Genomic DNA, 49,662 nt, shown 5'->3' with positions numbered 1-49,662 from the left:
GGACGTCTGGGAACACGCCTACTACATCGACTACCGCAACCTGCGCCCGAAGTTCGTCGAGACCTTCCTGGCCAAGCTGGTGAACTGGGACTTCGTCGCCAAGAATTTCGGCTGAGCCCGGGTTTCCCCAACAAAAAAGCCGACCCTTGGGTCGGCTTTTTTGCGGGCTTCAGGCAGCAGGAGCTCAGCGCTTGGTGACTGCGAACAGTTCGCCGCCGAGCTTTGCGCCCTTCTTGATGTTCTTCTTGGCGAACCAGCCCTGGTTCATTTCGAGCACGTAGCGCACCGGCTCCAGGGAGCAGTGCGAGTTCTCGGTCATGGGTTGCATGTCGACCAGATTCACGATGCGGCCATCGTCGGCCACGAAAGCGGCAGTCAGCGGAAGGATCGTGTTGCGCATCCAGAAGCACTGAGTGGCAGGCTGCTCGAACACGAAGATCATGCCTTCGGCCTGCGGCATTTCCTTGCGGAACATCAGGCCGATTTCGCGTTGCAGGGGTGTTTGCGCAATCTGCGCATCGATCTTGTACAGGCCGACCGACAACTGCGTGCGCGGCAGGTCGGTCTGGGGTTGCTGCTGGGCGTGCACAGGCATCATGAAGGACGCGGACGCGAGGAGCAGGGCGGCTAGACGCTGGAACATCGGGCAACTCTTTCAGGGCGGGGTCAGGGCCCGGCCTAAATCAAAAAAACGCCAATAAAAATGCCCGCTGATGCGGGCATTGCCGGTGAGCGTGAAAGCTTACACCTTCTTGGCAGCGGCCGTGTGGGCCTTGGCCACGTGGCTGACCTTGTGCTTCTTGGCCGCAGCGTGCTTCTTGGCAGGCGCGTGCTTGGCGGCCTTGGAAGCGGCTGCGGGAGCAGCGGTGGTGGGTTCGGCTTGTTGAGCGAAAGCACCGGCAGCGAAGAGACCAGCGACCAGGGCTGCGAGCAGCTTGTTCATGAACATATCCTTTGAAATTCGTTGATTTGGATTGCCCTCCCTGCGGAAGGTAGACATTCAACGGAGGCCGATTCCTGCGGTTGACAGCAGAACGGTTGCGGCAGGCGAAAAAAAAGCGCTCCGAAGAGCGCTCTTTTCTGGGGCTGGGCCGACTTACTTGGCGCCTGCCATGTCAGGCGTACCGCCTTGGGTCGACTTGCGCTTCACGCTGCCGTCCTTGTTGCGACGACGCTGGTCGCGGGTGCTTGCGCGCTTCTCGCCAGAGGCAGCAGCCTTGTCGGCACCGATGGCGCCGCCTTCGGGCGTCTTGGCTTCGTCGCCAGCGGCAGCCTTGACTTGGCCAGCGGGCTTGGCAGCCTTCTTGGCTTCGGCACGTTGCTGCGACTTGCTGTTGGTGGCGTTACCTTGCTCAGGCGTCGTACCGGCCGGGTTTTGGGCGTAGGCGCCAGCGGCGAACAGGCCAGCGATCATGACTGCGAGAATTTTGCTCATTGATGATTCCTCTATCGAGAATTGGTTGGAAACGCCTCCCGGCGAGCAGAAGGTCAGCCACTAACGAGCCCATTGGCTCGCCGGTTGACAAACGCTTGCTGATGGGTTGCGTCTAAAATGTACAGCGATTTGTTCGCGGGCTGTACAGCGAATCCACCCCGTGTCTGAATTCGCTGACAGTCGTCAAAATTACGTCAATCCCGGAGCCATCCCCCCTCATGACCAGTTATCAGCACATCAAAGTCCCGACCGAAGGTCAGAAGATCATGGTCAACGCCGACAACTCGCTGAATGTGCCTGACCAACCGATCATTCCCTTCATCGAAGGCGACGGGACCGGCCTGGACATCACGCCAGTGATGCTGAAGGTGGTGGACGCAGCGGTGGCCAAGGCCTACGGCGGCAAGAAGAAGATCCATTGGATGGAGGTCTATGCTGGCGAAAAGTCGACCAAGGTCTATGGTCCCGACGTCTGGCTCCCCGAGGAAACCCTGCACGCTGTGCGCGACTACGTTGTCTCCATCAAGGGCCCGTTGACCACGCCCGTCGGCGGCGGCATCCGCTCGCTGAACGTCGCGCTGCGCCAGGAACTCGACCTTTATGTCTGCCTGCGCCCCATCCAGTATTTCGAAGGCGTGCCGAGCCCGGTGCGCGAGCCGCACAAGACCAACATGGTGATCTTCCGCGAGAACTCGGAAGACATCTACGCGGGCATCGAGTTCGAAGCCGAGAGCGACAAGGCCAAGAAGCTCATCAAGTTCCTGCAGGACGAGATGGGTGTCAAGAAGATCCGTTTCCCCAACACCTCGGGCATTGGCGTCAAGCCCGTGTCGAGGGAGGGCACCGAGCGCCTCGTGCGCAAGGCATTCCAGTACGCCATCGACAACGACAAGCCCAGCGTCACCTTGGTGCACAAGGGCAACATCATGAAGTTCACCGAAGGTGGCTTCCGTGACTGGGGTTACGGCCTCGCAGCCAAGGAGTTCGGCGCTGAACTGATCGACGGTGGCCCGTGGATGAAGTTCAAGAACCCGAAGACGGGCAAGGAAATCACCGTCAAGGACAGCATCGCCGATGCATTCCTCCAGCAGATCCTGCTGCGTCCCGCCGAGTACAGCGTGATTGCCACGCTCAACCTCAACGGCGACTACGTATCCGATGCGCTGGCCGCGCAGGTCGGTGGCATCGGCATCGCCCCGGGCGCGAACCTGAGCGACACCGTCGCCATGTTCGAAGCCACCCACGGCACGGCACCCAAGTACGCCGGCAAGGACTACGTGAACCCAGGCTCCGAAATCCTCTCGGCTGAAATGATGCTGCGCCACATGGGCTGGAAGGAAGCTGCCGACCTGATCATCAGCTCGATGGAAAAATCTATTGCCAGCAAGAAGGTCACCTACGACTTCGCCCGCCTGATGGACGGCGCCACGCAGGTAAGCTGCTCGGGCTTCGGCCAGGTGATGATCGACCACATGTAATTGCCGTTTGCTTCGACGTCTTGCGACGTCGTTGCAATGCAATGGGCCCTTGAACTTCCAGAAGGAATTCAAGGGCTTTTTATTGGCTCTTCGATCGGGCCGCGGCCATCCCTTTTTGCCTAAAACTCTCCGCAGGTGCGCTTCATCAAAAAAGCTGTCGCAACCGCCGCAATGCCCTTGAATTGTCGGATACGCGCCACCAAGTTTTTTTCGCCGGCACGGTGCTTGCACGCTCTATAGAATCTTTTTCATGGCAACGAGAATTCCCAAAACTCCCAGCACTCCGCCGGCCCAGAAGCCGGCCGGGGATGACGGAGATTCGGTCGTCCTGGAGCGCCGGCCGCAGAAAACCGCGCCGCCCCAGATGTACCAGGTGGTCATGCTGAACGACGACTACACCCCTATGGAGTTCGTGATCGTCGTGCTGCAGGAATATTTCAGCAAGGACCGAGAAACCGCGACCCAGATCATGTTGAAGATCCACCTCGATGGCCGCGGTGTCTGTGGGGTCTATTCCCGCGACATGGCGGCCACCAAGGTCAATCAGGTCATGGAAGCGGCGCAGCAGGCTGGGCACCCGCTGCAATGTGTCAGTGAGCCAGTTGCGTGAACCTGTTGAATTGCGCAAGCTCCAACCCATCTGAGAACTTATTTACAGCAAGGCAAAAGGAAATCACATGATTGCCCAGGAACTGGAAGTCAGCTTGCACATGGCCTTTGTCGAGGCCCGGCAGCAGCGCCACGAGTTCATCACCGTGGAGCATCTGCTGCTCGCTTTGCTGGACAACCCGAGCGCCGCAGAAGTTCTGCGCGCCTGCTCGGCGAACGTCGACGACCTTCGGGCGTCGCTCACCAACTTCATCAAGGACAACACGCCTCAGGTGGCGGGTACCGACGATGTAGACACCCAGCCGACCCTGGGTTTCCAGCGCGTCATCCAGCGCGCCATCATGCATGTGCAGTCCACCGGCAACGGCAAGAAGGAAGTCACCGGCGCCAACGTGCTGGTCGCGATCTTCGGCGAGAAGGACTCGCACGCCGTGTACTACCTGCACCAGCAGGGCGTCACCCGCCTCGACGTGGTCAACTTCATTGCCCACGGCATCAAGAAGAGCGATCCGCCGGAAGCCGTCAAGGGCAGCGGCGAAGCGCCTTCGGGCGAAGGCGAGGACGGTGGCGGCGAGCGCAACGAGAAGGCATCGCCGCTCGAGCAGTTCACGCAAAACCTCAACCAGATGGCCAAGGACGGCAAGATCGATCCGCTGATCGGCCGTGAGTACGAGGTCGAGCGCGTCATCCAGATCCTGTGCCGCCGGCGCAAGAACAACCCGCTGCTGGTGGGTGAAGCTGGCGTGGGCAAGACCGCCATCGCCGAAGGCCTCGCATGGCGCATCACGCAGGGCGACGTGCCGGAAATCCTGGCCGAGTCGAACGTGTTCTCGCTCGACATGGGCGCGCTGCTGGCCGGCACCAAGTACCGTGGCGACTTCGAACAGCGCCTGAAGGGCGTTCTCAAGTCGCTCAAGGATAAGCCGAACGCCATCCTGTTCATCGATGAAATCCACACCCTGATCGGTGCGGGCGCAGCCTCGGGCGGCACGCTCGATGCGTCGAACCTGCTCAAGCCGGCGCTCTCGAGCGGACAGCTCAAGTGCATCGGCGCGACCACCTTCACGGAATACCGCGGCATCTTCGAAAAGGATGCGGCCCTCTCGCGTCGCTTCCAGAAGGTCGACGTGGTCGAGCCGTCGGTGCAGGAAACCGTCGACATCCTGAAGGGCCTGAAGTCGCGCTTCGAGGAACACCATGGCGTGAAGTACGCCGTGGCGGCCCTGCAGGCCGCGGCCGAGCTCAGCGCCAAGTACATCAATGACCGTCATCTGCCCGACAAGGCCATCGACGTCATCGACGAAGCGGGCGCCGCCCAGCGCATCCTGCCGCCGAGCAAGCGCAAGAAGACCATCAGCAAGACGGAAGTCGAGGAAATCGTGGCGAAGATCGCGCGTATTCCCCCGGCCAACGTCAGCAACGACGACCGCAGCAAGCTGCAGACCATCGAGCGCGACCTCAAGAGCGTGGTGTTCGGCCAGGACAAGGCACTCGAAGTGCTCGCCTCCGCGGTCAAGATGGCTCGCTCGGGCCTGGGCAAGGGCGACAAGCCGATCGGCTCGTTCCTGTTCTCCGGCCCCACGGGTGTCGGCAAGACCGAAGCGGCGAAGCAGCTCGCCTACATCATGGGCATTGAGTTGATCCGCTTCGACATGTCGGAGTACATGGAGCGTCACGCGGTGAGTCGCCTGATCGGCGCGCCTCCGGGCTACGTCGGTTTCGACCAGGGCGGCCTGCTGACCGAAGCCGTCACGAAGAAGCCGCACGCGGTGCTGCTGCTCGACGAAATCGAGAAGGCACACCCGGACATCTTCAACGTGCTGCTGCAGGTCATGGACCATGGCACGCTGACGGACAACAACGGGCGCAAGGCCGACTTCCGCAACGTCATCATCATCATGACGACGAATGCGGGTGCCGAGACCATGAACAAGGCGACCATCGGCTTCACCAACCCGCGCCAGGCGGGCGACGAAATGGGCGACATCAAGCGCCTGTTCTCGCCCGAGTTCCGCAACCGGCTGGATGCCATCGTCAACTTCAAGGCGCTCGATGAGAACATCATCCTGCGCGTGGTCGACAAGTTCCTGCTCCAGTTGGAAACGCAACTCAGCGAGAAGAAGGTGGAAGTCACCTTCAGCGACAAGCTGCGCAAGCACCTGGCGAAGAAGGGCTTCGATCCGTTGATGGGCGCACGACCGATGCAGCGCCTGATCCAGGACACGATCCGTCGTGCGCTGGCCGACGAGCTGCTGTTCGGTCGCCTGACCGACGGCGGCCGCCTCGAAGTCGACCTCGACGACAAGGACGAAGTGCTGCTCGACATCCAGCCGCTTTCGAAGAAGGAAGGCAAGTCGAAGCCCGAAGCTGAAGAAGCTGCGACAGGTTGAAAGAACCGGGCAGTCCGCGGCCGATGAGGTTGCGGAACCGCCTCCAAAGGCCGGTAGCATCACGCTGCCGGCCTTTTTCTTTGGGCCGCCGAAATCACGAAGCCTCCTCGCCTTGATCCTCCCCGAACTCAGCCACGAATGGAAAACCGGCCTCTCCTTGGCGTGGAGCGGCTACATCGCGGTGTTGTCGATCTGGATCGTGATGCAGAAGCGCGCGCCGGTGTCCACGATGAGCTGGATCCTGTCGCTGGCGCTGCTGCCGTTCGCGGGCTTCGTCATCTACTACTTCCTCGGGCCGCAGCGCCTGCGAAAACAGCGACTCAAGCGCCTGCGCAGTCGCGCCGGCGCCTCCGCCCAGGCCGACGTGGCGCGGCTGCGCGATGCGGCGCAGAACGCCCCGCCGGCGCTGCAACAGATGGCCAAACTGGGCACCGCGACCTGCGGGCTACCGGTGTCGAGCGCCGTCGACGTCGAGTTGCTCTCGGGCGGCGCGCGCACTTTCGACGCAATCTTCGAGGCCGTGCGCGCCGCGCAGAACCACATCCACCTCGAGTACTACATCTTCGAGCCTGACAAGATCGGCACCGCCTTGCGCGACCTGCTGATCGAGCGCGCGAGGCAGGGCGTGACGGTGCGGCTGCTGATCGACGCACTGGGCTCCAAGCGCATCGGCCGCAATTTCATGGCGCCGATGCTCGAGGCGGGCGTGAAGGTCGCGCTGTTCCACGACACCAAGATCGGCCGCCGCCTGCGCCCGGTGACCAACTACCGCACACACCGCAAGATCGTTGTGTGCGATGGTCGCATCGGCTTCACGGGCGGCGTGAACATCACCGACGAGGAAGACAAGCGCACCAACCCCGACGCCTACCACGACGTGCACCTGCGCATCGAAGGCAGCGCGGTGCGCTGGCTGCAGACCACCTTCCTCGAAGACTGGACCTACGCCACCGGCGAAGACCCGCGCGGCATGGACGACACCCTGAATGCCATGCTGCCGCAGCTGGAAGCCGGCGACATCCCGGTGCAGATCGTCACCAGCGGCCCCGACAACGCGATGGAAGCCATCCACCGAATGCACGTCGAGGCCATTCACTCGGCCACGCATCGCGCCTGGCTCACCACGCCGTACTTCGTGCCCGGCGAGCCGGCGCTGATGGCGCTCACCAGTGCCGCGCTGCGCGGCGTCGACGTGCGTCTGCTCGTGCCGCGCCGCAGCGATTCGGCCATCGTGAGCGCCGCCGCGCGCTCGTACTTCGACGAGCTCATCGCCGCCGGCGTGAAGGTCTGGGAGTACAAGGCGCGCATGCTGCATTCCAAGACCTTGGTGGTCGACGACCATTGCGCGATGATCGGCACTGCGAATTTCGACAACCGCAGCTTCCGCCTCAACTTCGAGGTGTGCGCGGTGGTTTATGGTCCGGAACTTGCCCGGCCGCTGGCGGCGCAGTTCGAGACCGACCTGCAGAGTTCCGGCGCGGTGCGCGGCAACCGGCACCAGAGTTTCTGGCGCCGCCTCGGCGACGCCATTGCGCGCTTGTTTTCACCCTTGCTCTGAATGAACCACACCTTTCTCTGGCACGACTACGAAACCTTCGGCGCAGTGCCGCGTCGCGATCGTCCCTCGCAGTTCGCCGCTATCCGCACCGACGCCGAGCTCAACGAAGTCGGCGAGCCGCTGATGATTTATTGCAAGCCCGCGCCGGACTACCTGCCCAGCCCCGAGGCCTGCCTGATCACCGGCATCACGCCGCAGGTGTGCCTGGAGCGCGGCATCCCCGAGCATGAATTCGCCGCGCACATCGAGCGCGCCTTCTCGCAGCCCGGCACCATCGGCGTCGGCTACAACACCATCCGCTTCGATGACGAGGTCACGCGCTTCCTGTTCTGGCGCAACCTGATCGACCCCTATGCGCGCGAGTGGCAGAACGACTGCGGCCGCTGGGACCTGCTCGACGTGGTGCGCCTGACGTACGCGCTGCGCCCCGACGGCATCGAGTGGCCGAAGAAGGAAGACGGCAAGCCCAGCTTCAAGCTCGAAGACCTGGCGCGCGCCAACGGCCTGCTGCACGAGTCGGCGCACGATGCGCTTTCCGACGTGCGCGCCACCATCGCACTGGCACGCCTGATCCGCGACAAGCAGCCCAAGCTATTCGACTTCGCATTCGGCCTGCACAAGAAGGACCGTGTCGCCAGCGAACTCGGCCTGCCCGCGATGCGCGAAACCGCGAAGCCCTTCCTGCATGTCTCGGGCATGTTCCCGGTCGAGCGCGGCTGCCTGGCCGTGATGTGGCCGCTGGCCAGCCATCCGACCAACAAGAACGAACTGCTCGCCTGGGACCTTGCGTATGACCCGAGCGAGCTGCGCGACATCGACGTCGATACGCTGCGGCTGCGCCTGTTCACCCGCACGGCCGACCTGCCTGAAGGCGTGGTGCGCCTGCCCGTGAAGGGCGTGCACCTGAACAAGTCGCCGATGGTGGTCGGCAACCTGCGCACGCTGGCGCCGGCCATGGCCGAGCGCTGGGGCGTCGACCTCGACACGGCCATGCGCCACGCCGCCATCGCTCGCGACCTGCCCGACATGAGCGCCATCTGGTCGCAGGTGTATGCCCGGCCAAAGGAGGCAACGCCCGACGTCGACGAAGACCTCTACGGCGGCTTCGTCGGCAACGCCGACCGCCGGCGCCTCAACCAGTTGCGCGGCCTGTCGCCCGAGGAGCTGGCCAAAGACCGCACCGGCTTCGACGACGGACGGCTCGACGAGATCCTGTTCCGCTACCGCGCACGCAACTGGCCCGAACTGCTCAATGAGGACGAGGCCGAACGCTGGGAAGCCTTGCGCGTGGCAAAGCTCTTCAAGGGCGAGGGCGGGGCGCGCACCATCGAGATGCTGTTCAGCGAGGTCGATGCGCTCTCCGAGAACGCCGACGAGCGTGGCGAGGAAATCCTCGGCGCGCTCTACGAATACGCCGAGGCCATCGCGCCCGAGGCTTGATCCGCGTCGCCCATGAGCCTCTCGATCAACGCCGAACTGTCGAAGGGGCTCGAAAGCTACGGGTTGTTCCTGTCGGAAGGCTCGCTGCTGCCAACGCCATTCCGCTTCGAGACACCGGTGCGCGTGTGGCATGCCGTGCAGATGCACGGCGGGTGCTCCGTGGGCGCGTATTCGAGCATCTCGCCGGGCGCATTGCTCGTCGACGTACGCATGGGGCGCTATTGCTCGATCGGCGACGGTGTGCAGACCCTGTCGGACCATCCCGCCGGCTGGCTTACGACGCACATGCTGGCCTATGCGCCGAATTTTCCTGAGCCCTACCGGCACCAGTCAGTCGGCCAATTCCCTTCGCATTCGCCGGTGGTGATCGGCAATGACGTGTGGATTGGCTCGAGGGTCAGCCTCAAGAGCGGCATCACCATCGGCGACGGCGCGGTGATCGGTGCGGGCGCCATCGTGACTCGCGACGTGGCGCCTTTCACCGTCGTTGGCGGCGTGCCGGCCAGGGTGATCCGCCAGCGTTTCCCCGATGCGCTCATCGAACGCATCCGCGCCTGCCCCTGGTGGGACTGGGACTTGCGCACGTTGGTGCTCGATTGGCAGCACCCTGAAAAAGCCCAGTCGACGCTGGAGGCCGCCGTTGCAGAAGGTCGTCTGTCGCGCTGGAATCCCGGCTGGCGCCTGCTCGACCACGGTACGCCGCCCGCCGAGGGCCAGCCTGCGCCGCTGGTCTTTCTGCCGGGTTGATCACGCATGGAGGTATTTCGCATGACTACAGGTATTTCGCCCCTTGTCCGCACCGCGCTGGCAGCCGTCGCGATGGCCGCGGCGCTCGCCGGATGCAGCGCCTTGCCATCGGCGCCTGGTGCGGCGAAAGCCTGCGGGAGCAGCTTCGAGACCTTCGAGCGCGACACGCTCTATTTCGGCCGGGCCATTCCCTCGGGAGGCCAGGTGTCGGATGCCGAGTGGACGGGCTTTCTCGACACCACCATGATGCCGGCTTTTCCGCAGGGCCTGACGGTGATCGATGCCGCCGGCCAGTGGCGCGGCGTGTCGGGCGACGTGGTGCGCGAGCGCTCCAAGCTGGTGGTGCTGCTGCATCCGCGCAGCGACAAGGACGACGCCGCCATCGCCAGCATCATCGGCACTTACCGCCAGCGCTTCGCGCAAGAGGCGGTGCTGCAGGAGCGGCAATCCGTCTGCGTCCGCTTCTGAGGCTGCCGCGCTCAGGAGGGTTGTCCGTCGATGGCCGGCAGCCCGCTCAGGTCTTCCGACCACGCCAGCGCGGAGCGGCACCAGATCCGGCGACGCGGGGGCAGCAATGCGCGCTGCGCCAGCGCTCCCACGCGCAGCGCATAGCTTGGCGGTGTGTCGCTGTCCGCGGCGGCCCAGATTGGCGAGCCGCAGTTCGCGCAGAAGCCGTGTCGTCGCCGCGCGCCGCTGTCTGCCGTCTTCACGTAGGTCTTCGGCGTGCCGGTCAGCAGGCGGAAGCTGGAGGCCGGCACAGGCACCGACACGCGGTAGGCGGAGCCCGACAGCACCTGGCAGTCGCTGCAATTGCACAGCGAAACCTTCTCCGGATCGAGGTCGGCTTCGAAGGTGATCTGGCCGCAGTGGCAGGCGCCTTGTACTTGCATGCGAATTCCTTTTTTCGGGGGAAGTGGGCATCGTAGGAAGAGCGGCCTGCGGACGCAATGGCTGGCTATTTCCCCGGCCGCGCAGCCTCTGGCGCGGCCACGTATGCTCCCCGGATGGACGCCAATTCCACCGCGCTCGCCGACTTCGCCACCCGCCACCGCAAGCTCTTCGTGCTCACCGGCGCGGGGTGCAGCACCGAATCGGGCATTCCCGACTACCGGGACGTCGAGGGCGAATGGAAGCGCCCGTCGCCCGTCACCTACCAGGCCTTCATGGGCGAGGAGTCCACGCGACAGCGCTACTGGGCGCGCAGCCTGATCGGCTGGCCGACCATGGCCGGCGCCCGTCCGGGTGCGGCGCATCGCGCGCTGGCGCGGCTGGAGGCGGCGGGCCGCGTGGGCTTGCTGCTCACACAGAACGTCGATGGCTTGCATGAGGCGGCCGGTAGCCGCGGCGCCATCGACCTGCACGGGCGCATCGACACCGTGCGCTGCATGGCCTGCGAGCGGCGCACGCCGCGCGCGGCGCTGCAGCTCGAACTGCGGCAGCGCAATCCGAGTTGGGCCGAACTCGAAGCCCGTGCCGCGCCAGACGGCGACGCCGATCTCCAGGGCCATGATTTCTCCGCCTTCGACGTGCCCGCGTGCGCGCACTGCGGTGGCCTGCTCAAGCCCGACGTCGTGTTCTTCGGCGAAAGCGTGCCGAAGGAGCGCGTCACGGCCGCCTTCGCGGCGCTGGAAGAAGCCGACGCGGTGCTCGTGGCCGGTTCGTCGCTGATGGTGTATTCGGGCTTTCGCTTCGTGCAAGCGGCCGCCGCGGCGGGCAAACCCGTGGCGGCGGTGAACCTGGGGCGCACACGGGCCGATGCGCTGCTCTCGCTGAAGGTCGAACGGCCGGTGGGCGAGGCGCTGGAGGCGCTTGCGCAGCAACTGGCGCCCGAGCCGCAACCGGATCGGATGGCCTAGCGTTCGCCCGGCGCCTTGCGCAGGGATCGGATGAACGCGTCCACCGACGCCGTGTAGGCACCGGGCAGGCCCAGTTCACCGTCGATCTGCGCGTGCGTGAGGTCTTCAGGCACTACCTCCGCGCGGCCACCAATTGCCGCGGCCCGAGTCGCGAACTGATTCGCCTGCGTGCACGAGCCATCGCGCCGCTGGGTCGAGCACACCAGCAGCATCGGTGGTGCACCAGGCGCAAGAGTGTCGGTGGGCGATACGGTGCGCCAGTAGGCGGGGTCGTCGCCGAACACGCGGTCATAGAAGGGCATGTGGCGACGTCGCATCAGTGCCGCAGTGTCCAGCGCCGCGCTGTCGAGTGCCACGGTGCCGAGCCACGGGCGTGCGCCTTGCTGCCGCGCGATGCCGGGCGATGCACTGATTAGCGCAACAAGGTGCGCGCCGGCCGAATGGCCCATGAGCACGAAGCGGCCCGCATCGCCGCCCCACGAAGGCGCGCTTGCCTGCGCAGTGGCCACCGCGCGCGCCACGTCCTGGGCCTGCTGCATCACGTCGACCTGCGGCACGAAGCGGTAGCCCACCGACACCAGGATGAAGCCCTGGTCGCGCACCCAGTGCTCGATCTTCAGGTCGACCACCGAGGCGGCTGCCTTGTTGCCGAACATCCACGCGCCGCCGTGGACCATCACGAGCACCGGGGCGTTGCGTGCGTTCGGTGGCAGATAGACGTCCATGCGCTGGCGTGCATCGGGGCCGTAGGGCACGTCGGCAAGCCGTTGCACGCCGGTGGGGGCGACCGGCGCGCCAACTTGCTGTGCCATCGCCGGAAAGAAGAGCAGCATGCCCAGCCAGGCCGCGCAAATCCGCAGCAAATGTGTCATGACGAAGCTCCCGGAGGACCGAAGAGGGTCGAGATTTTCGCGCGCCAGCCGTCGGCCTTCCAGAGGTCGCGGCCCAGGTTCACCCACTCGTGGAAGGCGATGCGCAACGGGTTGTGGGTGCGCAGCGGCGTGGTGAGGCCGTAGCGCAGCGTCACGTCCTTGCGCTCGGCAGCGAAGGTGCCGAACATCCGGTCGAACACGATCAGCACGCCGCCGTAGTTGCGGTCGAGGTATTCCGGGTTCGACGCGTGATGCACCTTGTGGTGCGTCGGCGTGTTCAGTACCCATTCGAGCGGCCCCAGGCGCGGCATCCACGGCGCGTGCAGCCAGAACTGGTAGAGCAGGTTGGCCGCCAGCGTGGCCACCACCGCCAGCGGCGGAAAGCCCAGCCACACCAGCGGCGCGAAGAACAGGGCCGTGCCGGTGAGCTTGCCCGTCCAGCCCAGGCGCAGCGCGGCAGCCAGCGTGAGCTCGTTGGGCGAGTGGTGCACCGCGTGCGTGGCCCAGAACCAGCGCACGCGGTGCGCAGCGCGGTGATACCAGTAATAGCAGAACTCCTGCCCTACGAAGAGCAGTGCGAAGGCCGCGGGCGTCGACAGTGAAATGGTGTCGACCCGGTGCGCGTGCGCCCAGGCCAGCACCGGCGCGGCAATCGACAGGCCCAGCGCATCGACCGCGCGCCGGCCTACCGCGTCGGCCAGCGAGGCGCCGTAGGCGCGCCAGTCGTAGGCCTGGCGCCGCACGAAGCTCTGCACCAGGCCTTCGAGCGTGGCTGCGGCCAGCACGAAGACGAGCAGGCCGGTCAGCCACAGCGCGATGCCCGGCCCCATCGATTCGCGGATCAGGTCGAAGGACATGCTATTTCTGCCGGCTGCTGCGTTGCTGGGTCACGGCATAGGCCTCGATCTGCGCCATCGTCACCGAGCCTGCGTGAGCGCTGTCGATGGCGTCGAAGTTGCGGTAGACCCACGGCATCTTGCCGCGTGCTTCGTCGCGTGTGAGACGGCCATCGACGTTGGTGTCGGCGGCGCCGAAGCGCTTGTGCAGCTCGGCGCGCATCTGTTCGGCGCGGCCGGCATCGGGCGCCTGGGCGCAGGCGGCGAAGGACACGGCTGCGAGCAGCAGCGGCAGGACGTGGCGGGTTGTCATGGGCACGCTCCCTTGCATCAACGGCAGGAAATGACTGCGCCGGCCGCGCTGTAGCAGGTGGCGCTGTGCGTCAGGCCGGTGCCGCTGTTGTAGCTCGTGCTGCTCTGCACGCTGTTGCCGGTGGCGGCGCTGGTGGCGGTGGCGCTGCGGCTCTGGGTCACGTTGCCCGATGCGTCGCGGCTCGCGCTGCCGCTGCTTTCTGCGCTGCCGCGCGTGCCGGCTGCAGCGAAGCCACTGCGGTGGCTGGCCGAGCCGTCGGGGTTGACCGAGGTCGTGCCGGCGCGGGCTGCATAGCCTCCGCCGGGCCCGCGTACCGCGCGCATGTTCGTGGCGGTGGTGCCACCCGCGGCGTTGGGCCGCACGACATGCCGGCTGGCCGCGCCAGCTTGGGTGGCCGTGAAGGCCGCCGCCAGCAGCACGCCGGCCAGCGCGGCGGAAGTGGACAGGGAAAGAACGCGCTTCATGTTCAAGACTCCTTGCGGTGCCGGCTGCGCACCTCGCGAAGCCGTGAAAGCGACTGTGGCCGCGAGATGTGAGCCAGCCATGGCGCAGCGCGGTGCGTTCATGACAATCCGTGAGCGCCCGTCCGGGGCTCTGTCATCGTTTGTCATGAATTCCCGCGCGACCGGGCAGGGCAGCCGCCGTTACGATTCGCCGCATGACCGAAGCGCTGGCCCGCATCCTGATTGCCGACGACGAAGCCGACCTGCGCGCGCTGCTGCAGCGCTACCTCGGCGACCAGGGCTATGCCGTGCGCACCGTCGAGAGCGCCCAGCCGCTCGACAAGCTGCTCGCGCGCGAGCGCTTCGACGTGCTGGTGCTCGACGTCATGATGCCCGGCGAAGACGGCCTGGCTGTGTGCCGCCGGCTGCGCGCACAGGGCGAGACCATTCCCATCCTGATGCTGACTGCGCGCGGCGACCCGGTCGACCGCATCGTCGGTCTCGAGATGGGCGCTGACGACTACCTGCCGAAGCCCTTCAACCCGCGCGAGTTGCTGGCGCGCATCCAGGCGCTGGTGCGGCGCCAGCGCATGCTGGGCGCGCACACCGGGCCGGCGCCGGTGCAGGAAAGCGTGCGCTTCGGCGCCTTCACGCTGCACCTTGGCGAGCGACGCCTCGAGCGCGAGGTGGAGGGCGCGAAAGAAGATATCCCCCTGACCACCGGTGAGTTTTCGCTGCTCCAGGCGCTGGCGCTCAACGCCAACCGGTCGTTGGGCCGCGAGCGCCTGATCGAACTCGCCCACGGCCGCGAGCACGAGGCCACCGACCGCAGCATCGACGTGCAGGTCATGCGCCTGCGCAAGCTCATCGAGGCCGATCCCGCGCAACCGCGCCACATCCGCACGGTCTGGGGCGTGGGTTACCTGTTCGTGCCATGAAGCTCTTTCCGCGCAGCCTGTTCGGGCGCAACGCGCTGCTGCTCGTGCTGCTCATCGCGCTGGGCCAGATTGGCGGCGGGTTGCTGTTGCGCGAGATGGTCATCAAGCCACGGCTCGACCAGATTGCCGAGAGCGTGGCGCGCAACGTGGCAGCCATCCGCGCGGGCATGCTGGCACTGCCGCCGGCCCAGCGGCCGGCATTCGTGGACGGGTTCAACCAGCAGGCGACGGCTGGCCGCGCCGACAAGGCGCGCGGCCCGCGCGTGCTGCTCACGCCGCTGGAGCGCGGCTTCGTGCGCTCGGTGTCGGCGCGCATCGCGAGCAAGGGCGTGGAGGCCGTGTGGCGCCGCGAGCCCGACGGCGGCCTGGCGCTGCGGCTCACGCTCGATGGAAGCGATCACTGGGTCGTGATGCCCGGCCTCTTGCCCGCGCGCGAATTCACGGGTGCGCTGGTGGCGGTATCTGTAGGCAGCGCGTTGCTCGCGCTGGCGGGTGCGCTTTGGTTCCAGCGCCGGCTCAACCGGCCGCTGGTGCGCGTGGTGGAGGCCGCGCACACGCTGGCGGCGGGCCGCGAGCCCATGCCGCTGCCCGAAGACGGTCCCACCGAAGTCGCGACCGTGAGCCGCAGCTTCAATCAACTGGTCGGCAGCCTGCGCCAGACCGAGCGCGAGCGCGCCCTGATGTTGGCCGGCATCTCGCACGACCTGCGCACGCCGCTCACCAAGCTGCGCCTGGGCGTGGAAATATTGCGCGACCGCATGGAGCCCGAGCTCGTGAGCAGCATGACGCGCAGCGTGGAAGAAATGGACGCCATCGTCGGCCAGTTCCTCGACTTTGCGCGCGGCGACGGTGACGAGCTGCCGGTGCCGACATCGCTCGACGACATGGCCCGGGCGCTGGGCGCGGCCAGCGCCGACCATGGCCGGCCCATGGCGCTGCAGCTGGGCGGCGCGCCCACGCTGCCGCTGCGCCAGCAGGCCATGCAGCGCGCCATCGGCAACCTGATCGAGAACGCCTGGCGCCACGGCCGGGCGCCGGTCACGCTGTCGACGCGCGTGGTGGGGCAGGAGGCGATTGTCGAAGTCGCCGACCACGGCGACGGCATCGACCCGGCCGAGGCGGATGCTCTCAAGCAGGCGTTCCGCCGTGGCAATGCGGATCGCGGCGGGACGGCAGGTGCAGGGCTCGGCCTGGCCATCGTGCAGCGCATCGCGCAGGCGCATGGCGGTCGGCTCGAACTGGAGACACCCCCGGGCGAGGGCCTGCATGCACGCCTGCGGCTGCCGTTGCCGCCGGGCTGACGGCCTCGTTCAGCCGGCGCGCTTCGGTGGCATCCAGCTCGTTGCGGCGTCGCGTCCCGCGAGGTGCAGGCTCGCAGTGGCGGCAGGCGTTTCGGCCACCAAGCGCCCCTTGCGGAACACCTTGAGCCGCGTGGCGCGCAGGCGGATCGCCTCGACCGGATCGCGCGCCTGCAGCAGCACGAAGCTCGCGTCGCAACCCGCCTCGATGCCGTAACCCTGCAGGTGCATCACGCGCGCCGCATTCGTCGTCACCGCCTCGAAGCACTGGCGAATGCCGGCCTGGCTGGTCATCTGCGCCACGTGCAGGCCCATGTGCGCCACTTCGAGCATGTCGCCCGAGCCCATGCCGTACCACGGGTCCATCACGCAGTCGTGGCCGAAGGCCACGTTCACGCCGGCGGCCATCAGCTCGGGCACGCGCGTCATGCCGCGGCGCTTCGGGTAGGTGTCGTGGCGGCCCTGCAGCGTGATGTTGATGAGCGGGTTGGCAATGACGGCCACGCCGCTCTGCGCGATCAGCGGCAGCAGCTTGCTCACGTAGTAGTTGTCCATCGAGTGCATCGATGTGCAGTGCGAGCCCGTCACCCGGCCTTGCATGCCGAGGCGCTGCGCCTCGAAGGCCAGCGTCTCGATGTGGCGCGAGAGCGGGTCGTCGGACTCGTCGCAATGCATGTCGACCAGCTTGCCCCGCCCGGCCGCGATTTCGCACAGCAGCTTCACGCTGGCCGCGCCATCGGCCATGGTGCGCTCGAAGTGCGGGATGCCGCCGACCACGTCCACGCCCTTGTCGAGCGCGCGCTCCAGGTTCTCGATGCCGCCCGGGGAGCGCAACACGCCGTCCTGCGGGAAGGCGACCAGTTGCAGATCGAGGTAGGGCGCCACCTGGCGCTTGACCTCGAGCAGCGCGTCGACCGCCAGCAGGCTCGGGTCGCTGGTGTCCACATGAGAGCGAACGGCCAGCAGTCCCTTTGCCACGGCCCAGTCGCAGTAGGCCAGCGCACGTTCGATCAGCGCATCGGCCGTGAGCAGCGGCTTCAGCTCGCCCCACAGCGCAATGCCTTCGAGCAGCGTGCCGCTTTCGTTGACGCGCGGCAGGCCGTAGCTGAGCGTGGCGTCCATGTGGAAATGCGGGTCGACGAAGTGGGGGGCGAGCAGCAGGCCTTGCGCATCGAGCGTTTCGTGCGCCGGGGCGACGAGGCCTTCGGTCACTTCGGCGATACGGCCGCCCTCGACGGCAATCGACATGCCGGTGCGGCCGTCAGGGAGGGTGGCGTTGGTGATGAGGAGGTCGAGCATCGTGGGACCCTGTGATCGGTTGAACGGTATTTTCGGCCGCTTTGAGCGCCGCCGGAGAGCCGCTTCAGCGCGTGTTCTGCGCCCGGTACCGGTATTGCCCCGGTGCAGGCCCGACCTCGATGGTCACGCGGCGCAGCTTCTCGTCGTGCCCCGAGTCGGCCTTGGCCGTCACCACGATGCCGCGCGGCGTGGTGCGGCAGGTGAGGTCGGACAGCGAGATTTCTGCATGGTCGTTGTCGAGCTCGGCGATCGCCACCGTGTGCTCGGCGCGCAGGCTGCCGTTGGCGTCGCGCGTCATCCATTGCACATAGAGGAAGGACTGGGCGTACTGCTCGGCGTGCACCACCCGGTAGGTGCCCTGGTGGTCCTTGCCCCAGGTGCCGCACATCTGCACCCAGGTCACGGCATCGGCGGTGCTGAAGGCCTCGTAGCCGTAGTTCATGCCAAGTGCATGAGCACCGTTGCCGCCCAGCGCCAGCAGCGCCGCGAGCAGGGCGCCTCGCGCGGCGGTGGCGGTCCGGGTGGTCATCATCAGCGTTCCCCCTTGCGGTACGGTTTCATCAGCGCCTGCGGATAGCTCGCCTTGCGTGCCACCAGTACCAGCGCCAGGATCGACAGCAGGTAGGGCAGCATCAGGTAAAGCTGGTAGGGCAGCACGGCGTCGCCGGCTTGCTGCAGCCGTAGCTGCAGCGCATCGAAGAAGGCGAACAGCAGCGCGCCCAGCAGCGCCTTGCCCGGCCGCCACGAAGCGAACACCACCAGCGCCACGCAGATCCAGCCGCGGCCGTTCACCATGTTGAAGAAGAAGGCATTGAAGGCCGACAGCGTGAGGAACGAGCCCGCCACGCCCATCAGCGCCGAGCCCGCGACGATGGCGCCGGTGCGCGTTGCCGCGACCGACACGCCCTGGCTCTCGGCCGCCTGCGGGTTCTCGCCGACCATGCGCAGCGCGAGGCCGAGCGGCGTGCGGTACAGCACCCAGCCCACCACGGGCACCAGCAGCAGCGCGAACAGCGTGAGCGCGGTCTGCGCATTCAGGATCGGCACCGGCAGCCAGTCCATCGGTGCAAACGGCGTGATGGTCGGCGGCGTGTTCACTTTCGGAAAGCTCACGCGGTAGCCGAAGTAGCTGAGCGCGGTGGCAAGCAGCGTGATGCCCAGCCCCGACACATGCTGCGACAGCGCAAGCCCGACGGTCAGGAAGGCATGCAGCAGCCCGAACACCATGCCCGTGAGAGCAGCCACGCCCACGCCCACCCACAGCGGCGCGCCCGCATACACCGCGAGCCAGCCGGTGAAGGCGCCCGCGACCATGATCCCTTCGATGCCGAGGTTGAGCACGCCCGCGCGCTCGCACAGCAGCACGCCGAGCGTGCCCAGAATCAGCGGCGTGGCGATGCGCAGCACCGCGACCCAGAAGGCGGGGTTGGCGAGGATGTCGAGGAAGTCCGTCATTTCTTCATCCGCACCCGGTATTGCGTCAGCAATGTCGCCACCAGCACCGCAATCAGCGATGCGGCAACGATCACGTCGGCGATGTACGTGGGCACGCCGACCGCGCGGCTCATGGTGTCGGCACCGACCAGCACGCCCGCAACGAACACGGCAGCCGCGATCACGCCCAGCGGATGCAGCCCTGCCAGCATCGCAATCACGATGCCCGTGTAGCCATAGCCCGGCGACATGTCGAGTGTGACGTAGCTCGTGCGGCCCGCCACCTCGATCGCGCCCGCCAGCCCGGCCAGCGCACCCGAGAGCAGCGCCACCATCACCACGGTGCGCGTCACCGGCACGCCAGCGAAGGCTGCGGCACGCGCATTCGCACCCACGGCACGGATGTCGAAGCCCAGCACCGTGTACTTGAAGACCGCCCACACCATCACCGCGAGCAATACGGCCCATAGAAGCCCGGTGTGCACGCGCGTCTGCGCGATGAGCTTGCCGAGTTCGAGATCGGACTGCAGCGACACGCTCTGTGGCCAGCCCATGGCGCTGGGGTCTTTCATCGGCCCGTCGAGCAGCGCCGACACGCCCAGCAGCACGATGAAGTTGATCAGCAGCGTGGTGACGACTTCGTCCACGCCGAGCTTGTTCTTCATCAGCGCCGGGCCCAGCAGCATCAGCGCACCCGCCACGGCGGCGGCCAGCATCATCAGCGGAAACAGCAGCCACGGCGACAGCTCGAAGCCCGTGCCGCCATGCATGCCGCCCACGGCGACGGCGGCCAGCGCGCCGGCGTAGAGCTGGCCCTCGGCGCCGATGTTGAAGAGCCGCGCCTTGAAGGCGACCGTGGCGGCCAGCCCGGTGAGGATCAGCGGGATCGCGCGGGTCAGCGTCTCGCTCCATGCGAACACCGAGCCGAAGCCGCCCTGCAGCAGCAGCGCGTAGGTGCGGCCGACCGGCGCACCAGCCCACAGCACCAGCAGCGCGCTGACTGCCATGGTGAAGACGACCGCGCCGATGGGCGCAAGCACCAGCGCCGTGCGCGAGGTTTCGTGGCGCCGTTCGAGCCGCATCATGGCGTGGCTCCCTTGGCGTGGGCAGCCGTCGCGCCGGCCATGGCCAACCCGATGGCTTCGCGTGTCCAGGCTGCGGCCGGGCGTGCCTCGCCCAGATGGCCGCCATGCATCACGGCCACGCGGTCGCCGAGCGCGAGCACTTCGTCGAGGTCGTCGGAAATCACCAGCACCGCCGCGCCAGCGTCGCGCGCGGCAATCAGCTGCTGCTGCACATAGGCCACGGCGCCGATGTCGAGGCCCCAGGTCGGCTGGTGCGCGACGATCAGGCGCGGCGCGCGGTTCGGGTACTTCTTGTTTTCGTCGCCCTTGGCTATTTCGGGCTGCTCGGGCGCCAGCAGGGCGCGGCCCAGGATCAGTTTCTGCATGTTCCCGCCGGAGAGCGAACGGGCCGGCGCCATCAGGCCGGCGCCGCGCACGTCGAATGCCTTTTCGATGCGCCGCGCGTGCAGGCGGGCGGCCGCGCGCTTCACGATCCACGACCAGCGCGAGAACACCGGGCTGCGCAGGCGCTCCGACACAGCGTTCTCCCACACCGGCAGGTCGCCGACCACGCCGACGGCATGCCGGTCTTCCGGGATGCGCGCGACACCGCGCTGCACCAGCCGGGCGGGCGAGGGCGGCAAGGCGCGGCCCATCAGTTGAGCCGTGCCAGACGTGGCGCGGCGCGTGCCGCACAGCAGCTCGGCCAGCGCCACCTGCCCGTTGCCGGAAACACCGGCGATGGCGGTGATCTCGCCGGCGCGCAGCGTCAGCGACACCTCGCGCAGCCGGTCTTGCCCGCCGTTCTTGTCGGTTGCTGTGCTCACGTGGTCGAGAACGCAGACGGCATCGCCCACCGACTTGGCTGGCCGCCGCTGCGGCGCATCGACCGCATGCCCGACCATCCACAGCGCGAGCTGTGCCTGCGTGGTATCGGCCGTGCGCGCCTCTGCCACGAGCTTGCCGCCGCGCAGCACTGCGATGCGATGCGACACGCGCAGCACCTCGCCGAGCTTGTGGCTGATGAAGATCACCGACAGCCCCTGTGCCACCATCTGCGCGAGCGTGGCGAACAGTGCCTCGCTTTCCTGTGGCGTCAGCACGGCGGTCGGCTCGTCGAGGATCAGGATGCGCGCGCCGCGATACAGCGCCTTGAGAATTTCCACGCGTTGTCGTTCGCCCACCGACAGATTGCCGATCTGCGCGTCAGGCTGCACCGGCAGCCCGAAGCGCTGGGCCACGTCGAGCAGCCGGGCGCGTGCGGCCGCGCGGCGCGACACCGGCCGCCACAGCGGCTCGGTGCCCATCATCACGTTGTCGAGCACGCTGAGGTTGTCGGCCAGCGTGAAGTGCTGGTGCACCATGCCCACGCCGGCCGCGAGCGCGGCCTTGGGGTTGCCCGGCGGCAGCGGCGCGCCGAAGACTTCGATGCTGCCTTCGTCGGCGACGTAGTGGCCGAACAGAATCGACATCAGCGTCGACTTGCCCGCGCCGTTCTCGCCGAGCAGCGCCAGCACTTCGCCGGCCTGCAGGTCGAGGGAAATGGCGTCGTTGGCGACGAGGCTGCCGAAGCGCTTGGTGATGCCCTGGAGGCGCAGGACGGTGGCGTCGCTTCCTCCCTCCGTGGGAGGGAGAGAAGACTGGGTCACTTCCACGCAGCCAGGAAAGCCAGCATGACCTTGGCGGAGTTGTCCGCCGCGATACCCATGAAGGTGCCCATCTCGTTCTCGCCGTCGCCACCGCCCGCGAGGTCGCTGAGCGAGCGGAAGGCGATGTACGGCACGCCGTTGCTGTAGGCGACCATGCCCACGGCCGCGGTTTCCATGTCGAGCACGTTGGCCTGGAAGGTCTTGTAGGTGTATTCGCGGTAGGCCTTGTTGTCCATGAAGGCCTGGCCAGAGACACCGTTGCCACCGACCACCAGTTGCGGCTTGCGCGGCAGGCACTTGCCGGCGCTGCAGTTGGCCAGGTCGACGTTGCGGATGCTGCGTGCCACCTCGAGCATCTTCGGATCGGCCTCGAACCAGAACTTGCGCTGGATCTCCGGACGCGCGGCCGAGCGCACCTCCACCGGGCGCGGGAACATCATGCCGAAGTTGGGCAGCGTGGCGTCGGTGATGAAGGGTGGCGCGGCGTACTTGCCGGGCGCGGTTTCGCGCGCCATCAGCACTTCGAGGTACTGGCCCCATTGCGCCGGCACCGTGACGTCGCCGACGTGCAGAGACGGATTCACGCCACCCGCGATGCCGCTGAACACGATGTTCGTCACGCGGAAGCGATTGAGCACGAGCTGCGTGTTCATCGTCGCGTTCGTCATGCTGATGCCCGACAGGAACAGCACCACGGGCTTGCCTTCGAGCGTGCCTGTGGTGAACTCCACGCCGTTCACGCTGTGCTTCACAGGGGTTTGCAGGCGCGTGAGCAACAGCTTGAGCTCGGGCTCGAAGGCTGAGAGCACCGCGATGCGCGGGGTGTCGTCGAGGCGCGTGCTGCTGTTGATGCTGACGCCGGTGCCCTTGTAGACGCCGACGCAGCCCGCGAGGCCAAGGGCCAGCACGCCGGCCGCGAGAAGGGAAACCCAGCGAATCTTCATCGGCGCGCTCACTTTGCGGTGGACTTCGGTTGCGCGTCGTCCACCTTCACCGTGAACTTGCCCGAGAGGATGTCAGCCTGCTTGGCTTTCACCTTGGCGACGATGTCGGCAGGCACCTTCTTCTCGAAGGTGCCCAGTGGCGCCAGCTCGGAGCCCTTGTGCTTCATCTGCGCGTATACGCCGTAGTCTTCGGCCGCGAACTTGCCTTCCTTCACGAGCTTGATCGCGCGGTCGGCCGCGGGCTCGAAATTCCACAGGGCCGAGGCGACCACCGTGTCTGGGTACTGGCTCTGCGTGTCGATCACGTTGCCGATGGCGAGCTTGCCTTTTTCCTTGGCCGCGTCAGAGACGCCGAAGCGCTCGGCGTACATCACGTCCGCGCCCTTGTCGATCATGGCGAAGGCCGCTTCCTTGGCCTTCGGCGGGTCGAACCAGCTGTTGATGAAGCTCACGCTGAACTCGACCTTCGGATTCGTTTCCTTCGCGCCGGCCATGAACGCGTTCATCAGCCGGTTGACCTCGGGAATCGGGAAGCCGCCGACCATGCCGATGCGATTGCTCTTCGTCATGCCGCCGGCCACCATGCCGCTCAGGTAGGCCGGCTCCTGGATGTAGTTGTCGAACACGCTGAAGTTGGGCGCCTGCGGCTTGAGCGACGAGCCCATCAGGAAGGCGACCTTCGGGAAGTCTTTCGCGACCTTGCGCGCCGCGGCTTCCACGCCGAACACCTCGCCCAGGATCAGCTGGTTGCCAGCCGTGGCGTACTCGCGCATCACGCGTTCGTAGTCGGCGTTGCTGACGTTCTCGGTGGCCTTGTATTCGATCTCGCCGCGAGCCTCGGCCGCTTTCAATGCCTTGTGGATGCGACCCACCCATTGCTGCTCGAACGGCACGGTGTACACCGCCGCCACCTTCAGCTTGGCCTGCGCGAGCGCAAGGCCGGGCGCGCCGGCCGCAAGTGCTGCGGCAATGGCGACGGAACGGATGATCAACTGGCGGCGTGCTGTCACGGTGCTTCTCCTCGAGGTATGGAAATCTTCTTGTCGCTGCCGGGGAGCAGCGCGGCGCCCTTCAATCGGACGCCGGGGCGTTACTTGGTGCCGAAGATGCGGTCGCCTGCGTCGCCCAGACCCGGCAGGATGTAGCCGTGGCTGTTCAACTCGCGGTCGATCGCGGCGGTGTAGATCGGCACATCCGGGTGGGCCTTCTGCATCGTCGCCACGCCTTCGGGGCAGGTCAGCAGGCAGACGAACTTGATCGACTTGGGGTTGAGCTCCTTCAGGCGCTCGACCGCGGCCACGGCCGAGTTGCCGGTGGCCAGCATCGGGTCGACCACGATCACGTCGCGGTTCTCCATTTCGCCGGGCATCTTGAAGTAGTACTCGACGGCCGTCAGCGTCTTCGGGTCGCGGTACAGGCCGATGTGGCCGACGCGGGCGCCGGGCACCACTGTCAGCATGCCGTCCAGGATGCCGGTGCCGGCGCGAAGAATGGATACCAGCACCAGCTTCTTGCCGTCGATGACCTTGGCCTGCATGGTCTCGAGCGGGGTTTCGACCTCGATGTCCTGCATCGGCATGTCGCGCGTGACCTCGTAGGCCATCAGCATGCTGATTTCGTTGAGGAGCCGGCGGAAGCTGTTGGTGGACGCATCCTTGCGGCGCATCAGCGTGAGCTTGTGCTGGACGAGGGGGTGGTTGACGAGGTGGACGTTGCTCATTGGATTTTTTCTATCGTTGCTGCTGAACCCGGGAGTCTAAAAGACGGTGCCGTCGCTCTCGATCAGCAGAGGCGGAGCACCGTCACGCAAGCGTTGTGCCAGCGCCCGGCCCGCGGCCCAGGTGCCGCCTTCGAGCACGCAGGCCAGCGGGAGCTCTTCCTCGGTGCGGTCGAGCACCTTGCGCACGCGCGGCGCCACTTCGTCGAGCAGCGCCACGGTGAGCGCGCGCCATTCGACGATGAATTCGTCGCTCGCCTTCCAGCGGCGGGTGAGAAAGGCCGGGTCCTTCGGCACGATCACCCCGCTGTCGATCAGCAGGCCGCCATTGCGGTACTCGGGCAGGGCGGTGAGCGCGTCGAGGTGGCGCACCTTCACGCCGGCCCATTCGAAGGGTTCGAGCAGCGAATACGTGAGCCACTGCGAGAGCTTGTGAAACGGCATCCAGCCGTTGGTGAGGCCGGGGCCGCGCACCGCGCTGTGGCGCCAGCAGTCGCCCAGCGCCAGCGCCGGGTCGCCGGAGCCGATGCCGCCTGCGCTGTCGCTGCCGTCGGCCGCGATGCTGTCGACGGCATTGGCCGAGGGCCAGATGCGCGACAGTGTTTCGAGCAGCAGCGAGAGGATCTGGTGCGCGGTGATCTCCGCAGTGGGCGGCGCGGCCGGGCCGTAGGGGCCGACCAGCGCGTCGAACAGGCCGCCGGGCCGGCCGTCGTCGCCGAAGGTCTCGGGCTGCTCGCCCATGGCCTCGCCGAGCCGGCGCAGCAGTGTGGTGCGGCCCGCCAGGCCGACCAGCGGATTCACCTCGCTGACCTGGAAGGCGTCGCCGAGCCGGTCGGTGACCAGGCCGCGCAGGCCGGCCGCATCGGCCTGGTAGGGATGGTTTGGGTCGGACGAGAAAAGCCCGCTCATGAACGCGTGGTAGCTCGCCACGCCCAGCCCTTCGGAACGCGTGAAGCGCTCGCCGGTGGCCGATTCGGTGTAGTGCCAGTCGGGGCCGGCGCCGGCGTCGAGCAGCACGCTCACCAGCACCAGGTCGATGTGGGCCCGGGCGCGCTGGCGGGCGTCGCATTCGCCCAGCAATGCGTCGAGTTCTTCAAGGCGATTGACGCCGCCGGCCTCGAAATGGCGCCAGCGGCTGTGGTACGGGATGGTGTCCCACGGATAGCGCTCGCGCGTGACCTCGGCGACGGTGCGCGCCGCGTCTTCGAGCGTGTTGTCGCTTCCGATGCGGAACCACTGCGATTCGCCTCGGCGCGCGCGTGCCAGCAGGGCGCCCGCGCGCTGGCGGATGGCGGCGGTGGTGCGCAGCAGGCCGGCCGCGCCGGCCGGGTGCGCGGTGTCGGCAGTGAATTCGATGGACGGATCGACCTTGCCCGCGCCCCCCGGCGGCAGGCTGCCGGAGCCGTCGACTGGCATGTTCTTGTCGTCGCTGTTGCGGTTGCTCATTCGCTCAATCCCCGGCCCTTGGCCTTCTTCAGTTCCTCGGCGTCCGGCACCGGGCCGGGCGTGAAATAGCCGGCGGCCATCTTGGCGTCCATCTCGACGCGGGCGTCGGCCGGAATCAGCGCGTCGGGAATGTTCACGCGTTCGCCGATCTCGATGCCCGAGCCGGTGATCGCGTCGAACTTCATGTTGCTCATCGACACGAGCCGATGGATCTTCTTGATGCCCAGCCAGTGGAAGACGTCGGGCATCAGCTCCTGGAAGCGCATGTCCTGCACGCCGGCCACGCATTCGGTGCGCGCGAAATACTGGTCGGCCGTGTCGCCGCCCACCTGGCGCTTGCGCGCGTTGTAGACCAGGAACTTGGTGACTTCGCCGAGCGCGCGGCCTTCCTTGCGCGAATAGGCGATGAGGCCGACGCCGCCGCGCTGCGCGCCCTGGATGCACTCCTCGATGGCATGCGTCAGGTAGGGCCGGCAGGTGCAGATGTCGGAGCCGAACACGTCCGAGCCGTTGCACTCGTCGTGGATGCGCGCGGTGAGCTCGACTTCGGGGTTGGCCAGGTCGCGCGGGTTGCCGAAGATGTAGAGCGTTTGCCCGCCGATGGGCGGCAGGAACACTTCGAGGTCGGAGCGCGTGACCAGCTCGGGGTACATGCCGCCGGTTTCCTCGAAGAGCGTGCGGCGCAGGTCGGTCTCGGAGCAGCCGAAGCGGCGCGCCACCTCGGGCAGGTACCACACGGGTTCGATGGCGGCCTTGGTCACCATCGCGGCGCCGCCGGTGGTGAGGAAATGGCCGTCGGCCTTCAGGCGGCCGCTTTGCAGCGCCTCGATGACCTCGGGCAGGATCACATGCGCCTTGGTGATCGCGATGGTCGGGCGGATGTCGTAGCCCGCCGCCAGCTCGGTGGAGAACACATCCGCCACCAGCGCGCCCCACGGGTCCAGCGACACGATGCGCCCCGGCTCGCTCCACTGCGGATAGGGCCCGATCACGTCGGTGGGCGCGGTGTTGGTGAGGTCGGCCTTGTGCTCGCGCTTGAGCGCCCCGGCCGCCACTGCCAGCGCGCGGTACACGCTGTAGGAGCCGCTGTGCGTGCCGATCACGTTGCGATGCGCCCGCTTGGTGGTGGTGCCGACTACCGGTCCGCGCTCGGTTGCAGTGGCCGCGCCCCAGTGAATGGGCAGCGCACCGAAGCCGCCGGCATGCGAAGTCAGCCGGATGTGGCCGGTCGACGACGAGGGATGAAGTGGGGGGAGGGGCGTGACACCGCCCGGGGTGGAAGGGATCGTTGTGCTGTCTGCAGACATTGGTAGCCCTCAAAAAATGCAATGTACCGATCACTTGTGCGGCTGGCAAGCGAGGGCGCGCCCTTGGTTGCAGCGCGCTTCGGCGGTCCGCGGATGTTGAACAACAATGCGAGTGGACGGACCGCACCCACAACATCTTTTGCTGGAGGAAATCAATGCGCACGCTTCTCTGTGTATTTCTCGCCTTGAGCCTGTCTGCCTGCGACAAGGCCACCGAAGGCTTCTCGCAGGGCTTCGATTCCGCCTTCAAGACCAACTTCAGGACGAGCTTCATCGACAGCTGCGTCAAGAGCGCCGGATCGCGCGGGAACAAATCGCAGGAGGAGCTCACCAAGCTGTGCACCTGCGCGGCCGATGGCGTCATGAAGGACGCCACTGTGTCGGATCTGCAGGACGTGGACAAGATCAGGAGCAAGAGCGGCCCGATCATCGAGCAGTGCGTGAAGGAGGCCGTCGGCCTCGTGGTGGATACGCCGGCGCGGGTGTCTTGAGGCTCCGGTCCGGGGCCGGCCGCCGCTCGCGGCACAATCCACCGGAACTTTTTTCGACAAGGCTGTAACCAGCCAGCCCGATGGAACGAAACACCGTAGGCAGCAGGACGAACCCGAGCGACGCGGAAGCGGCGCTGCGCAGCCTGTTCCTTCGCGGCCTCGACGGCGACGCGAAGGCCTACCGCGACTTCCTGCAGCGACTCAGCGCGCACCTGCGCGCCTTTCTGGGCAAGCGCCTTTTTGGCTGGCCCGATGAAGTGGAAGACCTCGTCCAGGAATGCCTGCTCGCCATGCACAACCAGCGCCACACCTACCAGAGCGACCAGCCGCTGACGGCCTGGGTGCATGCGATTGCGCGCTACAAGATGATCGATCTGCTGCGCGCCAAGTCGGTCCGCGAAGACCTGCATGATCCGCTGGACGACGACCTGGCCGTGTTCGCCGAATCAGCCGAAGAGGCCAGCGATGCGAAGCGCGACCTCGGCGGCCTGCTCGAAACCCTGCCCGAGCGCCAGCGGCTGCCGATCGTGCACGTGAAGATCGAAGGCCTGTCGGTTGCCGAGACCGCGAGTCTGACAGGCATGTCGGAGTCGGCGGTCAAGGTCGGCATTCACCGGGGGCTCAAGGCGCTGGCCGCCCGGTTCGGCAACAGCTGGGGAGGTGCGGCATGAAGACCGACGATCTGGTCGCGATGCTGGCGAGCGGCGAGGTGGCCGTGCCGCGCCGCCGTGCCAGCCGACGCATCTGGCTGGCGGTGCTGCTGGGTTTGCCGTTCTCGCTCCTGATCCTGTTCGGCGAGTACGGCATGCGGCGCGACATCGTGCAGGCCATGTTCTGGCCGATGTTCTGGGTCAAGGTGCTGTTTCCCTTGTGCATCGCAGCGGCTGGCTTCGTGGCCGTGGAGCGGCTTGCGCGGCCGGGCGTCGAGCCGCGGCGCACCTGGGTGGGCGCGGTGCTGCCCGTGCTCGCGGTGTGGGTGCTGGCGGTGATCGCCTGGTTCACCGTGCCGGCAGAGGAGCGCATGCCCTCGCTGATGGGGCAGTCATGGCGCGTCTGCGCACTGAGCATCGGGCTGATGGCGCTGCCGGTGTTCGCGGCCACGATGGTGGCGCTCAAGGGAATGGCGCCCACGCGGCCGGCGCTGGCCGGGGCTGCGGCAGGGGCGCTTGCCGGGGGCATTGGCGCGGCGGTCTACGCGCTGCACTGCATGGAGCTGACCGCGCCGTTCCTTGCGGTCTGGTATGTGAGCGGGATCGCTGTGCCGGTGCTGGTTGGTGCCGTGCTCGGGCCACGCCTGCTGCGCTGGTAGCGCGCCGGCAGAGGCCCTGGGCCGGTCAAGTCAACGCTTCTTCGAGCCGAAGATCCCGCCGAGCACGCCGCGCAGGATTTCCTTGCCAACAGACGTACCCATGGTGCGCACCGCCGACTTGGCCATGGTCTGCACCAGGCCGTCGTGCTTCGCGCCGCGCGGGCCGGTGGTGCCGAAGAGCATGTCGTTGAGCATGCCGCCCATGCCGGAGCCGGAGGCCTCCGCCGCATCCTTGCCGCCGGGCAGCGTTGCTGCCGGTGCGTCGGGTGCGCTGTCGGCGCGGCCCTTGAGCTTTTCGTAGGCCGATTCGCGGTCTACCGTTTTCTCGTAGACACCGGCGACGAGTGAGCCGGCGATCAGTGCCTTGCGCTGGTCGGGCGTGATGGGGCCGAGCTGGCTGCCGGGCGGCAGCACGAACACGCGCTCGGTCACGCTCGGGCGGCCCTTTTCGTCGAGGAAGCTCACCAGCGCCTCGCCAACGGCGAGTTCGGTGATGGCGGTCTCGATGTCGAGGCCCGGCTTCTGGCGCATGGTGCTGGCGGCCGCCTTCACGGCCTTCTGGTCGCGCGGCGTGAAGGCGCGCAGCGCGTGCTGCACGCGATTGCCCAGCTGGGCCAGCACCGTGTCAGGGATGTCCAGCGGGTTCTGCGTAACGAAATACACGCCCACGCCCTTGGAGCGCACCAGCCGCACCACCAGCTCGATGCGTTCCACCAACGCCTTGGGCGCCTCGTTGAACAGCAGGTGGGCCTCGTCGAAGAAAAAGGCCAGCTTGGGCTGCTCGGGGTCGCCGATTTCGGGCAGCTGCTCGAACAGCTCGGACAGCATCCACAGCAGGAAGGTGGCGTACAGGCGCGGCGAGTTCATGAGCTTGTCGGCCGCAAGGATGTTGACGACCCCCTTGCCGCCCACGGTCTGCATGAAGTCGGCGATGTTGAGCATCGGCTCGCCGAAGAACTTGTCGCCGCCCTGGGTTTCGATCTGCAACAGGCCGCGCTGGATGGCGCCTACGCTGGCGGCGCTGATGTTGCCGTACTGGGTGGTGAACTGGCTGCTGTTTTCGCCCACGTACTGCAGCATGGCGCGCAGGTCTTTCAGGTCGAGCAGCAGCAGGCCGTTGTCGTCGGCGATCTTGAACACCAGGTTCAGCACGCCGGCCTGTGTTTCGTTCACGTCGAGCATGCGGCCCAGCAGCAGCGGGCCCATGTCGGAGACGGTGGCGCGCACCGGGTGGCCCTGTTCGCCGAACACGTCCCACACCGTGACGGGGCAGGCGGAGGGCTCGGGCACCTCGATGCCCCGTTCCTTGAGGGTGGCAGCCAGCTTGCCGCCGATGGCACCCTTTTGACTGATACCGGTCAGGTCGCCCTTGACGTCGGCCATGAACACCGGCACGCCGATGGCGGAGAGCTTTTCGGCGATGGTCTGCAGGGTGACTGTCTTGCCGGTGCCGGTGGCGCCGGTGATAAGGCCATGGCGATTGGCCAGGCTGGGGAGAAGGCTGCACTCGATGGCGTCGTGCCGTGCGATCAGAAGTGGGTCGGCCATGGGGCGCTCCGGTCGTATCGAAGCGGGCAGTCTAATCAAGCGGCACTCCTATAATCCACGGCCCGCACGGTAGTTCAGGAAAAAGTTTTAGGAGGTTTTTTTGTCATCGACTGCTCAGCCCCCCATTCCCGCCACTGGCGATGCCTCCGAACAGTCGCCGATCGAAAAAGAGCTGGCCGTGCTGCTCGTGAACGCGCTGAACCTCGAAGTGGCCCCCGAGGACATCGTGCCGACCGACCCGCTCTATGGCGAAGGCCTCGGACTCGACTCGATCGACATCCTCGAAGTAGCGCTCGAAGTCTCGCGCCGCTATGGTTTCCAGCTGCGTTCTGACGACGAACGCAACCAGCAGATTTTCCAGTCGCTGCGTACGCTCGCGACCCACGTCGCCCAGCATCGCGTGGCTTCCTGATCCCATGTCGCGATGGCGAATAGCACTCCTTCTGGTGGCAGGCGTGGCGTATGCCGGCCTGTCCCACTGGATGACGCTGTTCCATGCCACGGAACCGTGGGCGGTCGTGGTGTTGCTCGGGCCGCTCTGGCTCGCTGCCATGGGCCTTGCCGCCAGCTGGTTCGGTCGCTGGGGCCTTGCCGCCGTGGCCGTCCTGGGCGTGGGCGGCTTCTCGCTCGTCTTCCTGGGTGAGGCAGGCGATCCCAACCGCTTGTACGTGCTGCAGCACGTGGCCATCAACGCCGCGCTGTGCGGCTGGTTCGGCTCCACGCTGCGCGGCCGGGGCCTGCCGCTGATCACGCAGTTCGCGCAGCGGGTGCACCCGCTCAAGGGGCACATGTTGTCCTACACCACGCAGCTCACGCGCATCTGGACCGGCTTCTTCGCGCTGACGGTGCTGGCGTCGATCCTGATCTACCTGACAAGGCCGTTCTCCGACTGGTCGCTGTTCGCCAATGTGCTGTCGCCCGTGATGGTGACGCTGCTCTTCGTGGGCGAGCACTTTGTGCGCTACCGGCTGCATCCCGAATTCGAACGCACGCGCCTCGTGGATGCGGTGCGCGCGTTCTATGGCACATCGTCGGTGGACACCAGCCCCGGCAGCCAATGACACAGGCGCCGCCCGCGTGACGACAGATACCCGTTTCCTGCCACTGCTCACCGACCGAGACCCAGATTCCATCCTGGCCTGGCGCGCCGGCGTGCCCGTGAGCACGCGGCAGTTCCTGGCCGACGTGGCCCGCTTCGCGCCCGAGCTTCCGGGCGAGGGCTCCGCCGTCAATCTCTGCGTCGACCGCTATGCCTTTGCCGTGAGCCTGGGCGCGGCGCTGGTGCGCGGCCATGCCAGCCTGCTGCCGCCCGACGCGCGGCCCGACACGCTCGCGCGCCTGCTCGAGTCCGGTGGCTCACGTCTTTTTGCGCTCACCGACGATCTGAAGCAGCAAACGCCAGGCATGCAGCGCGTGCTGATCGAGAACAGCCAAAGCCGCGCGAGCTCTGAGGCCCCCGTGCCGCAGATCGATGCAGCCATGCACGCCGCCAGCCTGCTGACCTCCGGCTCGACCGGCGTGCCGCAGCCGCACGCCAAGACCTGGGGCACGCTGGTGGGCGACGTCGCGGTGGCCGTGAAACGGCTGTGCCGTGTGCTCGAGCGCCCCACGCTGGAAGGCCTGACGCTGGTCGCGACCGTGCCGGTGCAGCACAGCTACGGGCTCGAGTCGTCGGTGCTGCTGGCAATGCTGGGCGGCGCGGCCTTCGAAAGCGGCCGGCCGTTTTTCCCGGCCGATGTAGCGAAGACGCTGGCCTCGGTGCCGCGCCCCCGCGCGCTGGTGACCACGCCGTTCCATCTCAAGACATTGCTGCTCTCGGGCATCGAGTTGCCGCCGGTCGACCTGATCCTGTCGGCCACCGCGCCGCTTTCGCCGCAGCTCGCGCAGCAAGCCGAGCAGGCCATGGGCGGCGTGCTGCTCGAAATCTACGGCAGTACCGAGTCGGGGCAGGTCGCCACGCGCCGCACCACCGACAACGAGATCTGGGAGACCTTCGGCGAGATCCGCGTGCACGCCGAGCCTTCGGCGGACGGTAGCCCCGAGCGCTTCATCTTCAGCGGCGACTTCATTCCCGAGCCCACGCCCATGGCCGACGTGCTCGAACTGCTGGACGAGCGCCGCTTTCGCCTGTTCGGCCGGGCCAACGACCTGATCCACGTGGCAGGCCGGCGCAGTTCTCTGGCGCACCTGAACTTTCACCTGAACAGCATTCCCGGCGTGGACGACGGCGCCTTCTGGCTGCCCGACGAGGTGGCCGACGGTGTCGTGCGGCCGGTGGCCTTCGTGGTCGCTCCCACGCTGTCGGCGGGCGACGTCATCGCGGCCCTGCGGCAGCGGCTCGAACCCGTGTTCGTGCCGCGCCGCGTGGTGCAGGTCAAGGCCTTCCCGCGCGAAGGCACGGGCAAGCTCACCGTGCGGGCGCTGCGCGAATTCGCGCTGGCGCAGCTAGCGGAAGACGACACACCGGTGCAGATGGCCCACGTGGTGCCAGCTGACCACCCCGTGTTTGCCGGTCATTTCCCGGGGCAGCCGCTGCTGCCGGGCGCGCTGGTGCTGGCCGAGGTCATGGAGGCCATTCGCCGCGTGCCGGCCCTGGTGGCTCGGCTGGGCGCCCATCCCACGCTCGCCGCGGCCAAGTTCCTGGCGCCCGTGCGGCCCGGCGCCGCGCTGTCCATCGAGCTGCATCCGGAGGCCGGGCCCGGTCGCGGCGTGCGTTTCGACGTGCGTTGCGACGGCGTGGTGGCTGTCACGGGCCGCTGGACAGCCGTGCAAGAGTCCGCGTGATGAAGCACACCGATGTCGAGGCGCGCGCCGTGAAAGAGGCAACCAGGGCAGGGCAGGCGGCACCGAAAGGCGAGCGCGGCGAAAGCGGCGACTGGGCCCGTGCGCCCGAGCGCAGCAACATGCTGGCGCTGCGGTTCATCGTTTTCATGGCGCTGGTGTGCGGACGCCACGTCACGCGCCTCCTGCTGCCGCCGATTGCCCTGTACTTCCTGCTGTTCGCGCCGGCGCAGCGCCGGCACATCAAGCGCTACCTGTTCCGGGCCATCGGTCCGCAGGCGGGTTGGGTCGACGGCTTCAGCCTGCTGCACGCCTTTGCCTCGACGGTGCTCGATCGCGTGTATTTCCTGCGTGGGCGCCTGGACCTGTTCAAGGTCAGCATCGAGGGCAATGCACCGATCGATGCCGAGATCGCACGAGGGCGGGGCGCCTTTCTGCTCGGCGCCCACATCGGCAGCTTCGAGGTGCTCGGCGCCTGCAAGCAGCAGACGCACCAGTGCAACCTGCGCCTGGCGATGCTGATGTATCCGGACAACGCGCAGCGCATCACGGCCGTCCTCAACACCATTGCCGTGCCCGAGCTGCGGCCGCACGTCATCGCGCTGGGCCGGCCGCATTCGATGCTGGCCCTGCGCGACTGGCTCGACGGCGGCGGCCTGGGCGGCATGCTGGCCGACCGCACGCTGCCGGGCAGCGAAGACCAGCCCGCGCACCAGCGCGGCAACAACATCGTGCTGCCGTTCCTCGGGCAGCCCGCAGTTTTCAACGATGGTCCTTTCCGCCTGGCGGCCTTGCTGCGTCGCAAGGTGTTCTTCATGGCCGGGCTCTACAGCGGCGGTGCCCGCTATGACGTGCGATTCGACCCGCTGGCCGACTTCGGCGAGCCGGCTTGCAGCCCCGCGGAGCGCGAAGCGCGCATTCGTGCTGCCGTCGAAGCCTATGTGGCACGCCTCGAAGCGCTGTGCCGCGCGTATCCCTACAACTGGTTCAATTTCCATGATTTCTGGCTCGAAGATGCGGCTTGACTGGCTTTGCAGGGCATGCGTGCTCGCACTGGCCTTTTGCGCCGTGCCGGCCTGGGCGGCGTTCGACCTGCCCGAACTGATGACGCTGCTGGCCAAGCAGAAGAGCGGGGAGGCCCGTTTCACCGAACAGCGCTTCGTGCACGGCCTGGAAGGCCCGCTCGACGCCAGCGGTACGCTGAGCTTCGATGCGCCCGACAAGCTGGTGCGCCGCACGCTGTCGCCGCGCGTCGAGACCATGGCGGTCGAGGGCAACACGCTGACGTTGTCGCGCGGCGGCCGCAACCGCACGCTGGCGCTCGACAGCATGCCCGAGCTGCTCGGCCTGGTCGAAGCCATGCGAGGCACGCTGACCGGCGACGGCGCCACGCTGCAGCGCTATTTCCGCAGCACCGTGTCGGGCTCCGCCGCCAAGTGGACGCTCGACCTCGTGCCGATGGACAGCCGGCTGGCCGCGCAGGTGCGCAGCATCCGCATCAGCGGCCGCGCGAGCGACGTGCTGGGGCTCGAGATGGAGTTCGTCGGCGGTGACCGCTCGGCCATGAACATCACGCCGGGCGCGACAGCACCCGCGCCAGCCAACGCGGCTCCGTCCGGCGCCACCGGACGCACCACGCCGTGACGCCACAGCAGCAGGCGGGCGGCCCGCCGGGCTGGCGGCGCAGGGCGGTCGTGCTGCTGGCGTGGCTGCTGGTGCTGGTGTGCGGAGCCGTGGTCATCGCGCGCACGCAGATCGGCGCCGACCTCTCGGCTTTTCTGCCCAAGAGCCCGGATGTGCGCCAGCGCGTGCTGATCGAGCAGTTGCAAAGCGGCGTCGCCTCGCGCACGCTGATGCTGGGCATCGAAGGCGGCAGTGCCGAGCAGCGCGCCGCAGCGTCGCGCGCGGTCGCAAAGGACATGCGCGAGAGCAAGCTCTTCGACCTGATCCAGAACGGCGACGTCGGCGACTGGAGCGAGGCGGGAAACTGGGTACTCCAACACCGCTACCAGCTGTCGCCCGGCGTCACGCCCGGGCAGTTCACTGCCGAGGGCTTGCGCGACGCGATCAACGAAACGCTGTCGATGCTGGGCACGCCTGCCGGCAACGTGATCAAGCCCCTCCTTGATCGCGACCCGACCGGCGAGACACAGCGCATTGTCATGGAGCTGACGCCCGCCAGCGCGCCGCGCAGCGAGGACGGCGTATGGATGTCGCGCACCGCGCCGCGCGCGCTGATGGTCGCCACCACGCGCGCTGCCGGCAGCGACCTCGACGCGCAGGCCATCGCCATTGCGCGCGTGCACGCCGCCTACGCGGCCTCGACGCGCGACATGGGCGCAACCGCGCCCAAGCTGCTGCTGAGCGGTCCGCCCGTGTTCTCGGTGATGAGCCGCGACAAGATCAAGACCGAAGCGATCCACCTCGCGGTGGTGGGCGGCATCGTGATGGGCGGGCTGCTGTTGCTGGCGTTTGCATCGCCGCGCGCGCTGGTCATCGCCTTCCTGCCCGTGGCCACGGGCGTGGTGATCGGCACCGCGAGCGTGAGCCTCGTGTTCGGCTCGGTGCATGGCCTCACACTGGGCTTCGGCAGCACGCTGATCGGAGAGACGGTCGACTACGCCATCTACTACCTCATCCAGGCGCGTGGCGCCGCCGTGGCCGGCACCGGCTGGCAGCGTTGGCGCGACCTGAACTGGCCGACCGTTCGGCTCGGGCTGCTGACCTCGGTGTGCGGCTTTGCGGCGCTGGTGTTTTCGGGCTTTCCGGGGCTGGCGCAGCTGGGTGTGTTCTCCATCGCCGGCCTTGTCGCGGCGGCGCTGGCTACGCGTTACGTGCTGCCGATGCTCGCGCCCGACGGTGCCACCGGCATGGGCATGCGCAAATACATGGCGCAGATGGCCGGCGCGCTGGTGCGCGGCCTGCCGCGCCTGCGCTGGCCTCTGGCCGCGCTGGGGGTGGCGGCACTGGCATTGGTGCTGTGGCAGGGCGGCCATCTGTGGCGCGCCGATCTTGGCGCGATGAGCCCGGTGCCCAAGGCAGCCCAGCAGCTGGACGAAATGCTGCGCAACGACATCGGCGCGAGCGACGGTGGCGTGCTGGTGGTCGCCTATGGCGACGACGAGCAGGCCGCGCTGCGCAACACCGAGGCGGCGGCGCAGCGGCTCGATGCGCTGGTGGATCAGGGCGAGCTCGTCGGCTACGAAACGGTCACCCGCGTGCTGCCCAGCGTGGAGGTGCAGACCGCGCGCATCGCAGCCCTGCCGGACGCCGAGACGCTGCGCGCCAACCTGGCAGAGGCAACCAAGGGCATGCCGCTGCCGGCTTCGCGGCTCGGACCGTTCCTGACCGACATCGAGGCTGCGCGCAGGCTGCCACTGGTGCAGCGCGCCGAACTGGCCGCCGGGCCGCTCGGCTCGGTCCTGAACACGCTGATGTACCAGCGCCCGGGCGGCGGCTGGGGCACGCTGGTCGTGCTGCATCCGGGCGCCAAGTTCGACCAGGGCCGTCTCGAAGCGGCGCTGGCCGGCCTGCCTGAAGTGCAGGTGGTCGACGTCGGCCGCGAACTTGCGAGCCTGTACCAGCGCTACCTGCACGAGGCCTTCGTGCAGGTGCTGCTGGGCGCGCTGGCGGTGGTGCTGTTGCTCGGCATCTACCTGCGTTCGTGGCGCCGGCTGCTGGCCGTGTGCCAGCCGCTGGTGTTCGCGGTGGTGCTCACGCTTGGGGGCATGGCCGTGCTGCAGGCGGCGCTGGGCATCCTGCATCTGGTGGGGCTGCTGCTGATCGTGGCGGTGGGATCCAACTACGCGCTGTTCTTCGACCAACTGCGCACCACCGGGCGGGCCGACGAGGACACGCTGGCGTCGCTGATGCTGGCCAACCTGACGACCGTGGTGTCGTTCGGGCTGATCGCGATTTCGGACATTCCGGCGCTGTCGTCCATCGGCCGCGTGGTTGCGCCCGGGGCGCTGCTGGCGCTGTTGCTTTCGGCAGCATTCGCACGCAGCGTGGGGCCTTCGCAGGCTTCGCGTGGCTGACGGGGGAAAATCCGGCCTCATGTCCATCGCTCCCGCACCTACCGAATCCTGGCCCTGGCCGCCTGCCATCCGCGCCAGCGCGGCCTGGCATGTCGCGGCCATCGGTGCGGGCGTGCTGGTGCCGGGCGCGTTGCCGTGGGCCATCGGCGCGATCGTGCTGAACCATGCGTTGATCACCGGTGCCGGCCTGACGCCGCGCAGCAGCCTGCTGGGCCCTAATGTCACGCGGCTGCCCGAAGCGGCCGCGGCGCGGCGCGAAGTGGCGATCACCATCGACGACGGGCCGGAGCCCGAGGTAACGCCGCGTGTGCTCGACCTGCTCGACGCGCACGGCCAGCGCGCCACCTTCTTCTGCATTGCCGAGCGCGTGCTGGCGCACCCCGAACTGGCGCGCGAGATCGTGGCGCGCGGCCACAGCATCCAGAACCACACGGCGCGGCACCGGCACAATTTTTCCTTTCTCGGGCCGCGCGGTTTCGCCGCCGAGATCGCGCGGGCGCAGGACATCCTGAGCGACGTCACCGGCCAGCGCCCGACCTGTTTCCGCGCGCCCGCCGGCCTGCGCAACCCGTTTCTCGAACCCGTGCTGCACCGCCTCGGCCTCTCGCTCGTGAGCTGGACGCGGCGCGGCTTCGACACGCGCGAAGGCGACGCCGCCAAGGTGATGGCACGCCTGAGCCACAACCTGCAGGCGCGCGACATCCTGTTGCTGCACGACGGCAATGCCGCGCGCACCGTTGCTGGACAACCTGTTTTGCTGGAGGTACTGCCCTTGTTGCTCGAACGCCTGCGCGCCGATGGATTGCGCTCTGTGACCCTGCCTGAAGGATTGAAGTCATGAGCGCCGCCCGGCCGCCCGAAGGCGCTCGCACCGTAGCGCGAAGCGCGGAGGTTTCCGAATGAGCGCGGTGATGTTGTCGACCGATAGGGCGTGGCGCGAGCTGCATGAAGCCGCGACCATTCCCTACAAAAAAGGCGGCAGCTTCGCCTGGCACTTCGCACGCGGCAAGCTGGGGCGCGACCCGGTGTTTCGCGGGCTGCTCGAACGCGGGCTGTTTGGCGCGCCGCACCAGCGCGTGGTCGACATCGGCTGTGGGCAGGGCCTGTTCGCGAGCCTGCTGGCATCGATGAGCGCAATGCAGAAGCAGGGCCGCTGGCCGTCAGCGTGGCTCGCCACGCCGCACAGCGCCTACTACACCGGCATCGAGCTGATGCCGAAGGACGTGGCGCGCGCCGAGGCCTCCATCGGTCATCTGCAGCCTACGCCAAGGCTCGTCTGCGCCGACATGTGCTCGGCCGCCTTGCCGGACTGCGACCTCGTCGTGATCCTCGACGTGCTGCACTACGTGAACCTCGAAGCGCAAGAGGGCGTGTTGCAGCGCGTGCGCGACGCGCTGCGCCGTGGCGGCAATCCGCACGCACGGCTGCTGCTGCGCGTGGGCGATGCGTCGAGTCGCCGCGGCTTCGCAATCAGCCAGTGGGTCGACCGCACCGTGACACGCATTCGCGGCCACAAGGTCTCGCCGACCTGGGGCCGTCCGCTGTCCGACTGGACCGCGCTGCTGCAGCGCCTGGGCTTCCGGGTGCAGAGCATCCCGATGAGCGAAGGTACCCCGTTTGCCAACGTACTGCTGGTCGCCGACCTGGAGGCCGCAGCTTGACTGCACCGCAGACGCTCGACCGCGCAGGCATCGCGCAGCGCATTCCGCACAGCGGCAGCATGTGCCTGCTCGAGCGGCTCGAAAGCTGGGACGCCGACGCGATCCACTGCAGCACCACGACCCATACGCAAGCGGGCAACCCTCTGCGCACCGAAGGCGGCCTGCTCGCACCGAACGCAATCGAATACGCGGCGCAGGCCATGGCGCTGCATGGTGGCTTGCTGGCCGCCGAGGGCAGCGCGCCATCGGCCGGTTTCCTGGCAAGCGCACGCAATGTGAAGCTGGCGGTGGCACGTCTCGACGACGTGCCCGGCGCCTTGCAGGTGGGCGCCCGGCGCCTGTCGGGTGACGATCGCCAGATCCTCTATGAATTCACCGTCAAGGCCGACGACGGCCGCATGCTGGCCGAAGGCCGTGCCGTCGTGGTCCTGAACACGCCGCTCGCAACAGAACAACAAGAAAGCACGACATCGCCATGAGCCTCGAAGGAAAACGCGCACTCATCACAGGCGCAAGCGGCGCACTCGGCGCCGCCATGGCCGAACGCCTGGCTCGGGACGGCGCCACGGTACTGCTGCATGCCAATTCGCGACCCGAGGCGGTCGAGCAACTGGCGGCATCGATCACGGCTGCAGGCGGCAAGGCGGAATGCCATGTGTTCGACCTGCGCAGCGACGAGGCCTCGGCAGCAGCTTGCGCGCGCATCCTGGAGGGCGGGGCGGTGCAGATCCTCGTCAACAACGCGGGCGTGCACGACGACGCCGTGCTGCCGGGCATGCGCGCCGAGCAGTGGCACAAGGTGATCGACGTGTCGCTCAACGGCTTCTTCCGCGTCACGCAGCCCTTGCTGCTGCCGATGATGCGCACGCGGTGGGGCCGCATTTTGAACATCTCGTCGGTGGCCGCGATTGCGGGCAACCGGGGGCAGGTCAACTACGCCGCTGCCAAGGGGGCGCTGAACAGTGCGACCAAGGCGCTGTCGCTCGAAGTGGCGTCGCGCGGCGTGACGGTGAATGCGATCGCGCCCGGGATCATCGCCTCGCCGATGGCGGATGCAGTGTTCGACCAGGCGGTGATCAACCAGATGGTGCCGGTGAAGCGGGCGGGAACGCCGCAGGAAGTGGCGTCGCTGGCTGCGTTCCTGGCCAGCGACGAGGCGGCCTATATCACGGGGCAGGTGATCTCGATCAATGGCGGGATGATCTAGGGGCGCTGGTCGGTGGGTGCTGTGCCCTTGGGCGGCCCCAATAAAACCTACAACGGCAGCGTGTCGAACGCGGCGTAAACCGTAGCCAGCCAAGACTTCACGCGCTGGCGCTCCAGCAGCCCCAGCGCATGTGGCCCTTCGCGGTCGTTCACGGCCTTCCAGAAACTGGTGTTCTGCGCATCGATCTTGCGCATGCTCGCGTCATGCAAACGCGGCAGCGCAATCACGCGAGCGCCATTGGCCGTGGCCTTCGAAAGCGATTGCGAACCCAGCAGCATCCCGAAGTCGCTGCCACGCCCGTAGTTCTGCACCACGATGTAGTTGGGTCGGTTGCCGAAGGTGTCGATCAGCGAGCCGAGCAGGTCGGTCGAGTCCTTGCCGTCGTCCAGCACGTGCCAGAAATTGACCGTGACGCCAATCTCGGCGAACACGTCGAACAGGTCCGACTCCTTGATCCAGCGCGACAGTGGCGCCAGCGTCTGGGCCGCGAGGTCGACGATCACGCTTTGCTGCGGGTTGGTCTCGAAGCCGTTGACGACCGTGTCGAGTCCTTCGAAGCTGTCGACCACCACGGGCGAGGCAAAGCCTTCGTAGAAACGGGTGAACGAGCTGTGCGAGCGGTCGGTGTCGAAGCCGGTGAAGGGGCGGCTGTGGTCGATGAAGTACTGCGCCAGCACGCGCGCGGTGACCGACTTGCCGACACCGCCTTTTTCGCCGCCGATGAAATTGATGGAGCTCATGAGTTGATGCTGCCTCGAATGGGTTGAGGAGGGGTGGAGGGCGGATTCATTCTAGGGGGCTGCTTTTTCTTTTTGTTTGCCACCTTTTGAAATGGCTTGCAGCAAGGGATGTGCCTGCAATCGCTGCTGCAGCCGTTTCTTCCACGGGGCCGGCAGCGCCGAGGCTTCGATCATTGCGGGCCACTTGTCGCGCGCGAGCCGCGCGGTGTCGGCGATCACACGGCGCACCAGCGGCTCGTGCAGCCCGGTCGAGAAGCAGAAGGCGCGCACGCTGGCGGGTGTGAACAGGGCCGTGCGCCTGGCCGCGCCGGCGGCTGCGGGCAGCAATGGCAAGGCGTGGCCGTCGACACCTTGCAGCGCAGCGTACGCGACGATGTCGTAGGCCGGGGCAAAGCGCGGCGCGATGCCATCGGGGTACAGCACGCCGAAGTTCTTCAGATGCGCATCGGGGTTGCCGAGGAGGTCGTTCACCGCAAGGCGCCGCACGAGCTCGAGCACCGCTTCGTCCCCCAGCGACGGAAAGGCGCGCATTGCGAGCGCCATGTCGAGGTAGCTGCCGCTGTACTTGCGCATCGGGTCGATCGCCAGCACCTGCGCGAAATCTTCGAAGTGGATGCGGCGCGCGCCGTCGCGGTCGAAACGCGTCACTGCCAGAAACTCGGGTTCGTCGGGCAGCGCATAGCTGTGCTCTGCGGCAATGGCCGAGAGCGGTGCGAGTTCGGCATGGCAAACCTCGACGCCCGCCGCGCTCGCCATCTGCAGCGACAGCATTTCGAGCTGCGGCATGTGCGGCCGGCCAGCCACCGGCAGCTTGGCGATGACCCGGGTGCTCGCACCGGCCCGCGTGCGGGCAACATACCGTCCGCCCTGGCGGCGCAGGCCCAGCTTGGGCTGCACGCCGGAGACCGAAATGCCCTGCGGCATCGGCAGCTCGACCACCGACATCTCCAGCGCGTCCTGGTCCTGCGTGATGAGTCGCTGCAGCGTGCCGCGGTCCACCGACACGGGCCTGGCGCTCACGGCGCCGGGCAGGTCGCCGCCACAGGCCGCGAGCAGCTCGAAATAGTCGTTCTCGCGGCAGCCGCGAAGCTGCGCGATGTGGCTGCGCAGCACGCCTTCGGGCAGCAGGTTCTGGAAAAAGCTGGGCAGCAGGCCGCTCTGGGCGTTGAACAACGGGTTCTTGACATCGCTCCACAGCGCCGACTGAGTGGGCGGATCGCTCGCCACCATCGAGAGCGACAGCACTTCGGGCGGTGGGCTGGCGACTAGCTCGGGTTCCGCCACGAAGCGGCACAGGTCGGCGTACTGGAACAGCTTGCCGAAGCGGCGTGCGCCGAGCGAAATCTCGAGGATCTTGACGTTCATGGCGGTGAGCGGCGCTTGACGTAGGGCGGGGCGGGCGCCTGCGCCACGGCATGGCCGACACGCGTGGTCACGGGGCGATAGCCGGCATCGGTTGCCGTCGTTTCACCGAAGCCCTTGGGCGCAAGCTGCAACTCGAGCCCCAGCGCATCGACCAGCGCCAACAGGGACGACAGCTGCGGATTGCCACGCAGGCTCAGGGCGTTGCGCACGGAGCGCTCGGTGAGCCCAGAGCGCAGCGCGATCTCGGCATTCGAGATGCCGGCGGCCTCGCGGCGGGCAGTCAGGACGGTGATGAGTTCCTGCTTGTTCACGGAAACATATTACCGCAAATGCAGATTTGGGAAATATCTTTCCTATGCTGCATTCCCCGCGACCTTACTTGGGCAGCAGCGTGAAGAAGGGCATGACCACGCCCATTACCCAGTTCTGGCCGAAGTCGAGTGCCGCCCGGCGGTATTTCTCGTCGGCCTGGGCGGCCAGCAGATCGAGCCGCGCCACCACCTTCGACAGTTCGCGGTCGGCCACGAGGTTGCGGCCGCGGTCGCTGATTTCGGTGGCCAGCAGCAGCGGCTGGCCGTCGGGGGCGGTCTTGGAGGAAATGAGCCAGAGCGAGATCTCGAAGTTGCGTGCGGCCCGGAAGCTGTTTTCAGCGTTGACGCCGTCGATCATGGTCTGGTCCCAGGTGTCGCCGTTGGCCTGCTTGAGCATGGTGGCCCAGCCAACCACCAGTGCCGCGACGCGGTCGCCCTGGTAGCCCTGCGGCCCGGTGTCGAAGGCCATGCGGATCGCGTCGATGCCGGTGGCGCCCTTCAACTCGGGCAGGGGCGGGCCCTTGAGCACGGCGTCCCAGGCACGCTGGGTGGCTTCGTCCATGCTGGCTGCCGACTTGCGCCATTCGCGGGGGTTGCGCTTGTACAGGGTGCTCTGAACCCGTCGCACTGATTGCAGGTTGTCGCGCAATGACAGGTTGGCGATGCGGTTGGCGCCGGACTGCAGCCACTCCTGGTTGTTGTAGGGTTCGGCGCGCTGGGTGTCGCGTACCGACGAGCAGCCGGCAAGACCGAGCAGGGCGGCCGTGCCCGCCAGCAGCCAGGTTCGTCTTACGGCAAGGGGTGAAACCGGGGAATCGCTCATGCCCTGACGTTATCATCCACGGCTGGGGCGGCGGCCTGCATCAAGCTGCGGGCCCGTGCAATTTTCCTTACAAATCAATACCTTGGCGCTACAGCCAAGGCAGGCCGACAAGTCGTGCGTCTTAATTCCATCAAGCTTTCGGGCTTCAAGTCGTTCGCCGAACCCACCAACTTCCTGCTGCCGGGCCAACTGGTCGGCGTTGTCGGGCCCAACGGTTGCGGCAAGTCGAACATCATGGACGCGGTGCGCTGGGTGCTCGGTGAGTCGCGCGCGTCGGAGTTGCGCGGCGAATCGATGCAGGACGTGATCTTCAACGGCACGACCACGCGCAAGCAGGCCAGCCGCTCGAGCGTGGAACTGGTGTTCGACAACGCCGATCACCGTGCCGGCGGCCAGTGGAACCAGTTCGGCGAAATCGCCGTGCGCCGCGTGCTCACCCGCGACGGCACCAGCAGCTACTACATCAACAACCAGCCGGTGCGTCGCCGCGACGTGCAGGACGTGTTCCTGGGTACGGGCCTCGGCCCCCGCGCCTACGCCATCATCGGCCAGGGCACGATCAGCCGGATCATCGAATCGAAGCCCGAGGAACTGCGCCTGTTCCTCGAAGAAGCCGCGGGTGTTTCCAAGTACAAAGAGCGCCGCCGCGAAACCGAAAACCGCCTGGGCGACACGCGCGAGAACCTCACGCGGGTCGAAGACATTCTTCGCGAACTCAACGCCAACCTCGAAAAGCTCGAAAAGCAGGCCGAGGTGGCCGCGCGCTACAACACGCTGCAGGGCGACGCCACGAAGAAGCAGCACCAGCTGTGGTTTCTGAAGCGCAGCGAAAGCAACGCCGACCAGTCCAAGATCAAGGCCGATTCCGAAAAGGCCATCAACGACCTCGAATCGCGTACGGCAGACCTGCGCCACATCGAGGCCGAGCTCGAAACCGTGCGCCAGGCCCACTACGGGGCAGGCGACCAGGTCAACCAGGCGCAGGGCAAGCTCTACGAGGCCAGCGCCGAAGTCGGCCGGCTCGAAGGCGAGATCCGCTTCGTGGTCGAAGGCCGCCAGCGCGTCGAGCAGCGTCTTGTGCAACTGCGCGAGCAAATGGGCCAGTGGGGCCGTCGCCGCGAAGAAGCCGAAACCGAGATCGAAACCCTGGCCGGCGCCGGCGTGGACGCTGAAGAGCAGGCCATCATGCTGGCCGCCCAGCTCGAAGAGCACGACGCGCGCATGCCCGACCTCGAAGAGGCCGTGCAACGCGCCCAGGACGAGGCCAACACCCAGCGCACGACCGTGTCGCAGGTGCAGCAGCAGATCCAGGTGCTGGCCGCCGACCAGCGCAACATCGAAGAACAAAGCCGCCAGCTCACGCAGCGCAGCGAACGCCTGCGCGCCGACCAGAATGCGCTGGCCGCGCCCGACGAAGCCCGCCTGCTCGACATGCAGGAGCAGCACGCCATGGCGCAGGAAGCCGCCAGCGAAGCCGAAGCACGCCTGCACGAACTGCAGGAAGCCGTGCCGCAGCTCGACGACGACCGCCGCGCCAAGCAGCAGGCCGTCAACACCGAGGGCGCCCGCCACGCCGAGTACTCGGCCCGCCTCGAAGCGCTGCGCGCGCTGCAGGAAAAGGTCAAGACCGACGGCAAGCTGGCCCCCTGGCTCGCCAAGCATGGCCTCGACGGCCTGCAGGGCCTGTGGAGCCGCATCCACATCGAACAGGGCTGGGAAAGCGCGCTCGAAGCCGCACTGCGCGAACGCCTGGGCGCGCTCGAAGTCAGCCGCCTGGAGATGGTGCGCGCCTTCGGCAACGACGCGCCGCCCGCCAAGCTCGCCTTCTACAGCCCGCCGGCCGCCGGAGCACCCGAAGGCACGGCCGCGCTGCCGCGCCTGTCGAGCCTGCTGCGCCTGAACGATGCGGGGCAACAGGCCTTGCTGAACGACTGGCTGCACGGCTGCTACACCGCCGCGAGCTTCGAGGAAGCGCTGGCCCAGCGCGCCGCGCTGCAGCCGGGTGAGGTCATCTACGTGCAGAGCGGCCATGCCGTGTCCTCGCACAGCGTCAATTTCTACGCACCTGATTCCGAGCAGGCTGGCTTGCTGGCCCGCCAGCAGGAAATGGAAAACCTGGAGCGCCAGCTGCGCGCCCAGACGCTCATCAACGAAGAAGCGCGCACCGCGCTGGTCCGCGCCGAAGCGGCCTATGCCGACGCTGCGCAGCGCCTCGTGACCGCGCGGCGCGAAGCCGCCGAAACCCAGTCACGCGCGCATGAATTGCAGGTCGAGACCCTGCGTATGACGCAGCTCGCCGAGCAGACCCGCGCCCGCAGCCAGCAGCTGGCGGCTGATCTCGGCGAAGTCGATGCGCAGCTCGAAGAACTGCAAGAAAAACGCATCGCTGCCGAAGGCCGCTTCGAAGAGCTCGACATGCAACTGGCAGACAGCCAGGAGCGCCACGCCGAACTCGACGAACGCGTGATCGAGGCCGGCCGCGCGCTGGCCGCGAGCCGCGAGCAGCATCGCAGCCTTGAACGCCAGGCACAGGAAGCGACCTTCTCGCAACGCACGCTCGAAGCCCGCCGTGCGGAGCTCAACCGCTCCATCGAAACCGCCGCGCAGCAGACCGTGGCGCTGACCGACGAAGACGAGCGCGCCCGCGCCGAGTTGAGCCGCCTGTCAGACGCCGCCGCGCAAGCCGGCCTGCAGGATGCGCTGGCCCTCAAGCTCGAGCGCGAAGCTGCGCTCGGTTCGGCGCGCAGCCAGTACGACGACCTCACTCTCAAGCTGCGCGCCAGCGACGAGCGCCGCCTGCAACTCGAACGCGAACTCGACCCGCTGCGCCAGCGCATTACCGAGTTCCAGCTGAAGGAGCAGGCCGCGCGCCTGGGTGTCGAGCAATACCAGCAACTGCTGGACGACGCCGGCGCCGACCTCGAAGCCATCGAGCAGTCGATCGAAACCGACAAGGTCAAGCTCACCGGCCTGCAGAGCGAAATCGACCGCCTCAACCGCGAAGTGGTCGCGCTCGGCGCGGTGAACCTGGCCGCGCTCGACGAACTGGCCATTGCCAGCGAACGCAAGACCTTCCTCGACGCCCAGTCGGCCGACCTGAACGAAGCCATCGGCACGCTCGAAGACGCCATCCGCAAGATCGACGCCGAAACGCGCGACCTGCTCGGCGGCACCTTCAAGATCGTCAACGAGCACTTCAGCCGCATGTTCCCGGAGTTGTTCGGCGGCGGCAATGCCAAGCTCATGATGACCGGCGACGAAATCCTCGACTCCGGCGTGCAGGTGATGGCCCAGCCCCCGGGCAAGAAGAACCAGACCATCCACCTGCTCTCGGGCGGCGAGAAGGCTCTCACGGCCATTGCGCTCGTGTTCGCCATCTTCCAGCTGAACCCGGCGCCTTTCTGTCTGCTCGACGAAGTGGACGCGCCGCTGGACGACGCGAACACCGAGCGCTATGCCAAACTCGTCACCGCCATGAGCCGTGAAACCCAGTTCCTCTTCATCAGCCACAACAAGATCGCCATGGAAATGGCCGAGCAACTGATCGGTGTGACGATGCAGGAGCAGGGCGTGTCGCGCATCGTCGCGGTCGACATGGAGTCGGCGGTCTCGATGGTCGAAGCCGCGTAAGCCGAGCGGCACCCATGACCAATCTCACTCTCGCCCTGGCCATCCTCGGCGGTCTCGTTCTCGCGGCCGTCGTTGCCTACAACACGCTGATGTCGCGCCGCAATGCGCCGCGCCAGCCCGATGCGGTCGACCTCGCGCTGGCCGATGCAGAGCGCGCAATGTCGGGCTCGCCCGACGGCGCGGAGCCGATGCTGCACGTCGACCCGTACCAGGTGCAGCAGGGCGCCGACCGCCACGAGCCCCTGTTCGACCCCGACCTGCCGGCGCCCAGCGGCGTGCCCGTGCCGACCGGCGAGCGCCGCGGCGGGCTCGATCCGCTGATCGACGTGATCGCGCCAATCTCGCTCGACGGGCTCGCGTCCGGTGACGCCGCCATTGCCGCCATGCCGTCGACGCGGCGCGCCGGTAGCAAGCCGGTGGCCATCGAGGGCCTGAACGAACACAACGGCCAATGGGAGCCGCCCGTGCCCGGTCAGCGCTACAGCGCCTTCCAGGTCGGCGTGCAGCTGGCCAACCGCACGGGCGCGCTCAACGAAATCGAGTACTCCGAATTCGTGGTCAAGGCGCAGGCATTTGCCGACGCGGTCAACGGCGCGCCGGAGTTCCCCGAGATGCTCGACGAAGTGGCACGCGCCCGCGAGCTTGACCAGTTCGCCAGCGCGCACGACGCGCAGCTGGGCTTTGTCCTGCGCGCATTGCATGCGGCCTGGAGCCCGGGCTATGTGCAGCAGAACGCGGCGCGGCTCGGCTTCGTGGCCGGCATCATCCCGGGGCGCATGGTGCTGCCGACCAGCGAAGTTGGTTTGCCGCCGATCCTCGGGCTGGCCTTCGACACGCAGGCCGCGCTGGCCGACGACCCGGCCCAATCGGCCATTCGCGAACTCAGCCTGAGCCTCGATGTGCCGCAGGTCGACCGCGGCGAAGAGCCGTTCCGCCGCATGCGCGAAGCCGCCGCAACGCTGGCGCGCGAAATGGACGGCGTGGTCACCGACAGCGACGGCCAGCTGCTGCGCGACGAGACGATGGACGTGATCGGCGCCGACCTCGAGCAGCTCTACGACACGCTCGATGCGCGCGACCTCGCTGCGGGTTCTCCGCTGGCGCGACGCCTCTTCAGCTAACAACTCCGACCTTCGGGAGACACCCCATGACGACGCGCGACGAAGCGGCACGCGAAGCCGCCGCACTGAGCGAACAGCTCCACCGGCACGCCCATCTCTACTACGTGCTCGACACGCCCGAACTGCCGGACGCAGAGTACGACAAGCTCTTCCAGCGCCTGCAGGCCATCGAGGCAGAGTTTCCCGATCTGCGGACGCCCGATTCGCCGACGCAGCGCGTGGGCGGCAAGGTGCTCGACGGTTTCGTCAAGGTGCGCCACAAGGTGCCGATGCTGTCGATCCGTACCGAGACCGACATCACGCCCGGCGGCGCGAGCGCCTTCGATGCGCGCGTGCGCAAGGAACTGGGCTTGCCCGAGGACGGGCCGCAGGTCAGCTATGTCTGCGAGCTGAAGTTCGATGGCCTCGCCATGAACCTGCGCTACGAGAACGGCGTGCTGGTGCAGGCTGCCACGCGCGGCGATGGCGAGGTGGGGGAAGACGTCACGCAGAACATCCGCACTGTGCGCGAGATCCCTTTGCGGCTCAACGGCACGGCGCCGCCTGTGGTCGAAGTGCGCGGCGAGGTCTACATGAAGCGCGCCGATTTCGACGCGCTCAACGAGCGCCAGCGCCAGAAGATTGCGGACGGACAAAAGAACGAGAAGGTGTTCGTCAATCCACGCAATGCCGCGGCTGGCGCGGTGCGCCAACTCGATCCGGCGATTGCCGCGGCGCGGCCCCTGAGCTTCTTTGCCTACGGGCTGGGCGAGGTCACGCCGGCGGCCGAAGGCGGGCCAGACTGCCCGACGCAGTTCGACTGGCTGCAGCAGTTCCACGCGTGGGGCTTCCCCGTGGCAACGCAGACGGCACGAGCTACGGGTGCTATCGAACTCATAGCGTTCCACGAAAACATCGGCCGCCAGCGCGATGCCTTGCCTTACGACATCGACGGCGTGGTCTACAAGGTCGACAGCATCGAGTTGCAGCGGCAACTGGGCTTTGTCTCACGCGAGCCGCGCTGGGCCGTGGCCCACAAGTACCCGGCTCAGGAGCAGCTGACCGAAGTGGTCGGCATCGAGATCCAGGTCGGGCGCACCGGCAAGCTCACGCCGGTGGCCAAGCTCGCGCCGGTATTCGTCGGCGGCGTGACCGTGACGAACGCCACGCTGCACAACGAAGACGAAGCGCGCCGCAAGGATGTGCGTGTGGGCGACACGGTGATCGTGCGTCGCGCCGGCGACGTGATTCCCGAAGTGGTCGGCGTGGTGCCCGAAAGCCTCGCAAAGCCCGAGGGCGAGCGCGGTGCGCAGTTCACCATGCCGCACAAATGTCCTGTGTGCGATTCGGAGGCCGTGCGCGAGGAGGGCGAGGTCGACTACCGCTGCACTGGCGGCCTGTTCTGTGCGGCGCAGCGCAAGGAAGCCATCCTGCACTTCGCAGCGCGGCGTGCGGTCGACGTCGACGGCCTTGGCGACAAGCTGGTCGAGCAACTGGTCGATGCCAACCTGATCCGCACCTTGCCTGATCTCTACAAGCTGGGCTTCACCACACTGGCCGGGCTGGAGCGCATGGCCGAGAAGTCG

The 49,662-nt window shown here is 67.3% G+C and carries 50 protein-coding genes (1 of these 50 running past the window's edge); 27 read left to right on the top strand and 23 right to left on the bottom strand.

The genetic code is table 11. The annotated features are described in order from the left end of the window. A partial coding sequence (locus BLV60_RS19785) for a Fe-Mn family superoxide dismutase (protein ID WP_218132239.1) occupies window positions 1-115 on the top strand: 115 nt, incomplete at its 5' end. Window positions 116-184: 69 nt separating this feature from the next. On the opposite strand, the gene BLV60_RS19780 is transcribed toward BLV60_RS19785, so the two are convergent. The 3 genes from BLV60_RS19780 to BLV60_RS19770 form a co-directional block, all read right to left on the bottom strand. Continuing rightward, window positions 185-643 carry a DUF192 domain-containing protein gene (locus BLV60_RS19780; RefSeq protein ID WP_093056974.1) on the bottom strand — a complete coding sequence of 153 codons (459 nt, stop codon included), beginning with the start codon at window positions 641-643 and terminating at the stop codon, window positions 185-187. A gap of 99 nt (window positions 644-742) precedes the next feature. Next, window positions 743-943, bottom strand: coding sequence for a hypothetical protein (locus tag BLV60_RS19775; protein WP_093056988.1), 201 nt, complete (start codon window positions 941-943; stop codon window positions 743-745). A 153-nt stretch (window positions 944-1,096) separates the two neighbouring features. Beyond that, window positions 1,097-1,435 (bottom strand): cell envelope biogenesis protein TolA, encoded by a 339-nt coding sequence (locus tag BLV60_RS19770; protein ID WP_093056973.1) that lies wholly within the window; start codon window positions 1,433-1,435, stop codon window positions 1,097-1,099. A gap of 218 nt (window positions 1,436-1,653) precedes the next feature. Here BLV60_RS19770 and icd point away from each other — a divergent pair, with 218 nt between their 5' ends. The 7 genes from icd to BLV60_RS19735 all read left to right on the top strand — a co-directional run bounded on the left by icd (window position 1,654) and on the right by BLV60_RS19735 (window position 10,125). Then, window positions 1,654-2,913 carry an NADP-dependent isocitrate dehydrogenase gene (gene icd, locus BLV60_RS19765; protein WP_093056972.1) on the top strand — a complete coding sequence of 420 codons (1,260 nt, stop codon included), beginning with the start codon at window positions 1,654-1,656 and terminating at the stop codon, window positions 2,911-2,913. Between the two features lie 250 nt (window positions 2,914-3,163). Beyond that, the gene (gene clpS, locus BLV60_RS19760; protein WP_042674481.1) at window positions 3,164-3,523 is read left to right on the top strand and encodes an ATP-dependent Clp protease adapter ClpS; all 360 of its coding nucleotides are present in this window, start codon (window positions 3,164-3,166) and stop codon (window positions 3,521-3,523) included. A 67-nt stretch (window positions 3,524-3,590) separates the two neighbouring features. Then, a complete protein-coding gene (gene clpA / locus BLV60_RS19755) occupies window positions 3,591-5,912 on the top strand; it encodes an ATP-dependent Clp protease ATP-binding subunit ClpA (RefSeq protein WP_093056971.1) in 2,322 nt (773 codons plus the stop codon). Between the two features lie 112 nt (window positions 5,913-6,024). Then, entirely contained in the window at window positions 6,025-7,470 is a 1,446-nt protein-coding gene (cls, locus tag BLV60_RS19750) for a cardiolipin synthase (protein WP_093056970.1), read from the top strand. Further along, window positions 7,471-8,910 (top strand): exodeoxyribonuclease I, encoded by a 1,440-nt coding sequence (gene sbcB, locus BLV60_RS19745; protein WP_093056969.1) that lies wholly within the window; start codon window positions 7,471-7,473, stop codon window positions 8,908-8,910. It begins immediately after the preceding gene. A gap of 12 nt (window positions 8,911-8,922) precedes the next feature. Next, entirely contained in the window at window positions 8,923-9,657 is a 735-nt protein-coding gene (locus tag BLV60_RS19740) for a CatB-related O-acetyltransferase (protein WP_093056968.1), read from the top strand. A gap of 21 nt (window positions 9,658-9,678) precedes the next feature. Beyond that, window positions 9,679-10,125 carry a DUF3574 domain-containing protein gene (locus tag BLV60_RS19735; protein WP_093056987.1) on the top strand — a complete coding sequence of 149 codons (447 nt, stop codon included), beginning with the start codon at window positions 9,679-9,681 and terminating at the stop codon, window positions 10,123-10,125. A gap of 11 nt (window positions 10,126-10,136) precedes the next feature. Here the strand turns inward: BLV60_RS19735 and BLV60_RS19730 are convergent, their stop codons facing one another. Beyond that, window positions 10,137-10,547, bottom strand: a complete 411-nt coding sequence (locus tag BLV60_RS19730) for a GFA family protein (RefSeq protein ID WP_093056967.1) — start codon at window positions 10,545-10,547, stop codon at window positions 10,137-10,139. Between the two features lie 114 nt (window positions 10,548-10,661). Between BLV60_RS19730 and BLV60_RS19725 the strand changes: the two genes are divergently transcribed. Further along, window positions 10,662-11,513: an NAD-dependent protein deacetylase gene (locus BLV60_RS19725; protein WP_093056966.1), complete on the top strand. Its 852-nt coding sequence runs from the start codon at window positions 10,662-10,664 to the stop codon at window positions 11,511-11,513. On the opposite strand, the gene BLV60_RS19720 is transcribed toward BLV60_RS19725, so the two are convergent. The 4 genes from BLV60_RS19720 to BLV60_RS19705 are packed head-to-tail and all read right to left on the bottom strand — an operon-like array spanning window position 11,510 to window position 13,998. Further along, window positions 11,510-12,385: an alpha/beta hydrolase gene (locus BLV60_RS19720; protein ID WP_093056965.1), complete on the bottom strand. Its 876-nt coding sequence runs from the start codon at window positions 12,383-12,385 to the stop codon at window positions 11,510-11,512. The two genes, BLV60_RS19725 and BLV60_RS19720, sit on opposite strands and share 4 nt — an antisense overlap. Further along, window positions 12,382-13,242, bottom strand: a complete 861-nt coding sequence (locus tag BLV60_RS19715; RefSeq protein WP_093056964.1) for a sterol desaturase family protein — start codon at window positions 13,240-13,242, stop codon at window positions 12,382-12,384. Before BLV60_RS19715 ends, BLV60_RS19720 begins: the two co-directional genes overlap by 4 nt. 1 nt (window position 13,243) lies before the next feature. Further along, window positions 13,244-13,534 (bottom strand): EF-hand domain-containing protein, encoded by a 291-nt coding sequence (locus BLV60_RS19710; RefSeq protein ID WP_093056963.1) that lies wholly within the window; start codon window positions 13,532-13,534, stop codon window positions 13,244-13,246. 17 nt (window positions 13,535-13,551) lie between these two features. After that, the gene (locus tag BLV60_RS19705; protein WP_093056986.1) at window positions 13,552-13,998 is read right to left on the bottom strand and encodes a hypothetical protein; all 447 of its coding nucleotides are present in this window, start codon (window positions 13,996-13,998) and stop codon (window positions 13,552-13,554) included. A 194-nt stretch (window positions 13,999-14,192) separates the two neighbouring features. Between BLV60_RS19705 and ompR the strand changes: the two genes are divergently transcribed. Both ompR and BLV60_RS19695 read left to right on the top strand, forming a co-directional pair. Then, window positions 14,193-14,915 carry an osmolarity response regulator transcription factor OmpR gene (gene ompR / locus BLV60_RS19700; protein ID WP_093056962.1) on the top strand — a complete coding sequence of 241 codons (723 nt, stop codon included), beginning with the start codon at window positions 14,193-14,195 and terminating at the stop codon, window positions 14,913-14,915. Further along, window positions 14,912-16,216: an ATP-binding protein gene (locus BLV60_RS19695; RefSeq protein ID WP_093056961.1), complete on the top strand. Its 1,305-nt coding sequence runs from the start codon at window positions 14,912-14,914 to the stop codon at window positions 16,214-16,216. Before ompR ends, BLV60_RS19695 begins: the two co-directional genes overlap by 4 nt. A 9-nt stretch (window positions 16,217-16,225) precedes the next feature. Here BLV60_RS19695 and BLV60_RS19690 read toward each other — a convergent pair whose 3' ends face one another. The 10 genes from BLV60_RS19690 to BLV60_RS19645 all read right to left on the bottom strand — a co-directional run bounded on the left by BLV60_RS19690 (window position 16,226) and on the right by BLV60_RS19645 (window position 27,073). After that, window positions 16,226-17,512 (bottom strand): amidohydrolase family protein, encoded by a 1,287-nt coding sequence (locus BLV60_RS19690; protein WP_093056960.1) that lies wholly within the window; start codon window positions 17,510-17,512, stop codon window positions 16,226-16,228. A 64-nt stretch (window positions 17,513-17,576) separates the two neighbouring features. After that, window positions 17,577-18,044: a hypothetical protein gene (locus BLV60_RS19685; RefSeq protein WP_371127384.1), complete on the bottom strand. Its 468-nt coding sequence runs from the start codon at window positions 18,042-18,044 to the stop codon at window positions 17,577-17,579. Beyond that, entirely contained in the window at window positions 18,044-18,967 is a 924-nt protein-coding gene (locus tag BLV60_RS19680) for an ABC transporter permease (protein WP_093056959.1), read from the bottom strand. The genes BLV60_RS19685 and BLV60_RS19680 overlap by 1 nt, the downstream gene beginning before the upstream one ends. Then, window positions 18,964-20,028: an ABC transporter permease gene (locus BLV60_RS19675; RefSeq protein WP_176928839.1), complete on the bottom strand. Its 1,065-nt coding sequence runs from the start codon at window positions 20,026-20,028 to the stop codon at window positions 18,964-18,966. Before BLV60_RS19675 ends, BLV60_RS19680 begins: the two co-directional genes overlap by 4 nt. Next, the gene (locus tag BLV60_RS19670; protein ID WP_093056984.1) at window positions 20,028-21,659 is read right to left on the bottom strand and encodes an ABC transporter ATP-binding protein; all 1,632 of its coding nucleotides are present in this window, start codon (window positions 21,657-21,659) and stop codon (window positions 20,028-20,030) included. Before BLV60_RS19670 ends, BLV60_RS19675 begins: the two co-directional genes overlap by 1 nt. Next, the gene (locus tag BLV60_RS19665) at window positions 21,656-22,603 is read right to left on the bottom strand and encodes a 5'-methylthioadenosine/S-adenosylhomocysteine nucleosidase (RefSeq protein ID WP_093056957.1); all 948 of its coding nucleotides are present in this window, start codon (window positions 22,601-22,603) and stop codon (window positions 21,656-21,658) included. Before BLV60_RS19665 ends, BLV60_RS19670 begins: the two co-directional genes overlap by 4 nt. Before the next feature lie 8 nt (window positions 22,604-22,611). Then, window positions 22,612-23,613, bottom strand: coding sequence for a BMP family protein (locus tag BLV60_RS19660; RefSeq protein WP_093056956.1), 1,002 nt, complete (start codon window positions 23,611-23,613; stop codon window positions 22,612-22,614). An 80-nt stretch (window positions 23,614-23,693) separates the two neighbouring features. Beyond that, complete coding sequence (upp, locus tag BLV60_RS19655) at window positions 23,694-24,323, bottom strand: uracil phosphoribosyltransferase (protein ID WP_007837874.1); 630 nt, start codon at window positions 24,321-24,323, stop codon at window positions 23,694-23,696. A 36-nt stretch (window positions 24,324-24,359) separates the two neighbouring features. After that, window positions 24,360-25,766 carry a URC4/urg3 family protein gene (locus BLV60_RS19650; RefSeq protein ID WP_093056955.1) on the bottom strand — a complete coding sequence of 469 codons (1,407 nt, stop codon included), beginning with the start codon at window positions 25,764-25,766 and terminating at the stop codon, window positions 24,360-24,362. Beyond that, window positions 25,763-27,073, bottom strand: a complete 1,311-nt coding sequence (locus BLV60_RS19645) for a GTP cyclohydrolase II (protein WP_093056954.1) — start codon at window positions 27,071-27,073, stop codon at window positions 25,763-25,765. Before BLV60_RS19645 ends, BLV60_RS19650 begins: the two co-directional genes overlap by 4 nt. 155 nt (window positions 27,074-27,228) lie before the next feature. On the opposite strand from BLV60_RS19645, the gene BLV60_RS19640 reads away from it, so the two are divergent. The 3 genes from BLV60_RS19640 to BLV60_RS19630 all read left to right on the top strand — a co-directional run bounded on the left by BLV60_RS19640 (window position 27,229) and on the right by BLV60_RS19630 (window position 28,873). Next, complete coding sequence (locus BLV60_RS19640) at window positions 27,229-27,564, top strand: hypothetical protein (RefSeq protein WP_143042606.1); 336 nt, start codon at window positions 27,229-27,231, stop codon at window positions 27,562-27,564. 80 nt (window positions 27,565-27,644) lie between these two features. Continuing rightward, window positions 27,645-28,235: a sigma-70 family RNA polymerase sigma factor gene (locus BLV60_RS19635; protein ID WP_093056952.1), complete on the top strand. Its 591-nt coding sequence runs from the start codon at window positions 27,645-27,647 to the stop codon at window positions 28,233-28,235. Next, the gene (locus tag BLV60_RS19630; RefSeq protein ID WP_093056951.1) at window positions 28,232-28,873 is read left to right on the top strand and encodes an NrsF family protein; all 642 of its coding nucleotides are present in this window, start codon (window positions 28,232-28,234) and stop codon (window positions 28,871-28,873) included. The genes BLV60_RS19635 and BLV60_RS19630 overlap by 4 nt, the downstream gene beginning before the upstream one ends. Before the next feature lie 30 nt (window positions 28,874-28,903). Here the strand turns inward: BLV60_RS19630 and BLV60_RS19625 are convergent, their stop codons facing one another. Beyond that, window positions 28,904-30,421 (bottom strand): helicase HerA-like domain-containing protein, encoded by a 1,518-nt coding sequence (locus BLV60_RS19625; RefSeq protein WP_093056950.1) that lies wholly within the window; start codon window positions 30,419-30,421, stop codon window positions 28,904-28,906. Between the two features lie 100 nt (window positions 30,422-30,521). Between BLV60_RS19625 and BLV60_RS19620 the strand changes: the two genes are divergently transcribed. From BLV60_RS19620 to fabG, 10 genes are all read left to right on the top strand, one after another. Further along, the gene (locus BLV60_RS19620; RefSeq protein WP_093056949.1) at window positions 30,522-30,833 is read left to right on the top strand and encodes a phosphopantetheine-binding protein; all 312 of its coding nucleotides are present in this window, start codon (window positions 30,522-30,524) and stop codon (window positions 30,831-30,833) included. A 4-nt stretch (window positions 30,834-30,837) separates the two neighbouring features. Further along, window positions 30,838-31,482, top strand: coding sequence for a COG4648 family protein (locus BLV60_RS19615; RefSeq protein WP_093056948.1), 645 nt, complete (start codon window positions 30,838-30,840; stop codon window positions 31,480-31,482). Window positions 31,483-31,498: 16 nt separating this feature from the next. Further along, window positions 31,499-33,205 (top strand): AMP-binding protein, encoded by a 1,707-nt coding sequence (locus BLV60_RS19610; RefSeq protein WP_093056947.1) that lies wholly within the window; start codon window positions 31,499-31,501, stop codon window positions 33,203-33,205. Further along, window positions 33,205-34,227, top strand: coding sequence for an acyl-CoA synthetase (locus BLV60_RS19605; RefSeq protein WP_093056946.1), 1,023 nt, complete (start codon window positions 33,205-33,207; stop codon window positions 34,225-34,227). The genes BLV60_RS19610 and BLV60_RS19605 overlap by 1 nt, the downstream gene beginning before the upstream one ends. After that, window positions 34,217-34,846: a LolA-related protein gene (locus tag BLV60_RS19600; RefSeq protein ID WP_176928838.1), complete on the top strand. Its 630-nt coding sequence runs from the start codon at window positions 34,217-34,219 to the stop codon at window positions 34,844-34,846. The genes BLV60_RS19605 and BLV60_RS19600 overlap by 11 nt, the downstream gene beginning before the upstream one ends. Continuing rightward, window positions 34,843-37,239, top strand: a complete 2,397-nt coding sequence (locus BLV60_RS19595) for an MMPL family transporter (RefSeq protein ID WP_093056944.1) — start codon at window positions 34,843-34,845, stop codon at window positions 37,237-37,239. The genes BLV60_RS19600 and BLV60_RS19595 overlap by 4 nt, the downstream gene beginning before the upstream one ends. A gap of 19 nt (window positions 37,240-37,258) precedes the next feature. Then, entirely contained in the window at window positions 37,259-38,080 is an 822-nt protein-coding gene (locus BLV60_RS19590; protein WP_093056943.1) for a polysaccharide deacetylase family protein, read from the top strand. A gap of 70 nt (window positions 38,081-38,150) precedes the next feature. Beyond that, window positions 38,151-38,900, top strand: coding sequence for a class I SAM-dependent methyltransferase (locus tag BLV60_RS19585; protein ID WP_371127383.1), 750 nt, complete (start codon window positions 38,151-38,153; stop codon window positions 38,898-38,900). Further along, entirely contained in the window at window positions 38,897-39,379 is a 483-nt protein-coding gene (locus tag BLV60_RS19580; protein ID WP_093056941.1) for a hotdog family protein, read from the top strand. Before BLV60_RS19585 ends, BLV60_RS19580 begins: the two co-directional genes overlap by 4 nt. After that, a complete protein-coding gene (fabG, locus tag BLV60_RS19575; RefSeq protein WP_093056940.1) occupies window positions 39,376-40,107 on the top strand; it encodes a 3-oxoacyl-ACP reductase FabG in 732 nt (243 codons plus the stop codon). Before BLV60_RS19580 ends, fabG begins: the two co-directional genes overlap by 4 nt. Before the next feature lie 47 nt (window positions 40,108-40,154). Here the strand turns inward: fabG and BLV60_RS19570 are convergent, their stop codons facing one another. The 4 genes from BLV60_RS19570 to BLV60_RS19555 form a co-directional block, all read right to left on the bottom strand. Then, window positions 40,155-40,847: a P-loop NTPase family protein gene (locus tag BLV60_RS19570; protein WP_093056939.1), complete on the bottom strand. Its 693-nt coding sequence runs from the start codon at window positions 40,845-40,847 to the stop codon at window positions 40,155-40,157. Between the two features lie 51 nt (window positions 40,848-40,898). Continuing rightward, window positions 40,899-42,212, bottom strand: a complete 1,314-nt coding sequence (locus BLV60_RS19565) for a type II toxin-antitoxin system HipA family toxin (RefSeq protein ID WP_093056938.1) — start codon at window positions 42,210-42,212, stop codon at window positions 40,899-40,901. Further along, a complete protein-coding gene (locus BLV60_RS19560) occupies window positions 42,209-42,523 on the bottom strand; it encodes a helix-turn-helix domain-containing protein (protein ID WP_093056937.1) in 315 nt (104 codons plus the stop codon). Before BLV60_RS19560 ends, BLV60_RS19565 begins: the two co-directional genes overlap by 4 nt. A gap of 64 nt (window positions 42,524-42,587) precedes the next feature. Beyond that, window positions 42,588-43,346 (bottom strand): hypothetical protein, encoded by a 759-nt coding sequence (locus tag BLV60_RS19555; protein ID WP_093056936.1) that lies wholly within the window; start codon window positions 43,344-43,346, stop codon window positions 42,588-42,590. A gap of 114 nt (window positions 43,347-43,460) precedes the next feature. Here BLV60_RS19555 and smc point away from each other — a divergent pair, with 114 nt between their 5' ends. The 3 genes in view from smc to ligA are tightly spaced (at most 26 nt apart) and all read left to right on the top strand, a layout consistent with a single transcriptional unit that may run on beyond the window. Further along, window positions 43,461-46,976 (top strand): chromosome segregation protein SMC, encoded by a 3,516-nt coding sequence (smc, locus tag BLV60_RS19550; protein ID WP_093056935.1) that lies wholly within the window; start codon window positions 43,461-43,463, stop codon window positions 46,974-46,976. Between the two features lie 14 nt (window positions 46,977-46,990). Continuing rightward, window positions 46,991-48,097, top strand: coding sequence for a cell division protein ZipA C-terminal FtsZ-binding domain-containing protein (locus BLV60_RS19545; RefSeq protein ID WP_093056934.1), 1,107 nt, complete (start codon window positions 46,991-46,993; stop codon window positions 48,095-48,097). Window positions 48,098-48,123: 26 nt separating this feature from the next. Next, on the top strand, window positions 48,124-49,662 hold the 5' portion of the coding sequence (ligA, locus tag BLV60_RS19540) for an NAD-dependent DNA ligase LigA (RefSeq protein WP_093056933.1). 576 nt of this gene lie beyond the right edge of the window; the window shows 1,539 of its 2,115 coding nt (coding positions 1-1,539); its start codon is at window positions 48,124-48,126; the stop codon falls past the right edge of the window.

It is taken from the genome of Variovorax sp. YR634 (assembly GCF_900106655.1).
In the GTDB taxonomy this organism is placed as follows: Bacteria; Pseudomonadota; Gammaproteobacteria; order Burkholderiales; family Burkholderiaceae_C; genus Variovorax.
This window is presented reverse-complemented; position numbering and strand designations above follow the sequence as displayed.

Coding starts and splice junctions, on each gene's coding strand:
- BLV60_RS19650 (WP_093056955.1), bottom strand. CDS start 25,766: ATGAGCAACCGCAACAGCGACGACAAGAACATGCCAGTCGACGGCTCC.
- BLV60_RS19730 (WP_093056967.1), bottom strand. CDS start 10,547: ATGCAAGTACAAGGCGCCTGCCACTGCGGCCAGATCACCTTCGAAGCC.
- BLV60_RS19735 (WP_093056987.1), top strand. CDS start 9,679: ATGACTACAGGTATTTCGCCCCTTGTCCGCACCGCGCTGGCAGCCGTC.
- BLV60_RS19605 (WP_093056946.1), top strand. CDS start 33,205: ATGAAGCACACCGATGTCGAGGCGCGCGCCGTGAAAGAGGCAACCAGG.
- BLV60_RS19690 (WP_093056960.1), bottom strand. CDS start 17,512: ATGCTCGACCTCCTCATCACCAACGCCACCCTCCCTGACGGCCGCACC.
- BLV60_RS19600 (WP_176928838.1), top strand. CDS start 34,217: ATGCGGCTTGACTGGCTTTGCAGGGCATGCGTGCTCGCACTGGCCTTT.
- BLV60_RS19695 (WP_093056961.1), top strand. CDS start 14,912: ATGAAGCTCTTTCCGCGCAGCCTGTTCGGGCGCAACGCGCTGCTGCTC.
- BLV60_RS19565 (WP_093056938.1), bottom strand. CDS start 42,212: ATGAACGTCAAGATCCTCGAGATTTCGCTCGGCGCACGCCGCTTCGGC.
- BLV60_RS19740 (WP_093056968.1), top strand. CDS start 8,923: ATGAGCCTCTCGATCAACGCCGAACTGTCGAAGGGGCTCGAAAGCTAC.
- BLV60_RS19590 (WP_093056943.1), top strand. CDS start 37,259: ATGTCCATCGCTCCCGCACCTACCGAATCCTGGCCCTGGCCGCCTGCC.
- BLV60_RS19775 (WP_093056988.1), bottom strand. CDS start 943: ATGAACAAGCTGCTCGCAGCCCTGGTCGCTGGTCTCTTCGCTGCCGGT.
- BLV60_RS19615 (WP_093056948.1), top strand. CDS start 30,838: ATGTCGCGATGGCGAATAGCACTCCTTCTGGTGGCAGGCGTGGCGTAT.
- BLV60_RS19545 (WP_093056934.1), top strand. CDS start 46,991: ATGACCAATCTCACTCTCGCCCTGGCCATCCTCGGCGGTCTCGTTCTC.
- BLV60_RS19665 (WP_093056957.1), bottom strand. CDS start 22,603: ATGAAGATTCGCTGGGTTTCCCTTCTCGCGGCCGGCGTGCTGGCCCTT.
- clpA (WP_093056971.1), top strand. CDS start 3,591: ATGATTGCCCAGGAACTGGAAGTCAGCTTGCACATGGCCTTTGTCGAG.
- BLV60_RS19640 (WP_143042606.1), top strand. CDS start 27,229: ATGCGCACGCTTCTCTGTGTATTTCTCGCCTTGAGCCTGTCTGCCTGC.
- BLV60_RS19705 (WP_093056986.1), bottom strand. CDS start 13,998: ATGAAGCGCGTTCTTTCCCTGTCCACTTCCGCCGCGCTGGCCGGCGTG.
- BLV60_RS19585 (WP_371127383.1), top strand. CDS start 38,151: ATGTTGTCGACCGATAGGGCGTGGCGCGAGCTGCATGAAGCCGCGACC.
- BLV60_RS19555 (WP_093056936.1), bottom strand. CDS start 43,346: ATGAGCGATTCCCCGGTTTCACCCCTTGCCGTAAGACGAACCTGGCTG.
- BLV60_RS19645 (WP_093056954.1), bottom strand. CDS start 27,073: ATGTCTGCAGACAGCACAACGATCCCTTCCACCCCGGGCGGTGTCACG.
- BLV60_RS19685 (WP_371127384.1), bottom strand. CDS start 18,044: ATGATGACCACCCGGACCGCCACCGCCGCGCGAGGCGCCCTGCTCGCG.
- BLV60_RS19625 (WP_093056950.1), bottom strand. CDS start 30,421: ATGGCCGACCCACTTCTGATCGCACGGCACGACGCCATCGAGTGCAGC.
- BLV60_RS19680 (WP_093056959.1), bottom strand. CDS start 18,967: ATGACGGACTTCCTCGACATCCTCGCCAACCCCGCCTTCTGGGTCGCG.
- sbcB (WP_093056969.1), top strand. CDS start 7,471: ATGAACCACACCTTTCTCTGGCACGACTACGAAACCTTCGGCGCAGTG.
- BLV60_RS19710 (WP_093056963.1), bottom strand. CDS start 13,534: ATGACAACCCGCCACGTCCTGCCGCTGCTGCTCGCAGCCGTGTCCTTC.
- BLV60_RS19635 (WP_093056952.1), top strand. CDS start 27,645: ATGGAACGAAACACCGTAGGCAGCAGGACGAACCCGAGCGACGCGGAA.
- BLV60_RS19720 (WP_093056965.1), bottom strand. CDS start 12,385: ATGACACATTTGCTGCGGATTTGCGCGGCCTGGCTGGGCATGCTGCTC.
- BLV60_RS19770 (WP_093056973.1), bottom strand. CDS start 1,435: ATGAGCAAAATTCTCGCAGTCATGATCGCTGGCCTGTTCGCCGCTGGC.
- icd (WP_093056972.1), top strand. CDS start 1,654: ATGACCAGTTATCAGCACATCAAAGTCCCGACCGAAGGTCAGAAGATC.
- BLV60_RS19725 (WP_093056966.1), top strand. CDS start 10,662: ATGGACGCCAATTCCACCGCGCTCGCCGACTTCGCCACCCGCCACCGC.
- clpS (WP_042674481.1), top strand. CDS start 3,164: ATGGCAACGAGAATTCCCAAAACTCCCAGCACTCCGCCGGCCCAGAAG.
- ompR (WP_093056962.1), top strand. CDS start 14,193: ATGACCGAAGCGCTGGCCCGCATCCTGATTGCCGACGACGAAGCCGAC.
- BLV60_RS19715 (WP_093056964.1), bottom strand. CDS start 13,242: ATGTCCTTCGACCTGATCCGCGAATCGATGGGGCCGGGCATCGCGCTG.
- BLV60_RS19675 (WP_176928839.1), bottom strand. CDS start 20,028: ATGCGGCTCGAACGGCGCCACGAAACCTCGCGCACGGCGCTGGTGCTT.
- BLV60_RS19780 (WP_093056974.1), bottom strand. CDS start 643: ATGTTCCAGCGTCTAGCCGCCCTGCTCCTCGCGTCCGCGTCCTTCATG.
- BLV60_RS19630 (WP_093056951.1), top strand. CDS start 28,232: ATGAAGACCGACGATCTGGTCGCGATGCTGGCGAGCGGCGAGGTGGCC.
- fabG (WP_093056940.1), top strand. CDS start 39,376: ATGAGCCTCGAAGGAAAACGCGCACTCATCACAGGCGCAAGCGGCGCA.
- upp (WP_007837874.1), bottom strand. CDS start 24,323: ATGAGCAACGTCCACCTCGTCAACCACCCCCTCGTCCAGCACAAGCTC.
- BLV60_RS19570 (WP_093056939.1), bottom strand. CDS start 40,847: ATGAGCTCCATCAATTTCATCGGCGGCGAAAAAGGCGGTGTCGGCAAG.